Genomic DNA, 56,466 nt, shown 5'->3' on the forward strand with positions numbered 1-56,466 from the left:
GTGTCAGTGGAACTTTGGCAGCAATGCGTGGAGCTTTTGCGCGATGAGCTGCCTGCCCAGCAATTCAACACCTGGATCCGTCCGCTACAGGTCGAAGCCGAAGGCGACGAGTTGCGTGTCTACGCGCCCAATCGTTTTGTTCTCGACTGGGTCAACGAGAAGTACCTGAGCCGCGTTCTCGAATTGCTCGACGAACATGGCAACGGCATCGCGCCCGTGCTCTCCTTATTAATAGGCAGCAAACGCAGCTCCGCACCTCGCGCTGCTCCGAATGCGCCATTGGCCGCGGCTGCTTCCCAGTCCCAGGCTGCACCGGTTGCCGCTGCCCCTGCGCCGACGCCTTCCAAGTCTTCCGCGCATAAAAATGCATTGGAGAACGAAGAGCCGTCCCGTGACAGCTTCGACCCCATGGCAGGTGCCAGCTCCCAGCAAGCTCCCGTGCGTGCCGAGCAGCGCACTGTGCAGGTTGAGGGCGCGCTCAAGCACACCAGCTACTTGAACCGCACCTTTACCTTTGAGAATTTTGTCGAGGGTAAATCCAACCAGCTGGCCCGTGCGGCCGCCTGGCAAGTGGCCGACAACCCCAAGCACGGTTACAACCCGCTCTTCCTTTATGGCGGGGTTGGCTTGGGTAAAACCCACTTGATGCACGCTGTGGGTAACCACCTGTTAAAGAAGAACCCGAATGCCAAGGTGGTCTACCTGCACTCGGAGCGCTTCGTGGCCGACATGGTCAAGGCCCTGCAACTCAACGCCATTAACGAGTTCAAGCGTTTCTATCGCTCCGTTGATGCGTTGCTGATCGATGACATTCAATTCTTCGCGCGCAAGGAACGTTCCCAGGAAGAGTTTTTCCACACGTTCAACGCGCTGCTCGAAGGCGGACAGCAGGTCATCCTCACAAGTGACCGTTATCCCAAAGAGATCGAAGGCCTGGAAGAGCGCTTGAAATCGCGATTCGGCTGGGGGTTGACCGTTGCTGTAGAGCCACCCGAGCTGGAAACCCGCGTCGCGATCCTGATGAAAAAGGCCGACCAGGCCAAAGTCGATCTGCCCCACGATGCCGCATTCTTTATCGCCCAGCGTATTCGTTCCAACGTGCGTGAGCTGGAAGGCGCGCTCAAGCGGGTTATCGCGCACTCGCACTTCATGGGCCGTGACATCACCATCGAGCTGATTCGCGAATCCCTGAAAGACTTGCTGGCACTGCAGGACAAACTGGTGAGTGTGGATAACATCCAGCGTACCGTTGCCGAGTACTACAAGATCAAGATTTCCGACCTGCTATCCAAGCGCCGTTCGCGTTCGGTAGCGCGTCCGCGCCAAGTGGCCATGGCTCTCTCCAAGGAGTTGACCAACCACAGCCTGCCGGAAATCGGCGATGTGTTTGGCGGTCGCGACCACACCACGGTTTTGCACGCGTGCCGCAAGATCAACGAACTTAAGGAATCCGACGCGGATATTCGCGAGGACTACAAGAACCTGCTGCGTACACTGACTACGTGATGACACCAGCGCAGCTTATTAAGGCAAGGGACTAGACCATGCATTTCACCATTCAACGCGAAGCCCTGTTGAAACCCCTGCAACTGGTCGCAGGCGTCGTCGAGCGCCGACAGACCTTGCCGGTGCTGTCCAACGTACTGCTGGTGGTCGAAGGCCAGCAGCTGTCCTTGACCGGTACCGACCTGGAAGTCGAACTGGTTGGCCGCGTGCAGCTCGAAGAGCCCGCCGAACCCGGCGAAATCACCGTGCCGGCGCGCAAGCTGATGGATATCTGCAAGAGCCTGCCGAACGACGCGCTGATCGACATCAAGCTCGACGAGCAGAAGTTGGTGGTCAAGGCAGGTCGCAGTCGTTTCACCCTGTCGACTTTGCCGGCCAATGACTTCCCTACGGTTGAAGAAGGCCCGGGTTCGCTGACCTGCAGCCTGGAGCAAAGCAAGCTGCGTCGCCTGATCGAGCGCACCAGCTTCGCCATGGCCCAGCAGGACGTGCGTTACTACCTTAACGGCATGCTGCTGGAAGTGTCCGAAGGCATCATCCGTGCTGTGGCAACTGACGGCCACCGCTTGGCGATGTGTTCGATGCGCGCCGATATCGGCCAACCGGATCGTCATCAGGTCATCGTGCCGCGTAAAGGCATCCTCGAGTTGGCGCGCTTGCTCACCGAGCCGGAGGGCAACGTCAGCATCGTCCTGGGGCAACACCACATCCGCGCGACCACCGGCGAATTCACCTTCACCTCCAAGCTGGTTGACGGCAAATTCCCGGATTACGAGCGCGTACTGCCTAAAGGCGGTGACAAGCTGGTGCTCGGCGATCGCCAGGCCCTGCGTGAGGCATTCAGCCGTACGGCCATTCTCTCGAACGAGAAGTACCGGGGTATTCGTCTGCAATTGGCCAACGGTCAGTTGAAGATCCAGGCCAACAACCCGGAGCAGGAAGAAGCCGAAGAAGAAGTGGGCGTTGACTACAACGGCGGTTCGCTGGAAATCGGCTTCAACGTGAGCTACCTGCTGGACGTGCTGGGTGTGATGACCACCGAACAGGTTCGCCTTATTCTGTCGGACTCCAACAGCAGCGCGCTGGTACAAGAATCCGATAACGACGACTCGGCTTACGTTGTTATGCCGATGCGCCTGTAATCATGCTCAGCAGAAGCTAGATGTCCCTCAGTCGCGTCTCGGTCACCGCGGTGCGCAATCTGCACCCGGTGACCTTCTCCCCTTCCCCTCGCATCAATATTCTCCATGGCGCCAATGGCAGTGGCAAAACCAGCGTGCTGGAAGCCATCCACCTGCTGGGCCTCGCCCGCTCCTTCCGCAGCGCCCGCCTGTTACCAGTGATTCAATACGAGCAGCTGGCGTGCACTGTATTTGGCCAAGTTGAGTTGGCCGAGGGTGGGCACAGCGCCCTGGGGATATCCCGCGATCGCGGCGGAGAGTTTCAGATTCGCATCGATGGGCAGAATGCACGCAGTGCTGCGCAATTGGCAGAAATCCTGCCGTTGCAGTTGATCAACCCCGACAGCTTCCGCCTGTTGGAAGGCGCACCGAAGATCCGCAGACAATTTCTCGATTGGGGAGTGTTCCACGTGGAACCGCGTTTCATGGCCACTTGGCAGCGCCTGCAGAAGGCCCTGCGGCAGCGGAACTCGTGGCTGCGGCATGGTACACTTGACGCCGCTTCACAAGCGGCCTGGGACCGGGAACTGTGCCTGGCCAGCGACGAAATAGATGAATACCGCCGTGCCTATATCAAAGCCTTGAAACCAGTCTTTGAGCAGACCTTGAGCGAGTTGTTGGACCTTGAGGGGCTCACGCTGAGTTATTACCGAGGTTGGGACAAAGAACGTGAGCTGAGTGCAGTGCTTGCGACGTCCCTGCAGCGTGATCAGCAAATTGGCCACACCCAGGCCGGACCCCAACGCGCTGATTTGCGCCTTAGATTAGGCGCTCACAATGCTGCGGATATCCTGTCCCGCGGCCAGCAGAAGTTGGTGGTATGTGCATTGCGTATTGCGCAAGGGCATCTGGTTAGCCAGTCCCGACGCGGCCAATGTATTTATCTGGTGGATGACTTGCCGTCCGAACTCGACGAGCAACACCGCCGCGCGCTATGCCGCTTATTGGAAGACTTACGCTGCCAAGTGTTTATCACCTGTGTAGACCACGAATTATTGAGGGAAGGCTGGCAGACGGAAACGCCAGTCGCTTTGTTCCACGTGGAACAAGGCCGTATCACCCAGACCCACGACCATCGGGAGTGAAGGCATGAGCGAAGAACACACGTACGACTCGACCAGCATTAAAGTGCTGAAAGGTTTGGATGCCGTACGCAAACGTCCCGGTATGTACATTGGCGACACCGATGATGGTAGCGGTCTGCACCACATGGTGTTCGAGGTGGTCGATAACTCCATCGACGAAGCTCTGGCCGGTCACTGCGACGACATCAGCATCATCATCCACCCGGATGAATCCATTACCGTACGCGACAACGGTCGCGGTATTCCGGTAGACGTGCACAAAGAAGAAGGCGTCTCGGCGGCAGAGGTCATCATGACCGTGCTCCACGCCGGCGGTAAGTTCGACGACAACTCCTATAAAGTGTCTGGCGGCTTGCACGGCGTAGGTGTCTCGGTAGTGAACGCTCTGTCCGAAGAGCTGGTTCTCACCGTACGCCGCAGCGGCAAAATCTGGGAACAAACTTACGTCCACGGTGTGCCACAGGAACCGATGAAAATCGTCGGTGACAGTGAAACCACGGGCACCCAGATTCACTTCAAGCCTTCGGCTGAAACTTTCAAGAATATTCACTTCAGCTGGGACATCCTGGCCAAGCGGATTCGCGAACTGTCGTTCCTCAACTCCGGTGTTGGCATCGTCCTCAAGGATGAGCGCAGCGCCAAGGAAGAGCTGTTCAAGTACGAAGGCGGCCTGCGCGCGTTCGTTGAATACCTGAACACCAACAAGACTGCGGTCAACCAGGTGTTCCACTTCAACATTCAGCGTGAAGACGGCATCGGCGTGGAAATCGCCCTGCAGTGGAACGACAGCTTCAACGAGAACCTGTTGTGCTTCACCAACAACATTCCCCAGCGCGATGGCGGTACTCACTTGGTGGGTTTCCGTTCCGCGCTGACGCGCAACCTGAACACCTACATCGAAGCGGAAGGGTTGGCGAAGAAGCACAAAGTCGCCACCACCGGTGATGACGCCCGTGAAGGTTTGACCGCGATTATTTCGGTCAAGGTTCCGGACCCCAAGTTCAGTTCCCAAACCAAAGACAAGCTGGTGTCTTCTGAAGTGAAGACCGCGGTGGAACAGGAGATGGGCAAGTACTTCTCCGACTTCCTGCTGGAGAACCCGAACGAAGCCAAATTGGTCGTCGGTAAGATGATCGATGCCGCGCGTGCTCGTGAAGCAGCGCGTAAAGCCCGTGAGATGACGCGTCGTAAAGGCGCACTGGACATCGCCGGCCTGCCAGGCAAATTGGCCGACTGCCAGGAGAAGGACCCTGCCCTCTCCGAGCTGTATCTGGTGGAAGGTGACTCTGCTGGCGGTTCCGCCAAGCAGGGTCGCAACCGCCGTACCCAGGCTATCCTGCCGTTGAAGGGTAAGATCCTCAACGTCGAGAAAGCACGCTTCGACAAGATGATTTCTTCCCAGGAAGTCGGCACCTTGATCACGGCATTGGGCTGCGGTATTGGCCGTGACGAGTACAACATCGACAAGCTGCGCTATCACAACATCATCATCATGACCGATGCCGACGTCGACGGTTCGCACATCCGTACCCTGCTACTGACCTTCTTCTTCCGTCAGTTGCCTGAACTGATCGAGCGCGGCTACATCTACATCGCCCAGCCGCCGTTGTATAAAGTGAAAAAAGGTAAGCAAGAGCAATACATCAAAGACGACGACGCCATGGAAGAGTACATGACGCAGTCGGCCCTGGAAGATGCCAGCCTGCACTTGAACGACGAAGCCCCAGGCATCTCCGGAGAGGCGCTGGAGCGCTTGGTCAACGACTTCCGCATGGTGATGAAGACGCTCAAGCGTCTGTCGCGCCTGTACCCGCAGGAGCTGACCGAGCACTTCATCTACTTGCCGGCGGTGAGCCTGGAGCAGCTGGGCGACCATGCTGCCATGCAGGATTGGCTGGCCCAGTACGAAGTGCGGCTGCGCACAGTAGAGAAGTCTGGCCTGGTGTACAAAGCCAGTCTGCGCGAAGACCGTGAACGCAACGTATGGCTGCCCGAGGTGGAACTGATCTCGCACGGCCTGTCGAACTACGTCACCTTCAACCGCGACTTCTTCGGTAGCAACGACTATAAGACGGTGGTCACCCTCGGTGCGCAATTGAGCACGCTGCTGGACGACGGCGCTTATATTCAGCGTGGCGAACGTAAGAAGCAGGTCAAGGAGTTCAAGGAAGCTTTGGACTGGTTGATGACCGAAAGTACCAAGCGTCACACCATCCAGCGATACAAAGGTCTGGGCGAAATGAACCCGGATCAGCTGTGGGAAACCACCATGGACCCGGCTCAGCGTCGCATGCTGCGAGTGACCATCGAAGACGCCATCGGCGCAGACCAGATCTTCAACACCCTGATGGGTGATGCGGTCGAGCCTCGTCGTGACTTCATCGAGAGCAATGCCTTGGCGGTGTCTAACCTGGATTTCTGATCAGGTACCGGCAAAAACAAAAAGGCCAACGCTAGCGTTGGCCTTTTTTATGGGTGCTTGTTGAGCATTATCTAAATGCTCCACGTGGAACATCATCCTTCAGTGGGTAACGCCACACTCTCCAACCGATACCCGTATCCATAGATCGTCAGCAACTGCCATCCTCGGTCCGCCGTCAGGCCGAGCTTATTACGCAAGCGGTAGATATGCGTATCCAGGGGGCGAGACGATACCATTTCCTCATGGGACCAAAACCGCTCATACAGGTATTCGCGGGACAGTGGCCGCGCCAGGTTGGCAAACAGGCAGCTGGCCAAGCGGTACTCCCGTTCGGTGAGATTGATCGGTGTGCCGGCGCGCGTGACCGTCAACTCGGCGTCATCGAATGTCAGGTCATTGAAGCTTTGGAGTTCATTGCTGGCGGACTTTTGCAGCCCGTGTCGGCGCAGGACGGCGCTGACGCGAGCCTTGAGTTCATTAGGACGAAAGGGTTTGCTGACGTAGTCGTCCGCTCCACTGTTGAGCGCCGTGACGATATCGCTCTCCGCATCGCGGCTGGTGAGCATGATCACGGCCGGTGGTGACTCCATGTGCTCGCGGGTCCAGCGCAACAACGCAATGCCGCTGATATCCGGCAGTTGCCAGTCGAGTATCAGCAGGTCGAAGGTTTCACGGCGCAGTTGGCGCAGCAGGTCTTCACCGCGTTCGAAACAATGCACGGACCAAGGCTGTTCCGAAGTGCTGGGAATCTGTCGCAGTGTCTGTTCTACCCGTCTCAACTCGGCGGGTTCGTCATCCAGTATTGCGACACGCATGAGTGGATCCTTCCTGCAAAAAATAACGCAGCCTAATCAGGGGCGCCTGTGCACATACACAGCCCAGCCCCTGAATCTGAATAATTATGGGCGGATACAACGAACCTCTAATCTCTCGGTACGCTGATATCAAAGGACCGTAACCCCGCGAAAAATCCTCGGCCCCCAACGGGAAGATACCGGCTCCTGGCTATGAGGAAAAGGATCGATATACGCTATGGTGACTACCCGGTCCTCCGGTAAGACCAAAATAAGCTTCACTGGTTTCAGCACCTCTAATGCGTCCCATCGTAACCACCTGGAGGGAGACCGGGCTTATGACACGTTCATGCGATGATCATCGATGTCTCGGCGGGCCTGTGGCGGTGGCCCTGTGAAACTATGGGGTAAAGCTGAAAAACGCCAACCCACCCGGGCGCAGCTGCTGTTCCACGGGCTGGTGCGCGAATGGTTGCTGATTGGCTTGGTGCTGTTGCCCTTCACTGCTTACTTATCCTTGAGCCCGGGCCTGGCCCTCGATAACCCGCTCTGCGCGACCGGCTCTACAGCGGGCGTGGAGATCCAGGCCAATGTGCTTAACGGTTTATTGCAGGGGCGCAGCATTGTCGACCTGCCGGGTTGGCTGGCGGCCCTGATGGCGACGGCCGTGGTGGCATTGTTGCTGGGCCTGCTGCTGTATCGCCCGCGTTATGCGCTATGGATGACCCTAGGCTGCATGGCCGCGTCGGTACTGATGTCGTGGGCGTTACTGAGCCTGGGCCATTGGTGGTCGCCTGCGGCCTGCCTGATTGGGTTGTTGCTCAGCTATCTGATCTGGAACTGGCGGCGCCTGAGCGTAATCCTCGCCTACTTCGGCTGGGAACTGGCACGCCTGGATAACGAACCGAAAGTATTGCCGGAGCGGCGTCGTGCACCGGCCAGCAAGGGCGATGTGCTTCAGGGGCGCATCTTCGCCCTCGAGCAGGCGGTCAGTCGCACCCGGGATACACGGCGCTTTATGGCGGATGGACTGGAATGCCTGCCGGTCGCAACCCTGATCACCGATCCCCAGGGCAGCATCCTGTTGGCCAATCGCGTTGCCCGTGACGTATTCGGCAACGACCTGGTACGCGAGAACCTCCTCGAACAACTCGCCGACCTGGGTTACCCACCGCTGCATAACGGCGTGCGCCCTGCCCTGTCTGCACTGGAGCTGGTCGAGTTTCGTGATATCCACCAACGCAGTTTGCGCATGGAGCTTGCGCCCTTGCTTCCAGCCGAGGGCGATATCGCCCTTGGCTGGCTGCTGAGCCTCACGGATTTAAGCAAGGAACGCGAAGCGCAACAGCATCGCGAGACCATGCTGCGCTTTCTGTCCCATGACTTGCGTGCACCGCATTCGGCAATCCTCGCGCTGTTGGATGTACACGACAGTGAATCGCCCATCTTTGGCCAGATCGAACAACAGGTCCGACGCGCGCTGAGCCTCACCGAGTCCTTCGTACAATTGGCGAAAGCCGAGGCTGACGGCTATCAATTCCAACCTACGTTGTTCGCCATGCTGGTAATGGATGCTTTCGATCAGGTGGCGGTCATTGCCCAACTTAAGGGCATTCATCTGGTTCACGATCTGGATGAAGCAGACGAAGGCATGGTGCTCGCCGATCAATCGCTGCTCACCCGTGCGCTATTCAACGTGCTGGAAAACGCGATCAAGTATTCGCCATCCGGCACCACCGTCCGGTTGAGTCATGGCTGTGTGGAGGGTTGGTTGGAATGCCGCATCAGCGATCAGGGGCCCGGAATTGCGCCAGAAGATTTGCCAGAGCTGTTCAACCAATACCGGCGCTTCAATTCGGCCCAAGGCAGTGACGGCCTAGGGTTGGGCCTGACCATGGTGAAGGCCGTCGTAGAACGCCACGGTGGGCATGTCAGCTGTGAAAGCGAGCTGGGTACGGGTTCGACGTTCATCCTGCAATTGCCACCGTTAGAGGGCTGAAAACGATCTTTTCTGCTGTGCATAAAAAACCGGTCACAAGGACCGGTTTTTTTATGAAGAAAAAACTTATGCACGTTTTCTGAGATTTTATGCGCTTCAGAAATATGCCTTTAAATCAGCAGGTTACTGATCAAAAATGCACATTTTCCAACAATCCGTGCACAGCTTATCCACAGATGCTCAAATCTCCGGCGTCTCTACCACTACAGGCACCGGCGGCAATGAACCCATGGCCCGTTGCTGCGCTTCATTCCAGGCAGCGGCGCGGTCGTTCAATGCAGCAATGGCACGCGGGCCTTCGCCTTCTGCATACATGGGCTCGCCGATTACCACGGTAATGGTACCTGGGCGTTTAGCCCAGCCAGTCTTGGGCCAGAACTTGCCGGCGTTATGGGCAATCGGCAACACCGGCAGGTTGGCGTTGACCGCCAGTGCAGTGCCCCCTCGCGAGAACTTGCCGACGGTGCCAAAAGGCACACGAGTGCCTTCCGGGAAGATCAGCACCCAAACGCCATCCTTGAGCAGCTCGTCGCCCTTCTTGGCGACATGCTTGAGCGCCGCCTTGGGATTGTCACGGTCGATCGCAATCGGGCGCAGCATTGCCATGGCCCAACCAAAGAACGGCACGTACAGCAGCTCACGCTTGAGCACTTGGCTCAAGGGCGAGAAGTATGCCGAGAGAAAGAACGTTTCCCAGGTGCTCTGATGGTTAGACAGGATCACACAGGGCTGGTCCGGGACGTTCTCGGCGCCCTTGACCTCGAAACGGATGTTCAGAAATACCTTGGACAGCCACAACGCGCAGCGGCACCAATACACATTGATGAAGCGATAGCGCGCCTTGAACGGCAGGAACGGTGCAATAAAAAAGCTCAGGGTGCACCAGAGAAACGAACTGGTGCCCAGCAGCAGGTAAAAGAAAAAGGTTCTGATGGCCTGCAAGATCGACATGGCGGCATTTACCGTTGCGGGACACGGCCCGCCTGTTAAAAGCGCACTCCCGAACAATCCCTGGTCAGGAAGTCGAGGGCGGCTAGTTGTTGATAAGTTCTGCGGCAACCGCCGCCAGATCGTCAAAAATCAAAGTGCCTACCGGCAGGTTTTTCGCCTGGGTCTTTTCGCCTTTCCCGGTCTTTACCAAAACTGGCTGAGAGTCGACGGCTTTGGCCGCCTCCAGGTCACCGAGACTGTCCCCGACGAACCATATCCCAGCCAAGGGCACCTTGTAATGTTCTGCAATGGTTTTCAACATGCCAGGCTTGGGCTTGCGGCAAGCGCAGCCCTCATCCGGCCCGTGGGGGCAGTACACCACCAGCCCCACCTCACCGCCCTGCTCCGCCACCAATGTGCGCAAGCGCGCATGCATGGCGTCCAGGGTGGCGATGTCGTAATAACCGCGGGCGATGCCGGACTGGTTAGTGGCAATGGCCACCGTCCAGCCGGCTTTGCTCAACTGCGCGATGGCCTCGATCGAACCGGGCAATGGAATCCATTCCGCCACCGACTTGATGTAAGCGTCGGAGTCGTAGTTGATCACTCCGTCCCGATCGAGAATCAGCAGTTTCAACATGATCAGCCCAGTACGGAAATGTCAGCGATATTGATGAACAACCCACGCAGACGCGCCAGCATGGCGTAGCGGTTTTTCCGCACGCCTGCATCTTCGGCATTGATCATCACGGCTTCGAAGAACGCATCCACCGGCTCACGCAGCGACGCCAGACGTGCCAACGCTTCGGCGTAGTTACGCTCGGCGATCAGCGGTTTCACGGCGTTTTCGGCTTTGGCGATAGCCGAGTTCAGCGAGAACTCCTTGGCGTCGGCAAACAGGCCAGGGTCGACTTCGGCAGTGCCGAGGTTGTCGGCCTTGCTCAGCAGGTTCGATACACGCTTGTTCACAGCGGCCAGGGCATCGGCTTCCGGCAGCTTGCGAAACGCCTGTACGGCTTGTACGCGCTGGTCGAAGTCCAGCGCCGAACCCGGTTGCAGGGCACGTACCGACAGGTAGACGGAAACGTCCACGCCTTCGTCTTCGTAACGCGCACGCAGGCGGTCGAACACGAACTCCAGCACTTGCTCGGCGAGGCCCGCTTGCTTGACCTTGGTACCGAACTGGCCGACCGCAAACACCACGGCCTGAGTCAGATCGAGGTCCAGCTTCTTGTCGATCAGGATACGCAGCACGCCCAGGGCCGCACGGCGCAGGGCATACGGGTCTTTGCTGCCGGTAGGCAACATGCCGATACCGAAGATGCCTACCAGCGTGTCCAGCTTGTCAGCGATGGCCACGGCCGCGCCGGTCAGGGTGCTTGGCAGCTCGGCACCGGCACCACGCGGCATGTACTGCTCGTTCAGCGCCAGGGCCACGTCGTTCGGCTCGCCGTCGTTGAGGGCGTAGTAGTAACCGGCTACGCCTTGCATCTCAGGGAATTCGCCGACCATCTCGGTAGCCAGGTCGCACTTGGAAAGCAGGCCTGCGCGTGCGGCCCAGGCGGCGTCGCCACCAATGCGCGGCGCGATGTAGGCCGCCAGCTTGGAAACGCGCACGGCCTTGTCGTAGACGCTGCCGAGTTTTTCCTGGAACACCACGTTTTGCAGGCGCAGGTTGAAGTCTTCGAGCTTCTGCTTCTTGTCTTGCTTGAAGAAGAACTCGGCGTCAGTCAGGCGCGGACGCACGACTTTCTCGTTACCGGCGATGATCTGCTGTGGGTCCTTGCTCTCGATGTTGGCCACGGTGATAAAGCGCGGCAGCAACTTGCCATCCACATCCAGCAGGCAGAAGTACTTCTGGTTGTCCTGCATGGTGGTGATCAGTGCTTCCTGCGGCACATCGAGGAAACGTTCTTCGAACGAACACACCAGCGGCACGGGCCACTCAACCAGGGCGGTCACTTCGTCGAGCAGGCTTGGCGGCACGATGGCGGTGCCTTCCTGCAGGCGGGCCAGCTCTTCGGTGCGCTTGCTGATCAGCTCGCGACGCTCATTGGCATCGGCCAGCACATAGGCGGCGCGCAGGTCATCGAGGTAGCTGGCCGGCGAGGTGATGCGCACGCTCTGCGGATGGTGGAAGCGGTGGCCACGGGAATCGCGGCCGGCCTTCTGGGCGAGGATGGTGCACTCGATGACCTGGTCACCGAGCAGCATCACCAGCCATTGGGTTGGGCGTACGAACTCTTCCTTGCGAGCACCCCAGCGCATGCGCTTGGGGATCGGCAGGTCGTTGAGGGAGTCTTCGACGATGGTCGGCAACAGGCTGGCCGTTGGCTTGCCGGCGATGACCTGGCTGAAACGCAGTTTCGGGCCGCTCTGGTCAATTTCGCTCAGCTCGACGCCGCACTTCTTGGCAAAGCCCAGTGCTGCCTGAGTCGGGTTGCCTTCGGCATCGAACGCGGCCTGACGCGGCGGGCCATCCAGGTTGATATTGCGGTCCGGCTGCTGGGTTTCCAGCGCGGTGAGCAATACCGCCAGGCGGCGTGGCGCGGCGTAGACCTTCTTTGCGGCGAACTTCAGGCCGGCGCTGTGCAGGCCTTTTTCGATACCGGCCAGGAACGCATCGGCCAGGGTGTTCAGTGCCTTGGGTGGCAACTCTTCGGTGCCCAGTTCAACCAGGAAATCTTGAGCACTCATTGTGCAGCCTCCAGCTTAGCCAACACTTCATCACGCAAATCCGGGGTTGCCATCGGGAAGCCCAGCTTGGCGCGAGCCAGCAGGTAGGCTTGGGCGACGGAACGCGCCAGGGTGCGTACACGCAGGATGTATTGCTGGCGCGCGGTTACCGAGATGGCACGGCGCGCGTCCAGCAGGTTGAAGGTATGGGACGCCTTCAACACCATTTCATAGCTTGGCAACGGCAGCGGCTGGTCGAGTTCGATCAGGCGCTTGGCTTCGCTTTCATAGAAGTCGAACAGTTCGAACAGCTTGTCGACGTTGGCGTGTTCGAAGTTGTAGGTGGACTGCTCCACTTCGTTCTGGTGGAACACGTCGCCGTAGGTGACCTTGCCGAACGGGCCGTCAGCCCACACCAGGTCGTAGACCGAGTCCACGCCTTGCAGGTACATGGCCAGGCGCTCGAGGCCGTAGGTGATTTCGCCGGTCACCGGGTAGCACTCGATGCCGCCCGCTTGCTGGAAGTACGTGAATTGCGTCACTTCCATGCCGTTGAGCCACACTTCCCAGCCCAGGCCCCAGGCGCCAAGGGTCGGTGATTCCCAGTTGTCTTCGACGAAACGGATGTCGTGGACCAGTGGGTCCAGGCCGACATGTTTCAGCGAGCCCAGGTACAGTTCCTGGAAGTTGTCCGGGTTGGGCTTCAATACCACCTGGAACTGGTAGTAATGCTGCAGACGGTTCGGGTTCTCGCCGTAGCGGCCGTCAGTCGGGCGACGACTGGGCTGCACATAAGCGGCGTTCCAGGTTTCCGGGCCGATGGCCCGCAGGAATGTAGCGGTGTGGAAAGTGCCGGCGCCTACTTCCATATCGTAGGGCTGAAGTACCACACAACCTTGCTCGGCCCAGTATTGCTGGAGGGCGAGGATCAAGTCTTGGAAGGTACGCACGGCTGGCGTAGGCTGGCTCACGAAATTCACCTGTTACTTGGGCTGCGATTTAAAGAGCGGGAGTATACCCGATTCGGCCCTGCCACCACTCCCTGGAGCCTTATGCCACGCTGCTTTTGGTGTTCTGAAGATCCGCTGTACATGGCTTATCACGATCAAGAGTGGGGAACGCCGCTGCGCGATGCGCAGGGTTTGTTCGAGTTGCTTTTGCTCGAAGGGTTCCAGGCGGGCCTGTCCTGGATCACCGTTTTACGCAAACGCGAGCATTACCGGAAGGTCTTGTTCGGCTTCGATGCGCAGCGCCTGGCGCAGCTGACCGACGCTGAAATCGAAGCGCTGATGCAAGACCCGGGCATTGTGCGCAACCGTCTGAAGCTCAACGCCACACGCCGCAATGCCGCAGCCTGGCTGGCGCTGGAAGACCCGGTGGGTTTGCTCTGGTCGTTCGTCGGCGGCGTGCCCAAGGTCAATCACTTCAAGGATCGCAGCGAAGTCCCGGCGATTACACCCGAGGCGCAAGCGATGAGCAAAGCCTTGAAAAAGGCCGGCTTCACCTTTGTCGGGCCGACCATCTGCTACGCGTTCATGCAGGCCTCGGGCATGGTCATGGACCACACTCAGGACTGCGACCGTTACGCGGACCTGGCCAACGCCGGTTAGAATGCGCGTTTTGCGTACCACACACGATCAGGAGTGACCCGTGGAAAAGTTTAAAGGCGCCTTGCTGGTAGGCGCTCTTCGGTTGTTTGCCCTGCTGCCCTGGCGCGCCGTACAGGCCGTTGGCACGGGCATCGGCTGGATCATGTGGAAAACCCCCAACCGCTCCCGCGACACGGTGCGGATCAACCTGTCCAAATGCTTCCCGGACATGGACCCGGCCGAGCGCGAGCGCCTGGTGGGCCGCAGCCTGATGGACATCGGCAAGTCATTGACCGAAAGCGCCTGCGCCTGGATCTGGCCGGCCCAGCGTTCCATCGACCTGGTGCGCGAAGTCGAAGGCCTGGAGGTGCTGCACGAAGCCTTGGCATCGGGTAAAGGCGTGGTGGGCATCACCAGCCACCTGGGCAACTGGGAAGTGCTCAACCATTTCTATTGCAGCCAGTGCAAACCGATCATTTTCTATCGCCCGCCCAAGCTCAAGGCGGTCGACGAGCTGTTGCGCAAGCAACGCGTGCAACTGGGCAACCGCGTGGCGGCGTCCACCAAGGAAGGCATTCTCAGCGTGATCAAGGAAGTGCGCAAAGGCGGCCAGGTGGGAATCCCTGCCGACCCCGAGCCGGCTGAATCCGCCGGGATCTTCGTGCCGTTCTTCGCGACCCAGGCGTTGACCAGCAAGTTCGTACCGAACATGCTCGCGGGCCACAAGGCGGTCGGCGTGTTCCTGCACGCCCTGCGCCTGCCGGACGGCTCAGGCTACAAAGTGATCCTGGAAGCGGCCCCGGAAGACATGTACAGCACCGATACCGCCACGTCCTGCGCGGCGATGAGCAAGGTAGTGGAACGGTATGTCGGCGCCTACCCGAGCCAGTACATGTGGAGCATGAAGCGCTTCAAGAAACGCCCGCCGGGCGAGGCGCGTTGGTACTGATTCACCGCTGAATCAAACACAACACAAAACCAATGTGGGAGGGGGCTTGCTCCCGATGGTGGTGGTTCAGTCAACCATGCATAGACTGACACACCGCTATCGGGAGCAAGCCCCCTCCCACATTTTGATCTGCGTTCAAGCTTGGCGGTCGAGTTTCTTCAGAAATACCGTCATCTCTTTTTCGGCCTGTTTGTCGCCATGGGCCTGGGCCGCCTCTATGCCTTTTTCCCACGTGTCTCGTGCGGCAGCGTTATCACCCTGCCCCAACTGCGCCTTGCCCAACAACTTCCAGGCCGCCGAATACTTAGGGTCGAACTCGACACATTTCTGTAGATGCTCGGCTGCCTTGGCATTGTCCTTCAAGTCCAGATAACCCTTGCCCAAGCCAAAGCGCAGCAGCGAATTATCCACACCCTTGGCGAGCATTTTCTCCAGGGATTCGAGCATGTCAGTCACTCCTTGATCAGAAAAAGCTCAACCCCACGTGGAACAGCTTCTCCACATCGCGGATATGTTTCTTGTCCACCAGGAACAGGATCACATGGTCACCGGTGGCGATCACCGTATCGTCGTGGGCGATGATCACTTCTTCATCGCGAATGATCGCGCCGATCGTGGTGCCCGGTGGCAAGCCGATATCACGGATCGCCCTGCCGATCACCTTGCTCGACTTCGAGTCGCCATGGGCAATCGCCTCGATCGCCTCCGCCGCGCCACGGCGCAGGGAGTGCACGCTGACGATGTCGCCACGGCGCACATGCGCGAGCAACGTGCCGATGGTCGCCAATTGCGGGCTGATGGCGATGTCGATATCGCCGCCCTGGATCAGGTCGACATAGGCCGGGTTGTTGATGATGGTCATCACCTTCTTCGCTCCCAGCCGCTTGGCCAGCAGCGAGGACATGATGTTGGCCTCGTCATCGTTGGTCAGCGCCAGGAAGATATCGGCGTCGGCGATGTTTTCTTCCATCAGCAGGTCGCGATCCGAAGCGCTGCCTTGCAGTACGACGGTGCTGTCGAGGGTGTCGGACAAATGCCGGCAGCGCGCCGGGCTCATCTCGATGATCTTCACCTGGTAACGGCTTTCGATGGCCTCGGCCAAGCGCTCGCCGATCTGTCCGCCGCCTGCGATGACGATGCGTTTATAGGTTTCGTCGAGCCGGCGCATTTCGCTCATCACTGCACGAATATTCGCCTTGGCCGCGATGAAAAACACTTCGTCATCGGCTTCGATCACGGTGTCGCCCTGGGGCAGGATCGGCCGGTCACGGCGGAAAATCGCCGCCACGCGGGTTTCCACATTCGGCATGTGTTCGCGCAGTTGGCGCAGTTGCTGGCCCACCAGCGGGCCGCCGTAATAGGCTTTTACCGCGACTAGCTGCGCCTTGCCTCCGGCGAAGTCGATCACCTGCAAGGCACCCGGAATTTCGATCAGGCGCTTGATGTAGTGAGTGACCACCTGTTCCGGGCTGATCAGCACGTCCACCGGAATGGCGTCGTTGTCGAACAGGCCGGCGCGGGTCAGGTAGGCCGCTTCGCGGACACGGGCGATCTTGGTCGGGGTGTGGAACAGCGTGTGCGCGACCTGGCAGGCGACCATATTGGTCTCGTCGCTGTTGGTGACCGCGACGAGCATGTCGGCATCGTCGGCGCCGGCTTGACGCAGCACGGTCGGGAACGACGCACGGCCTTGTACCGTGCGGATGTCCAGGCGGTCGCCCAGATTGCGCAGGCGCTCGGCATCGGTGTCGACCACGGTGATGTCGTTGGCTTCACTGGCCAAATGTTCAGCCAGCGTGCCACCGACCTGCCCTGCCCCAAGGATGATGATTTTCATCCGGTCACTCCCTTAAACCCATTCAGCCGCGCGCGGCGGCGATCTTGATCAGTTTGGCGTAGTAGAAGCCGTCGTGCCCGCCTTCCTGCGCGAGCAGTTGCCGGCCGTGCGGTTGCTTGATGCCGGCCGTGGTCGCAAGGTCCAGCTCCCGCGCGCCGCTGGTGCGGGCAAGGAAGGCTTGGATGACCTCGGTATTCTCGGTGGGCAAGGTGGAGCAGGTGGCGTACAGCAGGATGCCGCCGACTTCCAGGGTCGGCCATAGCGCGTCGAGCAGTTCGCCTTGCAGCACGGCCAGGGCGGCGATGTCGTCGGGCTGGCGGGTCAGCTTGATGTCCGGATGACGACGGATCACGCCGGTGGCCGAACATGGCGCGTCCAGCAGGATGCGCTGGAACGGTTTGCCATCCCACCAGGTGGCGGTGTCGCGGCCGTCGGCGGCGATCAGCTCGGCGCTGAGGCCCAGGCGTGCGAGGTTCTCGCGTACGCGCACCAGGCGTTTGGCTTCCAGGTCGACGGCAACTACGCCGCCCAGGTCTTTTTCGACCTCCAGGATGTGACAGGTCTTACCGCCAGGCGCGCAGCAGGCGTCCAGTACGCGTTGGCCGGGCGCCAGGTCGAGCAGGTCGGCGGCCAATTGCGCGGCCTCGTCCTGCACGCTGATCCAGCCTTCGGCAAAGCCCGGCAGGCTGCGCACGTCGGTGGCGGCCTCAAGCACGATACCGTCGATGCTGTACACACATGGCGTGGCGTTGATGCCGGCCTCGCTGAGCAATTGCAGATAGGCGTCGCGGCTATGATGGCGCCGGTTGACCCGCAGGATCATCGGCGGGTGCGCGTTATTGGCTGCGCAGATGGCCTCCCATTGCTCGGGCCAGAAGGCCTTCAGGGATTTTTGCAGCCAGCGTGGATGCGCGGTACGCACCACCGGGTCATGTTCCAACTCGGCCAGCAGCGCTTCGCTTTCGCGCTGGGCGCGGCGCAACACGGCATTGAGCAGGGCCTTGGCCCAGGGCTTTTTCAGCTTGTCGGCGCAACCAACCGTTTCACCAATGGCGGCGTGTGCCGGCACGCGGGTGTAGAGCAACTGGTACAGACCCACCAGCAACAGCGCCTCGACGTCAGCGTCCGCCGCCTTGAACGGCTTTTGCAGCAGTTTGGCTGCCAGCGCCGACAAGCGTGGTTGCCAACGGGCGGTGCCGAACGCCAGGTCCTGGGTGAAACCGCGATCGCGGTCTTCAACCTTATCCAGTTGCGTGGGTAACGAACTGTTCAGCGACGCCTTGCCGTTGAGGACGGCGGCGAGAGCCTTGGCGGCAGCCAGACGTGGGTTCATTGGGCGGCCGCCCCGAGTACGCTGCCCAAGGCAAATTTCTCACGGCGGCTGTTGAACAAATCGCTGAAGTTCAGCGCTTTGCCGCCGGGCAATTGCAGACGGGTCAGGCACAGCGCTTGTTCGCCGCACGCCACCAACAGGCCGTCCTTGCTGGCACCGATAATCTCGCCGGGTGCGCCTTTGCCGTCGGCCAGGGTCGCGGCCAACACCTTCAACGCTTCGCCGTTAAGGGTGCTGTGGCAGATCGGCCATGGGTTGAAGGCCCGTACACAGCGCTCCACCTCCACGGCCGGGCGGCTCCAGTCGATGCGGGCTTCGTCCTTGTTCAGTTTGTGGGCGTACGTCGCCAGGCTGTCGTCCTGCACTTCGCCCTCCAGAGTGCCGGCAGCGAGACCGGCGATGGCCTGGATGACGGCGGGCGGGCCCATTTCAGCCAGGCGGTCGTGCAGGCTGCCGCCGGTGTCTTCAGCGGTAATCGGGGTGGTGACTTTGAGCAGCATCGGGCCGGTGTCCAGGCCGGCTTCCATGCGCATGACGGTCACGCCGCTTTCGCTGTCGCCGGCTTGCACCGCGCGCTGGATCGGCGCCGCGCCGCGCCAGCGTGGCAGCAACGAAGCGTGGCTGTTGATGCAGCCCAGGCGCGGGATATCGAGTACGGCCTGGGGCAGGATCAAACCGTAGGCGACGACCACCAGCAGGTCCGGCTTCAGTGCGGCCAGTTCAGCCTGGGCGTCGGCGTTGCGCAGGGTCGGTGGCTGCAGCACGGTAATACTGTGTTCCAGCGCCAGTTGCTTGACCGGGCTGGGCATCAGTTTTTGCCCGCGCCCGGCCGGGCGATCCGGCTGGGTGTACACCGCGACGATTTCATATGGGCTGGCAAGCAGCGCCTTGAGGTGTTCGGCGGCAAATTCGGGTGTACCGGCAAAAACAATGCGCAGTGGCTCGGTCATCGGAGTTCTCGGTTAAAAACAGTCACAAAAGAAAAAGGCTTGCCGCAGCAAGCCTTTGGAAGGAGGGCATCAAGCTTGCTGGCGATGCTTTTTTTCCAGCTTCTTCTTGATCCGGTCACGTTTGAGGGTGGACAGGTAATCGACAAACAGCTTGCCGTTGAGATGGTCGCACTCGTGCTGGATGCACACCGCCAACAGGCCTTCGGCAATCAGCTCGAACGGCTTGCCGTCGCGGTCCAGGGCCTTGATCTTCACGCGAAGGGGGCGTTCGACGTTCTCGTAGAACTCCGGCACCGAGAGGCAGCCCTCCTGATATTCACCCATCTCGTCGGTCAGCGGTTCGAACTCGGGGTTGATGTACACCCGCGGTTCGCTGCGATCTTCGGAGAGGTCCATGACCACGACGCGCAGGTGCACGTTGACCTGGGTCGCGGCGAGGCCGATGCCCGGGGCTTCATACATTGTTTCAAACATGTCATCGACCAACTGACGAACCTTGTCGTCCACTACGGCCACCGGCTTGGCGATCGTGCGCAGGCGCGAGTCGGGAAATTCGAGGATGTTCAAAATAGCCATAAGCGTAATTGCTGCACATGTGAGGTAGAGGCAAATCGGCGGTGGGATGGACCCAGGCAGCCGGTGTGAAACGTTCGAAAGCCGCGAAGGCTATGGCGTTTCACGCGAACGCACATAATAAAGGAGATTGACCCCATGAGGAAATCGCTACTCGTCTTGCTGCTGTGGGCCCCGTTCGCCATGGCGCTGATCCCCCAGCCCGGCCAGCGCCTGGATCCCTCCACGCAAAAGGCTATCCAGGGCTTCTTGCTGCACAACCGCATACTCGACTCGCCCCAGGACCTGGACAACGCGCCCTATATCGTTGCCGCCGATGCCGGGCGCGTGCTGGGCGCCTCGGGTGAACGCATCTATGCCAGAGGCAGCCTGGACCCGACCCAGCCGAGCTATGGGATCTTCCGCCGAGGCAGGGTCTACACCGACCCCAACACTCGAGAATTGCTTGGGGTCAACGCCGACGACATCGGCACCGCGCGCTTTTTGCTGGCCGATGACCTGACCACCCTGGCCGTGCAAAGGGTGACCCAGGAGGTGCGCCCAGGCGACCGTTTGCTGCGCGCCGAACCCGACGTCGGCCTGGCGGACCTGAAAATCCCTGCAACTGCACCCTTCGTTGAAGGGCACATCATCGACATCCCCAAGGGGGTCACGCAGATCGGCGTTCTGGATACGGTAACCCTGAACAAGGGGCGCCGCGATGGCTTGGTCGAAGGCCAATTGCTTACGGTGATCCGGGCCGGCGCCTCGGTGCGCGATGCGCTTACCGGCAGCCCGACGAGACTCCCGGAGGTTCGTGCCGGCACGCTGCTGGTGTTTCGCACCTATGAAAAGCTCAGCTATGCCCTGGTGCTTAGCGCGTCCCGCTCGCTGGCGGTAATGGATCGTTTCAAGAGCGCCGATCAAACGCAATAAATAGCCTGCTAAATAAGTTACCAACAGAGTTATCCACAGCTTGTTCCGGTCAAGGATGATCAAATGTTTCCGATAAACAGCAACGAAATTTCACCGGCAGAGCTGGAAGCCCGGCTACGCTTGCACAGGCTGCCGGAACTGGGCCCCCAGCGTTTTCGCGTGTTGATCGAGGCGTTCGGCTCTGCTTCCAAAGCCATCAGTGCACCGGCCAGTGCATGGCGCGCGCTCGGGTTGCGGGCGGTGAGTGCCGATGCCCGGCGCAGTGCGCAGGTTCGCGATGGGGCCAGTGCGGCGCTGGCGTGGCTGGCCCGCCCGGCCCAGCATTTACTGATGTGGGACCAGCCGGACTACCCTGCACTGCTCAGCCAGATCGACGATGCACCGCCGCTGTTATTCGTTGCCGGCGATCCGACGTTGCTGGAAAAACCGCAGCTGGCCGTGGTCGGCAGCCGTCGTGCTTCCCGCCCCGGCATGGACACCGCTGCCGCCTTCTCCCGCAGCCTGGCCAGCGCCGGTTTTGTCATCACCAGCGGCCTCGCACTGGGCATCGACGGTGCGGCTCACCAAGCCGCATTGGACGTGGGCGGTCATACCATCGGCGTGCTCGGCACCGGCCTGGAAAATTTTTATCCACAGCGCCATAAGACGCTCGCCGCCGCCATGATTGCCCAGGGCAGCGCCGTGGTTTCCGAGTTTCCCCTGGACGCCCCACCCCAGGCCGGTAACTTTCCACGGCGCAATCGCATCATCAGTGGGTTGTCCCTGGGTGTTCTGGTGGTGGAAGCCGGCATGGCCAGTGGTTCGCTGATCACCGCACGCCTGGCCGCGGAACAAGGGCGTGAGGTCTATGCCATTCCTGGTTCCATCCATCACCCCGGCGCCAAGGGCTGTCACCAGTTGATTCGCGATGGCGCGGTGCTGGTGGAAACCATCGAACACATTCTGGAAGGCTTGCGCGGTTGGCAGGCGCTGTCACGCCCGGCGCCGGTGCCGGTGGTGCATCCGCTGGTGGCCCTGCTGCACGCGGCGCCCCATACCAGCGAAGCCTTGGCGATTGCCAGTGGCCGGCCGCTGTCCCAGGTGCTGGCGACCCTGACCGAGTTGGAACTCGAGGGCCAGGTGGTCTGCGAAAGCGGGCGCTGGCTGGCGCGCTGCGCGCGTTTGTAGCGGCTTTTGTAGCTGGGTTTTGTAACGAAGATCGGTAAACTGCCCACAGCTTTAGTTCGGAGAGTAAACAATGGTCAACAGGTGGCGTGTGCTGGAAGCCGCGCGAGAAATTCGCGCAGGTGCGGTGATTGCCTATCCGACCGAAGCGGTCTGGGGCCTGGGCTGCGACCCGTGGAATGAAGAAGCGGTGGACCGTCTGCTGGCGATCAAGAATCGCTCAGTGGATAAGGGCCTGATCCTGGTGGCGGATAACATTCGCCAGTTCGACTTTTTGTTCGAAGACTTCCCCGACACCTGGATCGAGCGCATGGCCAGCACCTGGCCTGGGCCGAATACCTGGCTGGTGCCCCATCAGGACTTGCTGCCGCAATGGGTCACCGGTGTGCATGACACTGTGGCGCTGCGGGTCAGTGACCATCCGTTGGTACGGGATTTGTGTGCTCAGGTCGGGCCGCTGATTTCCACGTCGGCCAACCCTCAGGGCCGCCCGGCCGCGCGTACGCGGATTCGGGTGGAGCAGTATTTCCGTGGGCAAGTAGACCTTGTGCTGGGCGGCGCCCTGGGTGGGCGCAAGAACCCGAGCCTGATCCGCGATCTGGTGACAGGGGATGTAGTGCGACCGTCCTGAGACCGAGTCGCGCCCATCGGGGGCAAGCCCCCTCCCACACTTGATCGGTGTTCGTCATGACAACTCCGTCAAAGGTGGGAGGGGGCTTGCCCCCGATGACTTACTTAAGGCAGCAAAATGGTTGAGCCGGTCGTGCGCCGCGCCGACAACTCGGTCTGCGCTTTGGCCGCATCCGCCAGCGCATAACGCTGGTTGATATCAATGCGCACCTTGCCGCTCTTGATCATCGAGAACAGATCATCGGCCATCGCCTGCAAGTCCTTTGGATTGCTCGCATAGGTTGCCAGCGTTGGGCGGGTGACATACAGCGAACCCTTCGCCGCCAGAATTCCCAGGTTCACCCCGTCCACCGCACCCGACGCATTCCCAAAACTCACCAGCAAGCCACGCGGTGCCACGCTGTCCAGCGAGGTCAGCCAGGTGTCTTTGCCGACGCCGTCATACACCACCGGCACCTTTTTGCCGTCAGTCAATTCCAGCACGCGCTGTGCGACATTTTCCTTGCTGTAATCGATGGTTTCCCAGGCGCCCAGGGATTTGGCCAGGGCGGCCTTCTCCGGTGAGCTCACGGTACCGATCAACTTGACGCCCAGCGCCTTGGCCCATTGGCAGGCCAGGGAGCCCACGCCGCCGGCAGCGGCGTGGAACAGAATGGTTTCGCCGCCCTTCAACTCATACGTCTGGCGCAACAGGTACTGCACGGTCAGGCCCTTGAGCATGGCGCCGGCGGCCTGTTCGAAGCTGATCTCGTCTGGCAGGTGCACCAGGTTGGCGGCGGGCAAGACATGCAACTGGCTGTAGGCGCCCAGCGGGCCGCTGCCGTAGGCCACGCGGTCGCCGACCTTGAACTGGCTGACGTCACTGCCCACGGCATCGACCACGCCAGCGCCCTCTGCGCCCAGCCCCGATGGCAAGCTCGGTGGTGCGTAAAGGCCGCTGCGAAAGTAAGTGTCGATGAAGTTCAGGCCAATGGCTTCGTTACGTACCCGAACCTGCTGTGGGCCAGGCTCCGCTGGTGTGTAGTCCACATACTCGAGCACGTCGGGGCCGCCATGGGCGCTGAACTGGATACGTTTGGCCATTTGCCTTCTCCTTGGGTCGAATAATACAAAGGCCCCTATCGGACTCCTAAGCTTGATCTTCGTCAACTGCGACGGCACGGGGTGCGGTGGTATCCTGTGCGCCCATTTGCCGCCGACGCCCAATGGCCTCGCGTAGCTTTGCCCGATTCAAGGTGATGCCATGACTACCCGCACCGAGGCTGTTAAAGCCTACCTGCTTGACCTGCAAGACCGCATTTGCAGCGCCCTGGAAACCTTCGAGACGGACACACGCTTTATCGAAGACGCCTGGACCCGGCCTGCGGGTGGCGGCGGTCGCACCCGTGTGATTGAAAACGGTTCGGTGATCGAAAAAGGCGGCGTTAACTTTTCCCACGTGTTCGGCAGCGGCTTGCCACCGTCCGCCAGTGCGCACCGCCCGGAACTGGCCGGTCGCGGCTTCGAGGCGCTGGGTGTGTCGCTGGTGATCCATCCCCATAACCCCCATGTGCCGACGTCCCACGCCAATGTGCGCTTTTTCACCGCAGAAAAAGAAGGCGAAGAGCCGGTGTGGTGGTTTGGCGGCGGCTTTGACCTTACGCCGTACTACGGCAATGAAGAGGATTGCGTGCACTGGCATCGCGTGGCCGAGCAGGCCTGTGCGCCGTTCGGCGCGGACGTCTACCCGCGTTATAAAGCCTGGTGCGACACCTATTTCCATATCAAGCACCGCAACGAGCCGCGTGGCATCGGCGGCCTGTTTTTCGATGATTTGAACGAGTGGGGCTTCGACACCTGCTTCGCCTTCATCCGCGCCATCGGTGATGCCTATATCGACGCCTACCTGCCGATCGTGCAACGCCGCCAGGCAATGGCCTATACCGAACAGCAGCGCCAGTTCCAGGAGTTTCGCCGGGGGCGTTACGTCGAGTTCAACCTCGTCTATGACCGTGGCACCCTGTTCGGCCTGCAATCGGGCGGGCGTACCGAGTCGATCCTGATGTCGCTGCCACCCCAGGTGCGCTGGAGCTACGACTGGAAAGCCGAAGCCGGCAGCGATGAAGCGCGCCTCACCGATTACTTCCTGCAGGACCGCGACTGGCTCGGCCTGGCTGCGCCCAAGGCGGTGGAGTGATGGATCGCTATGTTGTCTTCGGCAATCCCATCGGCCACAGCAAATCGCCGTTGATTCACCGCATGTTTGCCGAGCAGACCGGCGAGCAACTGGACTACAGCACACTGCTCGCGCCGCTGGAGGATTTCACCGGCTGCGCCCGTGAGTTCTTTCAACACGGTCGTGGCGCAAACGTCACCGTGCCGTTCAAGGAAGACGCTTTCCGGCTGGCCGACTCCCTCACCGAGCGCGCCCAACGCGCCGGCGCGGTGAATACCCTGAGCAAGCTGGCCGATGGCACGTTGCTGGGGGATAACACCGATGGCACCGGCCTGGTGCGCGACCTGACGGTGAACGCCGGGCTCAACCTGCAAGGCAAGCGCATCCTGCTGCTGGGCGCCGGTGGCGCGGTACGCGGCGTGTTAGAACCGCTGCTGGCCGAGAGGCCTGCCTCGCTGATTATCGCCAACCGCACCGTGGAAAAGGCGGAAGTGCTGGCCGAGCTGTTCGACGACCTGGGGCCGGTGTCTGCCAGTGGTTTCGATTGGCTGCGTGAGCCGGTGGACGTGATTATCAACGCCACTTCCGCCAGCCTGTCGGGCGATGTACCGCCGATTGCGGGCAGTTTGATCGAACCGGGCAAGACGTTCTGCTACGACATGATGTACGCCAAAGAGCCCACCGCGTTTTGTCGCTGGGCTGAGGAACACGGTGCTGCGGTGGCAATGGATGGGCTGGGTATGTTGGTTGAGCAGGCGGCGCAAGCCTTCTTCCTGTGGCGCGGCGTACGCCCGGAGTCGGCCCCGGTGTTGGCCGAACTGCGCCGCCAGTTGGCCTGACACAAATCAAATTGTGGGAGGGGGCTTGCTCCCGATAGCGGTGTTTCAGTCAACATATGAGTAGTTGACAGACCGCAATCGGGAGCAAGCCCCCTCCCACAGTTTGATCGCGTTCAGTCTTCGAAATGGATGGGGCACTTGTCTGGCCCTTCCAGTTTCTTCAACTCTTCAACGACTTGTGGCCTGGCGCCACGCAAGGTCAGGCTACGTCCGTGCCGCTTCAACCGCCGCGCCTCCTGATGCAGCATCTCCACCCCGGAATAGTCGATGAAGTTGATCTGCTGCGACTCGATCACTATCCGCTCGCCCTGCAGACTCTGCAGGCGCACTTGCAGGTAGTGGCTGGCGCCAAAAAAGATCGAGCCACCCACTCGCAATACATCCTCGTCACCGTCGCGCCACTGCTGAATGCGCGGTTGCGAGGTGCGCTTGAGGTAGAAAAACAGCGATGCAAGTACCCCCGCATAAATCGCCGTTTGCAATTCCAACAGCAAGGTGGCGATACACGTCAGGCCCATCACCACAAATTCGGCGCGGCTCACACGGAACAACGCACGGATGCCTCGGCGGTCCACCAGCCCCCAGCAGATCAGCAGGATGCTCGCCGCCATGCTTGGGATCGGAATGTGTGCGATCAGCCCCGCGCCAAACAGCGCGAACAGCGCCACCCAGAGCGCGGAAAACACGCCGGCCAATGGCGAACAGGCACCCGCCTCATAGCTGAGGCCGGACCGGGTGAAGGAGCCCGCCGACACATACCCGGAGAAAAATCCGCCGATGATATTGGATAAACCCTGGGCTCGGACTTCCTGATTCGCGTCGAGCAATTGTTGGGAACGCGCCGACAGTGAACGCGCAATCGACAGGCTGGTCACCAGCCCCAGCATGCCCACTGCCACGGCACTTGGTAGCAGACGCAAGATCGTATCCAGATCCATTGGCAATGGGCGCAAGGGCGGCAGCTGGCCGATAAACGCACTGACCAACGCCACATGCCCGAACAGCGCCGGCCACAGCCAGGCGGCCAGGCTGCCCAGGGCCAGGGCGATCAACAGCGTCGGCCAGCGTGGCATCAGGTATTTGAGCAGCGCGCCCACCAGCAAAGTGACCATGCCCAGGACGAGCGAGGCGCGGTCCCACTCGCCGGCATGCTCGAGCAGCGCCAGCAGGCTGTTGATGGCGGTGGCCTGGCTCGCAAGCTCCAGCCCCAGCAGGTTGGGCAACTGCCCGAGGGCAATTACGACGGCGGCGCCGAGGGTGAAACCGAGTACCACGGAATGGGAGACGAAATTCACCAGCGCGCCGAAGCGCAGCATGCCCAATAGCCACTGGAAAACGCCGGCGAGGAAGGTCAGCAGCAGGATCAAGGTGACGTAATCCTGGGAGCCCGGCACCGCCAGCGGGCTGATACTGGCGTAGAGCACGATGGAGATCGCCGCGGTAGGACCGCAGATCAGGTGCCAGGACGAACCCCACAGGCAAGCGATCAATACCGGGATGATTGCGGCGTACAGGCCGTATTCGGGTGGGAGACCAGCGATGAGCGCGTAAGCAATCGACTGCGGCAAGGCGAGCACGGCACCGCTGAGGCCAACCACCGCGTCCCGGCCGACGCTGGCGTGGGTTTGGCGCGGGAGCCAACTCAGAAAAGGAAAGAGTGTGTGACGGTTGGGCCGGGGCATCGCGAGCTCGGATAAAAAGGTTTGAGCTAGGGTATCAGGCTGCCACTGATCGTTCCCCCGCTCTGCGTGGGAATGCCTCATGTGACGCTCCGCGTCACGGTTTTAAAGCGGACGCAGAGCGTCCAGGAATGCATTCCCACGCGGAGCGTGGGAACGATCGCATCATTTGGATCGTGGTGTGTCTTAGAGTTTGGCTTTCACAGCGGCCAACGCATCCTGGCCATCCAGCGTCTTCACACCTTCCAGCCACTTGTCCAACACCGCCGGATTGGCCTTGATCCAAGCCTTCGCGGCATCCGCATTGCTGACCTTGTTGTTCACCACGTCAGCCATGATGCTGTTCTCCATGGCCTGAGTGAAACTCAGGTTGGTCAGCAGTTTCCCCACATTCGGGCAAGCTTGCGCATAACCCTTGCGGGTCAACGTGTAGACGCTGCCGGTGTCACCAAAATACTTCTCGCCGCCCTTGAGGTAATGCATTTTCAACTGCACATTCATCGGGTGCGGCGTCCAGCCGAGGAAGGTGACGAATTTCTGCTTTTTCACCGCCCGCGTGACTTCGGCGAGCATCGCCTGCTCACTCGACTCGATCAGCTTCCACTGGCCAAGCTCGAAGTCATTTTTCTTGATGATCTCCTGCAGCGAGATATTCGCCGGTGCGCCGGAGCCGATGCCGTAGATCTTCTTGTCGAACTTGTCGGCAAATTTATTCAGGTCGGCAAAATCATGCACGCCGGCTTCCCACACGTAGTCCGGTACGGCGAGGGTGAACTCGGTGCCGTCGAGGTTCTTCGCCAGTTGCACCACCTCGCCGTTCGCCACGAACTTGTCATAGAAGCCTTGCTGCGCCGGCATCCAGTTGCCCATGAACACGTCGACCTGGCCGTCCCTGAGCCCGCCGAAGGTAATCGGCACTGCCAGGGTGTCGACCTTGGCTTTGTAGCCCATGCCGCTCAGCAGAAAACCGGTGATGGCGTTGGTCGCCGCGATGTCGCTCCAGCCGGGGTCGGCCATTTTCACCGTTTCACAACTGGCGTCCGCGTAGGCATTGGCGCTGCTCAACGCCAGAATGCCCAGCACAACCGTTAATTTTTGCATGGCCTTCCCTCTGTATTTATTGGTTTTGGCAGGGTTGTGGATAACGTGCCTTGCGCTCCAGGTCGTCGAGGTCGATATGGTTGCGCATGTACTGCTGACTGGCGTCTACCAGAGGCTGGTGATCCCAGCTCTTCAGCTTGCCGTGGGTCAGTGCCTCGAATACCAGGCGACGGCGGCGTTGGCTGGCGAGCACCTGCTGGTGGATCGCCGGGATGTCCCATTTGGCCCGCGCTTCGTTCAAAAACGCCTCGAACAGTGGCCGGTGTTCCGGTGACTGGCTGAGGTTCTCCCGCTCGTGCGGGTCGTTGTGCACATCGAACAGCAGACAAGGGTCGTCTTCGCTGTAGATGAATTTGTAGGCGCCTCGGCGAATCATCATCAGCGGGCTGATGGTGCCTTCGGCCATGTATTCGCCGAACACTTCGTCGTGTCCGCCCTCGCCTTTGAGGTGCGGCAGCAGCGAACGGCCATCCAGTGGCAGGCGTGGGTCCAGATCGCCGCCGGCCAATTCCACCAGGGTCGGCAACAGGTCGGCGGTCGAGACGGCCTGGGTCACGCGGCGCGCCGCGAATTGCCCTGGCGCACTGACCAGCAGCGGCACCCGGGCGGCCATCTCGAACCAGTGCATTTTGTACCAGAGGCCACGTTCGCCCAACATGTCGCCGTGGTCGCCGGAGAAGATGATGATGGTGTTATCGGCCAGGCCGGTGTCTTCCAGGGTTTGTAGCAGCTTGCCGACGTTGCTGTCGATGTAGCTGCACGCGCCGAAGTAGGCACGGCGCGCATCGCGGATTTTATCCACAGGCAGCGGCTTGTCCCACAGGTCGTAGACCTTGAGCAAACGCTGGGAGTGCGGGTCGAGATCGCCCTGTACCGGCGTGGCGGGCAAGGGGATATCAGCGTCGTCGTACAGGTCCCAGAACGGCTTGGGAATGGTGTACGGGTCGTGGGGGTGGGTCATCGACACGGTTAGGCAGAACGGTTGCTCGCCGTCTTCGCGGATATGATCGAACAGGTATTGCTGGGCCTTGAACACCACCTCTTCGTCGAAATCCAGCTGGTTGGTACGCACGCATGGCCCGGCTTGCAGCACGGACGCCATGTTGTGGTACCAGGTGGGGCGTACATCCGGTTCATCCCAGTTCACCGCCCATCCGTAGTCCGCCGGGTAGATGTCGCTGGTCAGGCGCTCTTCATAACCGTGCAACTGGTCGGGACCGCAGAAATGCATCTTGCCCGACAGCGCGGTGCGGTAACCGAGGCGCCGCAGGTAGTGGGCGTAAGTGGGTACATCGGCCGGGAAGTCTGCCGCGTTGTCATAGGCGCCGATCTTGCTTGGCAGCTGGCCGCTGACCAAGGTAAAGCGCGAAGGCGCACACAGCGGGCTGTTGCAGTAGGCAGCGTCGAAGACCACGCCGTGTTCGGCGAGGCGGCTCAGGTTCGGCAACTTGATCGGGGAAGATCCGTAGAAGGGCAGCATCGGTGCGGCCATTTGATCGGCCATGATGAAAAGAATGTTCTTGCGCTTCATGGGTTCTCGGCATTCCATAGGCAGTGTTTATGCGAATGAGCATGCAACCCGTTGACCGCGTGGTAAAGCCCATGAAGAACAATGCCTAGGATAAGCACAGCTTATGTATGAAGCGCTTGGCGACCTCTCCCTCGACCTGCTGCGCGCGTTCGAAGTGGCGGCGCGTCAGCGCAGTTTCACTGCCGCCGCGATGGAGCTGGGCACCACTCAGCCGGCCATCAGCCAGCAGATCAAACGCCTCGAAGAGCAGCTGGCGATCCGCTTGTTCGACCGCATCTACCGTGGCATCGAGTTGACCGAAGCGGGCGCCCTGCTGTTCGAACACGTCCAGGCCGGCCTGGACGCCATTAACCTGGGCTTGAGCACCGTCACCGAGCAAGACCAGCACGAAGTGCTGCAAGTGGCCACCGACTTCGCCTTCGCCGCCTACTGGCTGATGCCGCGCCTGCATCGTTTCCACCAGGCCAACCCGCAGGTGGATGTGAGCCTGGTGACCAGCGAGCGCAACCACGCCAGCCTGCGCAGTGACATCGACGTGGCGGTGCTGTTTGGTGACGGACGCTTCAAGCAAGGCGACAGCCTGTGGCTGTTCAACGAGGAAGTGTTCCCGGTGTGCAGCCCGCAGTGGCTCAAGCACCAGGCCACCGCACTGACGGTGCAGACTCTGCCGGACTACCCGTTGCTGCACTTGCGCCAGGAAAACAACCGCCACTGGTTCGACTGGGCCGGCGTGTTTCGCGAGCTGGGAATCAGCGCCGCGCCCACCCCTGGCCAATTGCGCTTCGACAATTACACGCTGTTGATCCAGGCGGCCATTGCCGGCCAGGGTGTCGCGATCGGCTGGCGCCACTTGGTGGATGACCTGCTGGAGCAGCAATGGTTGTGCCGGCCGATCAGCGACACGGTGATCTCGCGTTTCGGCTATTACGTGGTGCAGCCCCAGCGCAAGCGTCGTCGCCAGTTGGTCGAACGGTTTGTCGATTGGCTGGTGGCGGAGCAGGCCAGCAGCGCGCAGTCATTGACCGGGCTGGCCCTGCCGTCGATTGCGGTCTAGGATCGCTGCACAGTGGAACCGGAGTCCGGCATGCAACGTATCAAGGGCTATCACGCCCATATCTACTTCGACGCCAGCACGATCGACCAGGCGCGCACCTTGTGTGAAGACGCGGCAGCGCTCTTTCCGCTGCGCATGGGGCGCGTGCATGAGCGTCCGGTAGGCCCACACCCAGACTGGAGTTGCCAGCTGGCGTTCGAGCCGGAATACATCGGCGTGGTGCTGCCCTGGCTGGCGCTGCATCGCAATGGCCTGGTGGTGTTCCTGCACCCTGACACCGGCGATGACCTGAAGGACCACACCGATTACGCGGTCTGGATGGGTGCGATGCGCGAGCTGGATTTGTCTATTTTTTAACCGTTATTTGCTGACGCAATTCGCATCTTCCTAAGGATGTGTAAGATTTTACGCGCTTATCTCCCAATATATGGGACTGTTATTTATATATTGAGATGTTGCCAGGCATAGGTTTATATTCGCCCATCTGCTTTTTTCAGCACCCACTCATTTCAGGTGAAGCGATGCAGGCGCAATTGATCGCGCTCGATTGGGGAACCAGCTCCCTTCGTGCTTACAAACTAGGCCCCGCCGGCGTGGTGCTGGAACAACGCTCACTGGCGTCGGGCATCATGCATTTGCCCAGTGAACCGCGTGACATCGCGGGGGTGCGCTGCAGCAATGGCTTTGAGTTGGCATTCGATAGCGCCTGCGGGGATTGGCTCGACGCCCAGCCCGAACTGCCGGTGATCGCCTGCGGCATGGTGGGTAGCGCACAGGGTTGGAGCGAAGCGGCTTATCGCAACACCCCGGTGGATGTTGCCAGCCTGGGCCAGGCACTGCACAAGGTGCGCAGCCTGCGTGGCGTCGATGTGCATATCGTGCCGGGCGTGATCGAACAGGTCGGCCTGCCCAATGTGATGCGCGGCGAAGAAACCCAGGTACTCGGTGTACTGCACGGGCTCGCTACCGACGTACTGATCGGCCTGCCGGGCAGCCATTCCAAATGGGTCGAGGTGGTCGAGGGCTGTATCACGCACTTCGACACGTTCATGACCGGCGAGCTGTTCGCCATATTGAGCAAGCACAGCATCCTGGGACGTACCCAGCAATCATCGGAACATTTCCACACCGAGGCGTTTGACCGAGGCGTGGCTGTCGCGCTGTCGGCGGACGGCCAGCGCGGCGTGCTCTCGACCCTGTTCAGTGCGCGCACCCTCGGGCTGACCGCCGAACTTACGCCTGAGCAGCAGCCCGACTACCTGTCCGGCCTGCTGATCGGCCATGAACTCGCCGGTTTACCCGACAGCGCCAAACGCAAGCCGATCATCCTGGTCGGCGCCGCCCCTCTCTGCGCCCGCTATCAACGCGCCCTCGCCCAGTGCGGCTTCGCCCACGTCAGCCTGGCGCAGGAAGCCAGCGAGCGCGGCTTGTGGCAACTGGCCGAGGCGGCCGGGCTCACTCAACCTGTAACGGAGGCCTGACATGCTCAAGAAAGCACTCGCACAAAACGGTTTGATCGCGATCCTGCGCGGTGTGCGTCCGGACGAAGCCCAAGCTGTCGGCCAGGTACTGTACCAGGCCGGTTTTCGCGTGATCGAGGTGCCGCTGAACTCGCCGGACCCCTACACCAGCATCCGGACCCTGCGCGACAGCCTGCCCGCCGATTGTCTGATCGGTGCCGGTACGGTGTTGACGCCCGAGCAGGTCGAGCAGGTCAAAGCCGCCGGCGGCCAAGTGATCGTCATGCCGCACAGCGATGCCAAGGTATTGCGTGCGGCGAAAGCGGCGGGCCTGTACCTGTCACCGGGCGTGGCCACGCCGACCGAGGCCTTTGCCGCACTGGCCGAAGGCGCCGACGTGCTGAAGCTGTTTCCGGCCGAGCAAATGGGCCCGGCGGTGATCAAGGCGTGGCTCGCAGTATTGCCGGCGGGCACGTTGCTGCTGCCGGTAGGCGGTATCACCCCGGACAACATGCAGGTATTCACCGACGCCGGTGCCAAAGGTTTCGGGCTGGGCTCGGGCTTGTTCAAGCCGGGCATGTCCGTGGAGCAGGTCGCGAGCCGCGCCCAGGCGTATGTCGCAGCCTGGAAAGCCCTGGGCTGATTTCAAGTTCCGCGCCTGCTGGCGCCGCATCTACAAGAGAGATAACAGATGAAAATCACCAAACTGACGACCTTCATCGTCCCGCCGCGCTGGTGCTTCCTCAAGGTCGAAACCGACCAGGGTGTCACCGGCTGGGGTGAGCCCGTGGTTGAAGGCCGCGCCCACACTGTGGCTGCTGCCGTCGAAGAATTGTCCGACTACCTGATCGGTAAAGACCCACGCAATATCGAAGACATCTGGACCGTGCTCTACCGCGGCGGTTTCTACCGCGGTGGCGCGGTGCACATGAGCGCCCTCGCCGGTATCGACCAGGCGTTGTGGGACATCAAGGGCAAGGCCCTGGGTGTTTCCGTCAGCGACCTGCTGGGTGGCCAGGTGCGTGACAAGATCCGCGTGTATTCGTGGATCGGTGGCGACCGCCCGGCGGACACTGCCCGCGCCGCCAAAGAGGCTGTGGCCCGTGGTTTCACTGCGGTGAAAATGAACGGCACCGAAGAGCTGCAGTTCGTCGACAGCTTCGAAAAAGTCGACCTGGCCCTGGCCAACGTCGCCGCCGTGCGCGATGCGGTCGGCCCTAACGTGGGCATCGGCGTCGATTTCCATGGCCGTGTGCACAAGCCGATGGCCAAGGTGCTGATGAAGGAGCTGGACCCGTACAAGCTGATGTTCATCGAAGAGCCGGTGCTCAGCGAAAACTACGAGGCCCTCAAAGAACTCGCACCGCTGACCAGCACCCCGATTGCCCTGGGCGAGCGCCTGTTCTCGCGCTGGGACTTCAAGCGGGTGCTCAGTGAAGGCTACGTCGATATCATTCAGCCGGATGCGTCCCACGCCGGCGGCATCACCGAAACCCGCAAGATCGCCAACATGGCCGAAGCCTACGACGTGGCCCTGGCCCTGCACTGCCCGCTGGGCCCGATTGCCCTGGCGGCCTGCCTGCAACTGGATGCGGTTTGCTACAACGCCTTTATCCAGGAACAAAGCCTGGGCATTCACTACAACGAGAGCAACGACCTGCTCGACTACGTGCGCGACCCCGGCGTGTTCGACTATGACCAGGGCTTCGTGAAGATCCCCAACGGGCCGGGCCTGGGCATTGAGATCAACGAGGAATATGTGATCGAGCGCGCGGCCATTGGTCATCGCTGGCGCAACCCGATCTGGCGCCATGCTGACGGCAGTTTTGCCGAGTGGTGATTTCCAACTGATCGAACACGGTTAGAAATGTGGGAGGGGGCTTGCCCCCGATGGCTGAGTGTCAGGCAACACTTTGGCGGCAGGTTTACCGCTATCGGGGGCAAGCCCCCTCCCACATTTTGATCCGGTTTCTTCAGTCAGTCCTATTCAGCCCTCAATAAACACAAGAAGAGGCACCCCATGCATCCTGAACCCTCAAGCGGACAGGCTTCCTTAGTCACGCCTAGCCGAAAGCGCTTCTTTATCATGGTGCTGCTATTCATCACCGTGGTGATCAACTACCTCGACCGCAGCAACCTGTCGATTGCCGCCCCTGCGCTGACCAGCGAGCTGGGCATCGACCCGGTCCATGTCGGGCTGATTTTCTCGGCGTTCGGCTGGACCTACGCCGCCATGCAGATTCCTGGCGGCTGGCTGGTAGACCGCGTGCCCCCGCGCATTCTCTACACTGCGGCCCTGCTGCTGTGGTCGATCGCCACCGTCATGCTCGGCTTTGCCGCCAGCTTCATCGCTTTGTTCGTGTTGCGCATGGCCGTCGGCGCCCTGGAAGCCCCGGCCTACCCGATCAACAGCCGGGTCGTGACCACCTGGTTTCCCGAGCGCGAGCGCGCCACGGCGATTGGCGTCTACACCTCCGGGCAGTTCGTCGGGCTGGCGTTTCTCACCCCCGTGCTGGCCTGGCTGCAGCATGCGTTCGGTTGGCACATGGTGTTCGTCGCCACCGGGGGCGTCGGCATCCTATGGGCGGTGATCTGGTATGCGGTGTATCGCGAGCCCAAGGATTTCAAAGGCGCCAACGCGGCGGAAATCCAGCTGATCCGCGACGGCGGCGGCCTGGTGGATATGCAGGCACAAGCGACCAAGGCGCCGTTCAGTTGGGTCGACCTCGGCATCGTGCTGAGCAAGCGCAAGTTGTGGGGCATCTACCTGGGGCAGTTTTGCCTGAACTCGACCCTGTGGTTTTTCCTGACCTGGTTCCCGACCTACCTGGTGAAGTATCGCGGGATGGACTTCATCAAGTCCGGCCTGCTGGCCTCGCTGCCGTTTCTGGCGGCGTTCGTCGGCGTGCTGTGCTCGGGGATTTTCTCCGATTGGCTGATTCGCCGGGGCGCCTCGGTGGGCTTTGCGCGCAAGTTGCCGATCATTGGCGGGCTGCTGATTTCCACCGCGATCATCGGCGCCAACTACGTGGACTCCACAGCCTGGGTGATTGCCTTCCTGGCGCTGGCGTTTTTCGGCAATGGCCTGGCGTCGATCACCTGGTCGCTGGTGTCCACGCTTGCCCCCGCACGGCTGTTGGGCCTGACCGGTGGCGTGTTCAACTTCATCGGCAACCTGTCGGCCATTGCCACGCCGATCGTGATTGGCTTTCTCGCCAGCGGTGATTCGTTTGCGCCAGCGATTACCTACATTGCGGTGCTGGCGTTGCTTGGGGCGCTGTCCTACGTGTTGCTGGTGGGCAAGGTCGAGCGGATCGAGCTGAACGAATAACCTGTGGCGAGGGAGCTCCGCCTCACAGCGAGCTCCCTGGTGACTGCTTACGGGCGCTTACTTACGGGCGTTACGCACGCCTTGCGACAGCGCCGCGCAATGACTCAATACCCCATCGATCGCTTGCTGGTCGCTGCTGGCGTTGGCGATGTGATCGATCAGCGCAGAACCCACCACAACACCGTCCGCCAGGCGCGCGATGGCCGCCGCTTGCTCCGGTGTACGGATACCGAAGCCGATGCTGATCGGCAGGTCAGTGTGGCGACGCAGGCGGGCGACGGCCTCCTCGACGTGTTCCAGGGTCGCGGCGCCGGCACCGGTCACCCCGGCCACCGACACGTAGTACACAAAGCCGGAGCTGCCATTGAGTACGGTCGGCAGGCGCACATCGTCTGTGGTCGGGGTGGTCAGGCGGATAAAGTCGATGCCAGCGGCCTGGGCCGGGTCGCAGAGCTCGCCGTTATGCTCGGGCGGCATGTCGACCACGATCAGGCCATCGACCCCGGCCTCCTTGGCGTCGGCAATGAACTGCGGCACGCCGTATTTGTGGATCGGGTTGAAGTAACCCATCAACACCAGCGGCGTGTCGTTGTTGTCCCTGCGGAACTCGCGGACCATCTGCAGGGTTTTGGCCAGGTTCTGCCTGGCTTCCAGCGCACGGATGTTGGCCAACTGGATCGCCGGGCCATCAGCCATCGGGTCGGTGAACGGCATGCCCAGCTCGATCACGTCGGCGCCAGCGGCTGGCAAGCCCTTGAGGATGGCCAGCGAGGTGTCATAACCCGGGTCGCCGGCGGTGACGAAAGTCACCAGGGCGGCACGGTTTTGTTCTTTCAGCTGTGCAAAGCGGGTGTGCAGGCGGCTCATCAGTGTTTCTCCTGCTGGGAGGTTTGCATATGGTGCATCACCGTCTGCATGTCTTTGTCGCCACGGCCGGACAGGTTGACCACCATCAGGTGATCGGCAGGCAAGGTCGGCGCGCGCTTGAACACTTCAGCCAGGGCGTGTGCGCTTTCCAGCGCCGGAATAATCCCTTCCAGGCGGCAGCATTTGTGGAAGGCGTCGAGGGCTTCGTCGTCTGTCACCGAGGTGTACTGGACGCGGCCGATGTCATGCAACCAGGCGTGTTCAGGGCCGATGCCGGGGTAGTCCAAGCCTGCGGAAATCGAGTGGGCGTCGATGATCTGGCCGTCGTCGTCCTGCAGCAGGAAGGTGCGGTTGCCGTGCAGTACACCGGGTACTCCGCCGTTGAGGCTGGCGGCGTGCTTGCCGGTTTCGATGCCGTGGCCGGCCGCTTCAACGCCGATGATTTCGACGCTGGTGTCATCCAGGAACGGGTGGAACAGGCCCATGGCGTTGGAGCCGCCACCGATGCACGCCACCAGGCTGTCTGGCAGGCGGCCTTCCTGGGCTTGCAGCTGGGTGCGGGTTTCCTTGCCGATGACGGCCTGGAAGTCGCGCACCATCGCCGGGTACGGGTGCGGGCCGGCCACGGTACCGATCAGGTAGAAGGTGCTGTCGACGTTGGTTACCCAGTCACGCAGGGCTTCGTTCATGGCGTCTTTCAGGGTGCCGGTGCCGGCGACCACGGGGACCACTTCGGCGCCCAGCAGCTTCATGCGGAACACGTTGGCCTGTTGGCGCTCAATGTCGGTGGTGCCCATGTAGATCACGCATTGCAGGCCAAAGCGCGCGGCGACGGTGGCGGTAGCCACGCCGTGCATGCCGGCGCCGGTCTCGGCGATGATGCGTTTCTTGCCCATGCGCCGTGCCAGCAGGATCTGGCCGATGCAATTGTTGATCTTGTGCGCGCCGGTATGGTTCAGCTCTTCGCGCTTGAGGTAGATCTTGGCGCCGCCGCAGAACTCCGTCAGGCGTTCAGCGAAGTACAGCGGGCTTGGGCGCCCGACATAATCGCGCTGGAAGTAGGCCAATTCTTCGTTGAACGCCGGATCGATCTTGGCCGCTTCGTATTCGCGGGCCAGCTCAAGGATCAACGGCATCAGGGTTTCAGCGACGTAGCGGCCGCCAAACGCGCCGAACAGGCCGTTGGCGTCAGGGCCGTTGCGCAGATCGGTCTGGGACTGAGTCATGGGGCGCTCCAGTAAAGAATGGGTGTAGAAAACAATGAGGGCCACTCTACCCCTGCCGCTCCCGGCTGAAAACCGATAAGATCGCCGAAACCTGTCAGGAAAACTCACAGATGAGCCGAGACCTTCCGCCGCTCAACGCGTTGCGCGCGTTTGAAGCCACCGCCCGCCTCAGCAGCGTCAGCCAGGCGGCCGAGCAATTGCACGTCACCCACGGCGCAGTCAGTCGCCAGTTGAAAGTGCTGGAAGAACACTTGGGCGTCAGCCTGTTCGTCAAGGATGGGCGCGGCCTTAAACTCACAGATGCCGGGGCCAGGCTGCGCGATGTCAGTGCCGAGGCGTTTGAACGTCTGCGGGATGTTTGCGCCGAACTCAGCCAAAACAGCGCCGATGCACCGTTTGTGCTCGGTTGTTCAGGCAGTTTGCTGGCGCGCTGGTTTATTCCGCGCTTGGGGCGCTTGAATGCGGACCTGCCGGACTTGCGTCTGCACCTGTCGGCGGGCGAAGGCGATCTGGACCCGCGACGCCCAGGGCTGGATGCCCTGCTGGTCTTCGCCGAGCCACCGTGGCCGGCCGATATGCAGGTGTATGAGTTGGCAAGCGAGCGTATTGGCCCGGTGATGAGTCCGCGATTTGCAGGTTATGCGAGCCTGCTTCACGCGCCCGCTGCAGCCTTGTGTGGCGAAGCGCTGCTGCACACCACGTCACGTCCCCAGGCCTGGCCGAGTTGGGCGCAGCAACACGCAATCGATCCCGGCGCGCTGAAGCTCGGCCAGGGGTTTGAGCATTTGTATTATTTGCTGGAAGCGGCGGTGGCAGGGCTTGGCGTGGCCATTGCGCCGGAACCGCTGGTGGCAGAGGACCTGCGAGCGGGTCGCCTGGTGGCGCCGTGGGGTTTCAGTGAAACCCCGGCGCACCTGGCGTTGTGGCTACCCAAGCGCGCCGCAGACGGGCGCGCCGGGCAATTGGCGCAGTGGCTCAAGGCTGAGCTGGCGCGCCAACCGGTTTAGTCGCCGCGCTTGCACAGCAGGTAGGCGGCCAGCAGGCCCAGTGCACCTACAGCGACGCCGGCTGTGGTCCACGGGTGCTCTTGGGCGTAGTCCCGAGTAGCGACACCGGTTTCACGGATTTTGACTTTGCTTTCTTCATAGGCGTCGCTGATCAGGTGGCGAGAGTGCTTGAGGGCATTCTCCGCATTGCTTTTCAGGGCCTTCAGCGTTTTGCGCGACTCATCGGATGCGTCATCCTTGAGGCTCTCAAGGGATTTGAGCAGACTCGAAATCTCGGCTTCCATGCTTTCCAGCGACGCTTTGCGTAAAGAAGTGTTGGCCATGTGGACATCTCCTGAAGTGATTGAGTGGCGTGTGTAGATACCGACTGCGGCGGTTTCGGAAAGTGCATTAAATCTGAACTTTCGTAGCCGAGCGGTCGCCTCAAGCAGTACGAATATTCACTGCTAGTCTTGATTGACGACCTACAGGAGAAACACCATGAGCGAACATCACACCTACAAGAAAGTCGAATTGGTGGGCTCATCCACCACCACCATCGAAGATGCGATCCAGAATGCCCTGGCCGAAGCCAGTAAAAGCCTCAAGCATCTGGAATGGTTTGAAGTGACTGAAACCCGTGGGCATATCGAGGATGGCAAGGTTGCGCACTATCAGGTCACCCTGAAGGTGGGATTCCGAATTGCCAGTAGTTGATCGGGCGCGTGGAACTTTGATCGCTGGCCGATTGCCATAACCTGCGCTACACACAATGCATGCCGACGCTGTTAGTGTCGGCATGCTCTTTTCGACCAGCGCAAGGAAAGTATCGGATGAAGAAGTTTCTGTTAGCGGTAGGTTTGTTGAGCATCGCCGGCACGGCCCTGGCGGCGGGCAAGCCTTGTGAAGAGCTGAAAAGCGAATTGGCTGCGAAGCTCGATGCTAAAGGCGTTCAGCACTATTCGCTGGATGTTGTCGACAAAGGTGCAGCAGCCGATGCCAAGGTGATTGGCAGCTGTGATGGCGGCACCAAGGAAATCGTCTACAAGCGCGGTTAAGCCCGTGTTGCAGACCTAAAAACCGACGCACTTGTGGCGAGGGAGCTTGCTCCCGCTGGAGTGCGTAGCGCTCCCTTTTTTTGGGGCCGCTTCGCAGCCCAGCGGGAGCAAGCTCCCTCGCCACAGGCGCGTCGGTTTTTTTCGCCCGGGGTTCAGCCCTTCATCAATTGCGCCAGCAGTTCGTAGGAATGAATCCGGTCGGCATGCTCGTACAGGTCGCAGGTAAAGATCAGTTCATCAGCGCCGGTCTGCTCGATCAGCACCTCCAGTTTGGCGCGGATCTTCGCCGGGCTGCCTACCATCGCCAAGCCGAGGAAACTGCCGACCGCGTCTTTTTCGTGGGGCAACCACAGGCCGTCCATGGTTTTGACCGGTGGCCGCTGCACGAGGCTCTGCCCACGCATCAGTGCGAGAATGCGCTGGTACACCGAGGTGGCAAGGTAGTCAGCTTGTTCATCGGTGTCAGCGGCCACCAGCGGAATGCCAAGCATGACGTAGGGCTTTTCCAGCACGGCCGAAGGCTTGAAGTGATTGCGGTACACGCGAATCGCTTCGTGCATCAGGCGCGGTGCGAAATGTGAGGCGAAGGCGTAAGGCAAGCCACGTTCACCGGCCAATTGCGCGCTGAACAGGCTTGAGCCCAACAGCCATACCGGCACGTTGGTGCCGGTGCCCGGTACCGCGATCACCCGTTGGTCGGGCGTGCGTGGGCCGAGGTAGGCCATCAGTTCGGCCACATCTTCTGGGAAGTCGTCGGCACTGCCGGAGCGTTCACGGCGCAGGGCGCGGGCGGTCATTTGGTCGGAACCGGGCGCACGGCCCAGGCCCAGGTCGATACGGCCGGGGTACAGGCTTTCCAGGGTGCCGAACTGCTCGGCGATCACCAGCGGCGCATGGTTGGGCAGCATCACCCCGCCGGAGCCGACACGGATGGTCGAAGTGCCCCCTGCCAGGTAGCCAAGCAATACTGAAGTGGCCGAGCTGGCGATACCGTCCATATTGTGGTGTTCAGCCACCCAGAAACGGTTGTAGCCGAGTTTTTCCACGTGCTGGGCAAGGTCCAGGGAATTGCGCAGCGATTGCGCCGCACTGCCGTTGGCGCGAACGGGCACCAGGTCGAGGGTCGAATACTTAACGTCGGACAGCGATTTCATAGCCTGCTTCTCCAATGGGGGCGCAGGCTTCTTAGACGAACCAAAACCTGCCGCTTCATGTGCATGTTCTATGCAATGAGGGCATATACCCGAGATTCAATAGCCAACAAGAAATTTCCTACTTGAATGGTAGGTTTTTCCGACAAGGTGAACTTTGCCGTGGCGTCTAACCTCAGAACCTTACTGACGCAAAACTACCGTTCGAGGAGAAAGCTATGAGTATCGTTAAAAAGGCATCCGCGCATTGGGAAGGCGATCTGAAGACTGGCCTGGGTTCCATTTCCACGGAAACCGGCGTGCTGCGCGAAGCACCCTACGGCTTCAAGGCCCGTTTCGAAGGCGGCAAGGGCACCAACCCTGAAGAGCTGATCGGCGCGGCCCACGCTGGCTGTTTCTCGATGGCGTTTTCCATGATTCTCGGCGACGCGGGCCTGAAGGCTGACAGCATCGACACCCAGGCCGAAGTGACCCTCGATCAGGTCGATGGCGGTTTTGCGATCACTGCGGTGCATCTGGTTCTTAAAGCCAAGATCCCAGGCGCCAGCCAGGCGCAGTTCGACGAGCTGAGCAAAAAGGCCAAGGAAGGGTGCCCGGTGTCCAAAGTGCTGAACGCAACCATCACCCTGGATGCCACACTGGTTAACTGACACACCCTGTGGGAGGGGTCTTGCCCTAATACCAGTCAGTTAAGGCTTTTTGTAGGAGCGAGGCGGGCGGCTAGCCCTTGCTCGCGAAGAACTCACAGGCACCGCGTTTATTCAGGAAGCACGCGTTATCGTTGACGTTTTTCGCGAGCAAGCTCGCTCCTACAGACGGTGGTGTACGCTTAACTGGCTGGCATCAGGGCTTGCCCCCTGCCACATTTAGTTTTGCGTTAAATCAGAACTCGTATTTCATAGATGTGGTCCTATAGCCTATGCAGCCTAGGCGCACACTCGTGCGCATGCATTCAGGGAGCTTCACACATGAAACGTTTTGCCTTGGCAATCATCTGCGGTGTATTGGCCACTTCGGCCGTGGCCGCGCCAAAAGATTGTGAAGAGCTCAGGAAGGAAATCGAAGTGAATATCCAGGCCAAGGCGATCCCGTCCTACACCCTGGAAATCATCACTGCCGAAGAAGCCAAGAACCACGACAGCGCCATGATTGTCGGTACGTGCGAAAACGGCACCAAGCGCATCCTCTACCAGAAAAACAACGACTGATCAGATGCAGTTCACACTGCGCTCCTCGGCCAGCAGCTGACGCGCCGAGTCATACAGGCGGATGTTGGGGGTGAAGGCCAGTGAGCGGCCTTCCAGTACGTAGCGTTGGCCAGCCTGGAAATGGTCGTACTGCAAGGTCATGAAGCAGGTTCGATACATCATCTGGCTGAGCCCCCCCAAACCACCGCCGGCGGGCACTTCGAAATCGAAGCGCACCATCAGTTCGTGGGGGCCGGGCGGCATTTGGAAAAAGCGCCCGTCGTCGAGGTTTTTCCCGTCCAGCCGCTGGGCCATGACCAATTTGGAGCCCGGTGTCGGCGTGGTGAAGTCTACCCAGGCCTGCTGCGGGTCGACTGGCGGGATGGGCGTCGATGCGCAAGCGCTGAGGAACAGGGCGGCGATGGGATACAGAAGCTGGCGCATGGCAGGTACTCAACGCGAGAAGATAGTTTGAGTATAAACACGCCATCGTGCGGAACATTCAAATTCACTTCAAACGTATCAGTCTGGCACACACATCACTCAGGAGCAGTCGCGGCATGATCAGGCGTTTTCTTCCGGGGTTGATCGCGGTGCTGCTCAGCGGCTGCTCCAGCGTCAGTTACTACAGCCAGTTGGCAAGTGGCCAGTGGCAACTGCTGCGGGCGCGGGAATGGGTGGCCGACGTCATCGCCGATCCAGCCCGTCCTCAAGGGTTGCGCGAGCATCTGGTTCAATCCCAGAAAGCTCGCACTTTCGCCAGCGAACACCTGCACTTGCCCGACAATCAAAGTTACCGGCTCTACGCCGATATTGGCCGACCCTATGTGGTCTGGAATGTCTTCGCCACGCAGGAATTTTCTCTATCGCCTGAAAACCACTGTTTCCCCATTGCCGGTTGTGTCGCCTACCGCGGCTATTACAGCCAGGGCGCGGCACGCGGCGAAGCGGCATTGCTGCGCCAACAAGGTATGGACGTGTCGATTGGCGGCGTCGAGGCGTATTCCACCTTGGGTTGGTTCAACGACCCGATCATCAGTTCGATGCTGCACTGGGGCGATGAGCGCCTGGCCACGTTGATCTTCCATGAGCTGGCGCATCAGCGCTTCTATGTGAAGGACGACACCGAATTCAATGAGTCATTCGCCAGCTTCGTCGAGCAGGAAGGTACTCGGCAGTGGCGTGCTTCCCGTGGCCTGGCGCCGCTGAGCGATGGGACGCTGCAGCAGCGTGACCAGTTCATTCGCCTGATTCTCGATACCCGCAAACGACTGGAAACCCTCTACGCACAGCCCTTGGCGCGCGAAGCCATGCGCCAGGCCAAGGCGGCGGAGTTCGAACGCCTGCGCGTTGAGTACCAACAGATGCGCGACAGCCAATGGGGCGGTGACAAGCGCTATGACGCGTGGATCAACCAGCCGATGAACAACGCACGGCTGTTGCCTTTCGGGCTGTATGACCAATGGGTGCCGGCGTTCGCAGCATTGTTTCGGCAGGAAGGCGGGGACTGGGTCAGGTTTTATCAGGCGGTGCGCGCAGTGGGCGGTTTGGCTTCGCAAGAGCGCAAGATTCGTTTGAGGCAATTGATGAACGAATACCAGGGGATGGATGCGCAGAGCACGTTTGACGCGACCAGATACAAGTAATATCTACATATCCCACCGCTCTGAGACGCGCTCATTAGAGTTTCCTGACTTTTCCAGTGTCAGGTTTTCCTCATGTCTCTACCCTTGCATCAAAACACACCGACTTTAACGGCGATCGATCCACGCGGGTTGGCTGTGCGCACGGTCGCTTATTACCGGCCGACCGCCCAACTCGAGCTTGAGGCGCGTATTACCCGTCAAGCGTTCAATGCCTCGGGTTTCGTCGTGCAGCAGTACGGGTCACGTCAGTGGATGGCAAGTGACGCCAAAGGGGTGAAAAAAGCCAGTCACGTGACGGTCTACAGCCTTGGCGGTCAGCCGATCTACAGCGCTAGCACGGATGCAGGCTGGCGCTTGACGTTACTGGGGGGCGCGGGTCAATGGGTGCACAGGTGGGATGGTCGCGGCGCTCACCGTAAGTGCAACTATGACGCTTCGCTGCGGCCCGTGGCGGTGTTTGAACAAGCGGCCGATGATTCATCTGAGCGATGTGTAGAAAGGTTGGAATATGCAGGTTATTCAACGGCTGAGGCGGTGAATAATCGCTGCGGCCGGCTGGTGTTGCATGACGGCGAGTGCGTCAGAACGCGCTTTGAGGAGTATGGCCTGCAGGGGCATGTATTGAGGCAGGTACAGCGTTTTCTTCGGGAGATTGCGACGGTCAACTGGCCCTCACAACCCACACAGCGAGAAGCTTTATTGCAGGATGAAGCCTTCGTGACGTCATGGCGCTTCAGTGCGCTGGGGGAAGCGCTTGAGCAGGTAGATGCAAAAAACAATGTAAGAGACAGTCGTTATGGACGCACCGGTGAGCTACTGGAAGTTGGCATCACCCTGGCGCGCGGTACTCGTCAGGTCATCGCGGATGGGGCCGACTACAACGCTCATGGTCAGATGCTAACGCAACGTGCTGGAAACGGCGTAGTGAGCGAGTGGACCTACGACCCACGCAGCCAGCGTGTGGAGCGATTATTGACCTATCGCAGCAGGGCAAAGAAAGAGCGGTTGCAGGATTTGGAATACACCTATGACCACGTCGGCAATGTGATCAAAATCGTCGACGCAGCCCAACCCATCCAATGGTCAAGCAACGCCCAGGTCATGGCTGTCAGCCATTATCAATATGACACTTTGTATCAGCTGGTCCAGGCCAGTGGGCGAGAGAATGCGCACAATAGCGCCGGATCGGGGCTGCCAAGGCGGGCGACTTTCGGCGCTGCAAATGATAGCCAATGGCGCAACTACACCCGAACCTATACCTATGACGCCGATGGCAATCTGCAAAAGCTGCAGCATGTGCCTAGCAACGGCAGTGGCTATACGCGAACAATGAAGGTAGCGACGCTCGGAAACCAAAGTCTGCCGACTACAGGCCCATTGATCGAGTCGCCCGCATTGGGCAAGGGCTTCGACCTCAATGGCAACCAGCAGCAACTCGAGCGTGGGCAGACCATGAACTGGGATGTGTCCAACCGACTGATCAGTGTTGCCTTGGTGACCCGTGAGGACGCGGCCAACGATGAAGAGCTGTACGGCTATGATGCGTTCGGCCAGCGCGTGATAAAAAATAGCGTGGTTCGGGCGGGCGCACTCACCCATCGTGCGCAGGTGTGCTATCTGCCGGGGCTGGAAGTACGGCGCGACAGTGCCAGTGGCGAATGGCTGAATGTCTTGAATATTGAAGTCGGTCGCTACAGCGTGCGGATACTTCAATGGGAAAAAGGTCGCCCTTCCGAGCTTGCGAACAATTCCATTCGTTGCACCTTGGCGGATCATTTGGGCAGCAGCACCCTGGAGTTGGATGAAAAGGCCCTGCTGATCAGTCAGGAAAGTTATTACCCCTTTGGCAGTACTGCGTGGTGGGCGGCGAGAGGCGCCATCGAGGCACGCTATAAAACTTGCCGCTACAGTAGCAAGGAGCGCGATGCTACTGGGCTGTATTACTACGGGTTGCGTTACTACGCACCCTGGTTGCAGCGTTGGATCAGCCCGGACCCGGCAGGGACACTTGACGGACTGAATCGATACAGGATGGTGCATAACAACCCGATGAACAGGGTTGATCGTCAAGGGATGGTTACAACCTTGCCCACCGACTGGAGTTCGGCAGGTCAAGGCAGGCTGCCAAGCTTTGGGCATCATGTGTCCGTGGGCGCTGCACAGGGCGTGGTACTCGGCGGGGTTGCTGCGCTAGGGGCCAAGCTGACGGGCATTGTGGGGCCCTCAGTGGCGTTCGGCGCGTTCGTTGCGGGAGGTGTAGGTTTTGCCGCAGTACGTAACGTTTCGGATGAAATCCGTCATTCATTGTGGGTCGGGTCACCCAGTTATAAAAAGCTCGTGGCGGGTGCGCAGGCAGCTTCTGTCCTGTTGAATGCAGCGTATGCGGCGATCAATGATCCTGCTAACGCAACTGAATTGAATCAGCTGGATGCATTGTTCTTCGGGGCGGCGCAGGGCTTGAGCAATCTGCAGGAAACGATGTCTGCGGTGAGTTATTACCATGACAACTTACACAGAATAAGCGTCATGGAGCACCATGAAGGCAGGACGACGGTAGAGGCTATTTCAGCCAGAGGCACATTGGCGTCCGGCAGGCTGACGATGCCAGGCGTAAAACGTCTGATGTATTTTCAGCGGGATTTTCTAGAACGGTCTTCTGCAGAGGAAATTGCTCACACCTTCATTCATGAAGTCACTCACAGCGCACTCGCGACCCATGATGAAGGCGGCAGTTCGGCCACCGAGGACACGTTATCATCCTATTTGAATCGACTGCGCAGTCAGAGGATTTCACTTGCCACCAGTGCAGAAGCCAACGCTCATTATTTTTCTTTGTTGGCCGCCTTGCACCTCAATAAAGCCGACTATCTGCGCAGAAAAAACCTGTTAGCCAGTGGAATATCCGCTCACCCTGCAAGCTCACCGGCCGCACATGCTCCAGTGCGCAGACGGAGGCCTTGAAAACCCGCGTGGCGTGTTAGCGGTGGCCCATAAACGCCTGGTGCAACTCGGCCAATGTTTCAAAATGCCAGGTCGGCGCTTCGGCATTCAGCTCTGCAAAGCTGCCAAACCCATACCCCACCGCCGCCGAGTCGAGCCCATTGCTGCGCGCGCCGATCAAGTCATGCTTGCGGTCACCGATCATCAAGGTGGTGGTCGGGTCCAGCCCTTCTTCACGCACCAGGTGGGCGATCAGCTCGACCTTGTTGGTGCGCGTGCCATCCAGTTCGCTGCCGTAAATCACCTTGAAGTGCTTGGCAAAGTCGAAATGCCGCGCGATCTCACGGGCAAATTCCCACGGTTTGGATGTCGCCACATACAACTGGCGGCCTTGGCTGTTGAGTTCTTCGAGCAAGGTCATCACGCCATCGAACACATGGTTTTCATAAAGTCCGGTGACCCTGAAACGCTCGCGATAAAAATTCACCGCTTGCCACGCCTTGGCCTCGTCGAAGCCGTAGAACTGCATGAACGCCTGCAGCAACGGCGGGCCGATGAAGTGTTCGAGGCGGGTCAGGTCCGGCTCGTCGATGCCCAGCTTGCCCAGGGCATACTGGATCGAGCGGGTGATGCCCTCGCGTGGGTCGGTGAGGGTGCCATCGAGGTCGAACAGCACGGTTGGGTGGTGCAGGGTCATCGGTCGAATCCTTCAGCCAGGTGCAGGTCTTTGAGTTTCACGTAGTTCGCTGCGCTGTAGGTGAAAAAGGCCCGCTCCTTGTCAGTCAGCGGGCGCACCTGTTTAACCGGGCTGCCGACGTACAAAAAGCCACTGTCGAGTGTCTTGCCCGGCGGCACCAGGCTGCCGGCCCCGATGATCACGTCATCTTCCACCACGGCGCCGTCCATCACGATGCTGCCCATGCCGATCAGGATGCGACTCCCCACGGTGCAGCCATGCAGCATGACTTTATGGGCGATGGTCACGTCGTCACCGATCAACAGCGGGAAGCCGTCCGGGTTGAACGGGCCGGCGTGGGTGATGTGCAACACGCAGCCATCCTGCACGCTGGTGCGCGCGCCGATACGGATGCGGTGCATGTCGCCGCGAATTACCGTCAAGGGCCAGACTGAGCTGTCGGCGCCGATTTCGACATCGCCGATCACCACCGCCGAAACATCGACAAAAGCCCCGGTGTCCAGGGTTGGCGTGTGGTTCTGATAGGTGCGAAGGGTCACGATAGCCTCTCTCTGTTGTACTGATAGCTGCGGTGGGTGTTGATTGTAATTAAGATGCCCCCATCTTTGTCTTATCTGTTTTTTCAGCCAAGGTGCCAACCGTGAGCGCGAACAACCCTCTTCTGCAGCCCTACGACCTGCCGCCGTTCTCGGCGATCCATGCCGAGCATGTCCAGCCGGCCATCGAACAGATCCTTGCCGATAACCGGGCAGCTATCGCAGAAATCCTGCAAAGCCAGGGAAAAAATCCGACATGGGCGGGCCTGGTCCTGGCCATGGACGAGCTTAACGATCGCCTGGGCGCGGCGTGGAGCCCTGTCAGCCACCTCAACGCCGTGTGTAACAGCGCCGAACTGCGCGAAGCCTATGAGGCCTGCCTGCCGGCATTGAGCGCCTACTCCACCGAGATGGGGCAGAACCGTGAGCTGTTCCAGGCCTTCGAAGCCTTGGCCAACAGCCCCGAGGCCGCCGGTTTCGATGTAGCGCAAAAAACCGTGCTGGAACACGCCCTGCGCGACTTCCGCCTGTCGGGTATCGATTTGCCGCCGGAGCAGCAAAAGCGTTACGCCGAAGTGCAAAGCAAGCTGTCGGAGCTGGGCAGCAAATTCTCCAACCAGTTGCTCGATGCCACCCAGGCCTGGACCAAGCACGTCACCGACGAAGCCACCCTCGCCGGCCTGACCGATTCGGCCAAGGCGCAAATGGCCGCCGCCGCCCAGGCCAAAGGTCTCGATGGCTGGCTGATCACCCTGGAATTTCCGAGCTATTACGCGGTAATGACCTACGCCCAGGACCGCGCCCTGCGTGAAGAAGTCTACGCGGCCTACTGCACCCGCGCGTCGGACCAAGGCCCGAACGCCGGTCAGAACGATAACGGCCCGGTGATGGAACAGATCCTCGACCTGCGTCAGGAACTGGCCCAGCTGCTGGGCTACGCGTCATTCGCCGAACTGAGCCTCGCTACCAAGATGGCCGAGTCCAGCGACCAGGTGCTGAGCTTCCTGCGCGACCTGGCCCAGCGCAGCAAACCGTTCGCGACCCAGGACCTGCAGCAGCTCAAGGCCTACGCCGCCGAACAAGGTTGCGCCGACCTGCAAAGCTGGGACAGCGGCTTCTACGGCGAAAAATTGCGCGAGCAGCGCTACAGCGTGTCCCAGGAAGCCCTGCGCGCTTACTTCCCGATCGACAAAGTGCTGGGCGGCCTGTTTGCCATTGTGCAGCGCCTGTACGGCATCGAGATCGCCGAGCAGAAAGGTTTCGACGCCTGGCATCCGGACGTGCGCCTGTTTGAGATCAAGGAAAACGGTCAGCATGTCGGCCGCTTCTTCTTCGACCTGTATGCCCGCGCCAACAAGCGTGGCGGTGCCTGGATGGATGGCGCCCGCGACCGCCGCCTCACCCTGGATGGTGTGCTGCAAAACCCGGTGGCCAACCTGGTGTGCAACTTCACCCCGGCCGACAGTGGCAAGCCCGCCCTGCTGACCCACGATGAAGTAACCACCCTGTTCCACGAGTTCGGCCATGGCTTGCACCATCTGCTGACCCGCGTCGAACATGCCGGCGTGTCGGGTATCAACGGCGTGGCCTGGGATGCCGTGGAGTTGCCGAGCCAGTTCATGGAGAACTGGTGCTGGGAGCCTGAAGGCCTGGCGCTGATTTCGGGCCACTACGAAACCGGTGAGCCGTTGCCCCAGGACCTGCTGGAAAAAATGCTCGCGGCGAAAAATTTCCAGTCCGGCCTGATGATGGTGCGCCAGCTGGAATTTTCGTTGTTCGACTTCGAATTGCACGCCACCCACGGCGATGGTCGCAGTGTGGCGCAGGTGCTCGAAGGCGTGCGCGATGAGGTCTCGGTAATGCGCCCACCGGCCTACAACCGCTTCCCCAACAGCTTCGCGCACATTTTCGCCGGCGGTTATGCCGCAGGTTATTACAGCTACAAGTGGGCCGAAGTGCTGTCGGCGGACGCCTTCTCCAAGTTCGAAGAAGACGGCGTGCTCAATGCCCAGACCGGTCGCGCCTTCCGTGAAGCGATCCTCGCACGGGGCGGTTCGCAGGAGCCGATGGTGTTGTTCGTCGACTTCCGCGGACGTGCGCCGTCGATTGACGCACTCTTGCGCCACAGCGGCCTGAGTGAGGACGCGGCAGCATGAGTGAAGGGCCTGTGATCACCAAAAAGCAATTTATCGCCGGGGCGGTCTGCCCGGCATGCAGCGAGCCGGACAAGCTCAAGATGTGGACCGAAGACAGCGTGCCACACCGCGAGTGTGTGGCCTGTGGGTATACCGATACGCTGAATGACCAGGGGCTGTCAGTGCCCAAGGAATTGGGTACGCGGGTCAACACGTCGGCATTGAAAGCGCCGGCGGACCCGAAGGTGCAGGCGGTGCAGTTCTTCCCCAACCCCAAACTCAAGAAAGACTGAGTGGCAGCGGGAGCGAGCAGGCTCGCTCCCGCCGTTACATTACTTGTCGTCCTTGACCGTTGTGCCGATCCAGCTTTTCATCGAGCACAGCGCAAACGCACTGGTGCTGCAGTCGCCGTTCGCCAGAGCGGTACGTAACTTGTCGACATCGGCGCGCATCATGTAGCGAACGCCATCTTTAAAGCCATTACTGCTGCCGAAGCCACCCAAGGTCATTTCGTTCAGCGCGTCTTCCTTGCTCCATCCTTGAATCACGACCCGATACATCGCGGCCATCAGCCCGGTGCGGTCAGAGCCGTGCTTGCAGTGCATCAATACCGGGCCGTTGGCTTGAGCTTCCTGAATGGCACGCAGTGCCGCCAGCACGTCGGAATCGTCGACATGGTTGGTGCGATAGGTGATCTGCACCTCTTTGATACCCGATGACTTCAGCCACGCCGAATCAGGCTCCGGCAAAAAATTGATCACCGTTCCAATCTTCAGTTTCTCCAGCACCGGCACGGCGTCACCGTCAAGCAAAGCGCTGCGGTAGAGCGTGGGCGTCATTTGGTGCAGGTTGTAGTGGTCGCCCACCGGCTGGGCCCACTCAGGCGAACGAATGGAGGACTCGCCCTGCGCGTGAGCATTAACGGTGGCGAACAGGGCTATCAGTGCCAGGCCGAGGGCCGGCAGCAATCGAATCTTGAACATGGGGGACGTAACCGACCAGGGCAATGTTGATGGCGCACAGAGTCGTTTGTGCGGGGTGAATGAGGTGTGAGGGGCTCGTCAAAGAATCGTGAATCATCCGGCCTGCCCCAGTGTTTTTGTCACCGAAGCCCTTTCCTCGATGCTTAGCCTGCTATCATTTGTAACCATTGTTTGCGAGAGTGATCTATCTTTGGATCCATTCCTCGGCAAATCTTCACGCTGCTCCCAGAAGCGGCTGATCAATCCGTGACCACATGATGAGGTGCACCCATGTCTGATCAAGATCAAGACAACCCCCGGCGTGAGTTTTTGCGCAAATCCTTGACCTTGATCCCGGTGGTCACGGTTGCCAGCACCGGCCTTGGCGGTTCGATGCTGATGGCCACACCGGCACCTGCCGAGGCAGCGCCAGCCAAGCCTGCGGCCAGTGACAAGGCGTATGAACCGACCTACTTTACCGCCGAAGAATGGGCATTCATCAATGCCGCCGTCGAGCGCTTGATCCCTGCCGATGCCCAAGGCCCGGGTGCCCTGGAAGCCGGCGCTGCGGAATATATCGACCGTCAAATGAATACGCCGTACGCCAGTGGCGCGCTGTGGTTCATGCAAGGCCCCTTCAACGCCGATGCCGCGCCGGAGATGGGCTGGCAGAGCAAGCTGGTGCCCAAGGAAATCTATCGCCTGGGTATCGCGGCGACGGATGCCTGGTCGAAGGCGTTCAACGGTAAGGCTTTTGCTGCGCAAGACAGCGCTACCCGAGACGACATGCTGCACCGCTTGGAGGCGGGTGCCACTGAGCTGAGCGCTCATTTCGAGGCGGTGCCGCCAAAGATGTTTTTCAACCTGCTGCTGCAGAACACCAAGGAAGGCTTCTTCTGCGACCCCATCCACGGCGGCAATAAAGGCATGGTCGGTTGGACCATGATCGGTTTCCCCGGCGCCCGCGCCGATTTCATGGACTGGGTCGAGCGCAACGAGCAGTACCCCTTCCCGGCTGTTTCTATTCGCGGCGAGAGGGCTTAACCCGTGGCGACCATCATGAAGAAAGTGGACGCGGTGATCGTGGGCTTCGGCTGGACCGGCGCGATCATGGCCAAGGAGCTGACCGAAGCGGGCCTCAACGTGGTAGCGCTGGAGCGCGGCCCGATGCAGGACACCTACCCGGACGGCAACTATCCCCAGGTCATCGACGAACTGACCTACAGCGTGCGTAAAAAACTCTTCCAGGACATTTCCAAGGAGACAGTGACCATTCGCCATAGCGTGAATGACGTCGCCCTGCCCAACCGTCAGCTTGGCGCTTTTTTGCCGGGTAATGGCATCGGCGGTGCAGGCCTGCACTGGTCGGGCGTGCATTTTCGCGTCGATCCCATCGAGCTGCGCATGCGCAGCCACTACGAAGAACGCTATGGGAAAAACTTCATTCCCAAGGACATGACCATTCAGGACTTCGGCGTCAGCTACGAAGAGCTGGAACCGTTTTTCGACTATGCGGAAAAAGTCTTTGGCACCTCGGGCCAGGCCTGGACCGTCAAGGGGCAGTTGGTGGGTGAAGGCCGCGGCGGCAACCCCTATGCACCGGACCGCTCGAACCCGTTCCCGCTGGAGTCGCAGAAAAACACGGTCTCCGCGCAGCTGTTTCAGAAAGCGGCTGCCGATGTGGGTTACAAACCCTACAACCTGCCGTCGGCCAACACCTCCGGGCCCTACACCAACCCTTACGGCGCGCAGATGGGGCCGTGCAACTTCTGCGGCTTTTGCAGTGGTTACGTGTGCTACATGTACTCCAAGGCGTCGCCGAACGTGAACATCCTGCCGGCGTTGCGCCAGGTGCCGAATTTCGAGCTGCGGCCCAATTCCCACGTGCTCAAGGTCAACCTCGACAGCACCCGGAAGAAAGCCACCGGCGTGACCTATGTCGATGGCCAGGGCCGGGAGTGCGAGCAACCGGCAGACCTGGTGATCCTCGGTGCGTTCCAGTTCCATAACGTGCGCCTGATGCTGCTGTCGGGCATCGGCAAGCCGTACGACCCGATTACCAATGAAGGCGTGGTGGGCCGCAACTTTGCCTACCAGAACATGGGCACCATCAAGGCGTTCTTCGACAAGGACACCCACACCAACAACTTTATCGGCGCGGGCGGCAATGGCGTGGCCATCGACGACTTCAACGCCGACAACTTTGATCACGGCCCGCACGGCTTCGTGGGCGGCTCGCCGATGTGGGTCAACCAGGCGGGCAGTCGGCCGATTGCCGGCACCTCCAATCCACCGGGCACCCCGGCCTGGGGCAGCGCGTGGAAGCGCGCCACCGCCGATTACTACACCCATCAGGTATCGATGGACTCCCACGGCGCCCATCAGTCCTACCGGAGCAATTACCTGGATCTGGACCCGGTTTACCGCGATGCCTACGGCCTGCCGCTGTTGCGTATGACCTTCGACTGGCAGGAAAACGACATCAAGATGAACCGCTTTATGATGGACAAAATGAGCAAGGTCGCCCAAGCCATGAATCCCAAGGCGATCGCCGTGTTGGGCAAGAAAGTCGGCGAGCATTTCAATACGGCGGCGTACCAGACCACGCACCTCAACGGCGGCGCGATCATGGGCACCGACCCGAAAACCAGTGCGTTGAACCGCTACTTGCAGAGCTGGGATGTACACAACGTGTTTGTCCCGGGGGCGTCGGCGTTCCCCCAAGGTCTGGGCTACAACCCTACCGGCCTGGTAGCAGCGCTGACCTACTGGTCGGCCCGGGCGATCCGCGAACAGTACTTGAAAAACCCTGGCCCGCTGGTTCAGGCATAAGGAGCGATGACCATGAAAGCACTCGTTATCGCCTCCTTGGCGCTGTTCAGCAGTTGCTCGGTCAGCGCGGCTGAAGCCGAGCTGATCAAGCAAGGGGAATACCTGGCCCGCGCCGGTGACTGTGTGGCCTGCCACACCGCCAAGGGCGGCAAGCCATTCGCCGGCGGCCTGCCAATGGAAACCCCCATCGGTGTGATTTATTCCACCAACATCACGCCGGACAAGACCGGCCTGGGCGACTACAGCTTCGAAGACTTCGACAAGGCCGTGCGCCATGGCGTCGCCAAGAACGGTAGTACGCTTTACCCGGCGATGCCCTACCCGTCTTACGCGCGTGTCAGCGACAGCGACATGCAGGCCTTGTATGCCTACTTCATGAAAGGCGTTGAGCCGGTCGCCCAGCAGAACATGGACAGCGATATTCCCTGGCCGTTGAGCATGCGTTGGCCCCTGGCGGCGTGGCGCTGGATGTTCGCGCCGGCAGTCGAGGAGCATCAGGTACAGGCCGCCGCCGACCCTGTGGTCAGCCGTGGCGCTTACCTGGTCGAAGGCCTCGGCCATTGCGGTGCGTGTCACACGCCGCGCGCCCTGACCATGCAGGAAAAGGCCCTGAGCGCCGCTGACGGCAACGCGTTCCTGTCCGGCAGCGCGCCGCTGGAAGGCTGGATTGCGAAAAGCCTGCGCGGCGACCACAAGGACGGCCTCGGCAGTTGGAGCGAAGAGCAATTGGTGCAATTTCTCAAGACCGGGCGCAGTGATCGCAGTGCGGTGTTTGGCGGCATGAGCGATGTTGTGGTCCACAGCATGCAATACATGTCGGAAGACGACCTGACCGCTATCGCCCGTTACCTCAAGAGCCTGCCGGCGGTGGATTCCAAGAACCCGCCGCACCAGTACGACAAGCAGGTGGCCCAGGCGCTCTGGAAGGGTGATGACAGCCAGCCGGGCGCCTCGGTGTACATCGACAACTGCGCGGCTTGTCATCGTACCGACGGGCATGGCTACACGCGGGTGTTCCCGGCGCTGGCGGGCAACCCGGTGCTGCAGACGGCGGATGCCACGTCGTTGATCAACATCGTGTTGAACGGCGGTACCTTGCCCGCCACCCACGCCGCGCCGTCAACCTTCACCATGCCGGCATTTGCCTGGCGCCTGTCGGACCAGGAAGTGGCGGACGTGGTCAGTTTCATCCGTGGCAGTTGGGGCAATCAAGGCACGCCAGTGAGCGCCAGTGACGTGGCCGACCTGCGCAAGAACGATATGCGCACCACCTCGGGGGATGATTTAGGGCAGGTCACGCAAAAGCACTGACCGCCAAACGGCACTGGTCAGAACCCTCACGCCTCGATACTGTATATAAAAACAGTATCGAGGCGTTTTCATGACGACTGCACTGCCACCCCGTGGCCGGGGCACGGCCACCAACCTGCACAACCGTTTCGCGCCCACCGTCAGCGTGGCCGAGGACGACGGCTGGTTTCAGGAAGTGCCGCCCACCCAGGGCACCGAAGTGCGTATCGAAACGGCCAAGACCATCATCACCCGCAATAACTCGCCGGACTTGCCGTTCGATCGCTCGATCAACCCTTATCGTGGCTGCGAGCACGGCTGCATCTACTGCTATGCGCGGCCCAGCCACGCGTATTGGGACATGTCGCCGGGGTTGGATTTCGAAACCAAACTGATTGCCAAGAGCAACGCCGCCGACGTGCTGGAGCAGCAGCTGTCGAAGCCGGGGTATGTGTGCGCGCCGATCAACCTGGGCTCCAACACCGACCCTTACCAGCCGATCGAGCGCGAATACAGGATCACCCGTCAAACCCTTGAAGTGCTGCTGCGCTATCGGCACCCGGTGACCATCATCACCAAGGGCTCCCTGATCCTGCGCGATCTGGACCTGCTCGCCGAACTGGCCCGGCAACGACTGGTGGCCGTGATGATCAGCCTTACCAGCCTGGACGATGAACTCAAGCGCATACTGGAGCCGCGCACTGCAGCGCCCAAGGCGCGGTTACGGGCGATACGGGTGATGCGCGCGGCAGGTATTCCGGTCGGTGTGCTGTGTTCGCCGATGATTCCGATGATCAACGACAGCGAGTTGGAAAGCCTGCTCACCGAGGCCCATGCCGCCGGTGCGCAAAGTGCTGCGTACATGATGCTGCGCCTGCCGCTCGAGGTGGCGCCGCTGTTCGAGGAGTGGCTGGCGGCGCATTACCCGCAGCGCGCGGCGCACGTGATGAGCCTGGTGCGTCAGGTGCGCGGTGGCGCGGTGTACGACAGCCGCTTCGGCGTGCGCATGCGCGGCGAAGGGCCGTTTGCCGATTTGCTGGCGCAGCGTTTCAGCAAGGCGATCAAACGTCTGGGGCTCAATCGCCGTGAAGGCTTCGATCTGGATTGCACGGCGTTTTGTCCACCTGGCCGGCAAATGGCATTGTTGTAGACTGAAGAGGAGAAATGCGAAACATCTGTAGGAATAATCGCGTTTTGATATCACTGAAACCCGCGACCTAGAGCGGTTGATTCAGTTTGAGTTAAGTTTCGGTGGGTACCTTGTTCAGCG

At 60.5% G+C, this 56,466-nt stretch carries 53 protein-coding genes; 31 read left to right on the forward strand and 22 right to left on the reverse strand.

Going from position 1 to position 56,466, the window contains the following annotated elements:
• The 4 genes from dnaA to gyrB are packed head-to-tail and all read left to right on the forward strand — an operon-like array spanning position 1 to position 6,194.
• A complete protein-coding gene (gene dnaA, locus C4J84_RS00005; protein WP_124360574.1) occupies positions 1-1,506 on the forward strand; it encodes a chromosomal replication initiator protein DnaA in 1,506 nt (501 codons plus the stop codon).
• A 38-nt stretch (positions 1,507-1,544) separates the two neighbouring features.
• Positions 1,545-2,648, forward strand: coding sequence for a DNA polymerase III subunit beta (dnaN, locus tag C4J84_RS00010; protein ID WP_124369035.1), 1,104 nt, complete (start codon positions 1,545-1,547; stop codon positions 2,646-2,648).
• 20 nt (positions 2,649-2,668) lie between these two features.
• Positions 2,669-3,772 carry a DNA replication/repair protein RecF gene (gene recF / locus C4J84_RS00015; protein ID WP_124360576.1) on the forward strand — a complete coding sequence of 368 codons (1,104 nt, stop codon included), beginning with the start codon at positions 2,669-2,671 and terminating at the stop codon, positions 3,770-3,772.
• 4 nt (positions 3,773-3,776) lie between these two features.
• Positions 3,777-6,194 (forward strand): DNA topoisomerase (ATP-hydrolyzing) subunit B, encoded by a 2,418-nt coding sequence (gene gyrB / locus C4J84_RS00020; protein WP_124360577.1) that lies wholly within the window; start codon positions 3,777-3,779, stop codon positions 6,192-6,194.
• Positions 6,195-6,286: 92 nt separating this feature from the next.
• Here the strand turns inward: gyrB and C4J84_RS00025 are convergent, their stop codons facing one another.
• Positions 6,287-7,009 (reverse strand): response regulator transcription factor, encoded by a 723-nt coding sequence (locus C4J84_RS00025; protein WP_124434735.1) that lies wholly within the window; start codon positions 7,007-7,009, stop codon positions 6,287-6,289.
• Positions 7,010-7,352: 343 nt separating this feature from the next.
• Between C4J84_RS00025 and C4J84_RS00030 the strand changes: the two genes are divergently transcribed.
• Entirely contained in the window at positions 7,353-8,987 is a 1,635-nt protein-coding gene (locus C4J84_RS00030; protein ID WP_372238195.1) for an ATP-binding protein, read from the forward strand.
• A 180-nt stretch (positions 8,988-9,167) separates the two neighbouring features.
• Here C4J84_RS00030 and C4J84_RS00035 read toward each other — a convergent pair whose 3' ends face one another.
• The 4 genes from C4J84_RS00035 to glyQ all read right to left on the reverse strand — a co-directional run bounded on the left by C4J84_RS00035 (position 9,168) and on the right by glyQ (position 13,564).
• A complete protein-coding gene (locus tag C4J84_RS00035) occupies positions 9,168-9,938 on the reverse strand; it encodes a 1-acyl-sn-glycerol-3-phosphate acyltransferase (RefSeq protein WP_124402556.1) in 771 nt (256 codons plus the stop codon).
• Between the two features lie 82 nt (positions 9,939-10,020).
• The gene (gene gmhB, locus C4J84_RS00040; RefSeq protein WP_177412761.1) at positions 10,021-10,560 is read right to left on the reverse strand and encodes a D-glycero-beta-D-manno-heptose 1,7-bisphosphate 7-phosphatase; all 540 of its coding nucleotides are present in this window, start codon (positions 10,558-10,560) and stop codon (positions 10,021-10,023) included.
• The gene (gene glyS, locus C4J84_RS00045; protein WP_124402557.1) at positions 10,560-12,614 is read right to left on the reverse strand and encodes a glycine--tRNA ligase subunit beta; all 2,055 of its coding nucleotides are present in this window, start codon (positions 12,612-12,614) and stop codon (positions 10,560-10,562) included. Before glyS ends, gmhB begins: the two co-directional genes overlap by 1 nt.
• Positions 12,611-13,564: a glycine--tRNA ligase subunit alpha gene (gene glyQ / locus C4J84_RS00050; RefSeq protein ID WP_003187265.1), complete on the reverse strand. Its 954-nt coding sequence runs from the start codon at positions 13,562-13,564 to the stop codon at positions 12,611-12,613. The genes glyS and glyQ overlap by 4 nt, the downstream gene beginning before the upstream one ends.
• Before the next feature lie 81 nt (positions 13,565-13,645).
• Here glyQ and C4J84_RS00055 point away from each other — a divergent pair, with 81 nt between their 5' ends.
• Together C4J84_RS00055 and C4J84_RS00060 are read left to right on the forward strand one after the other, a co-directional pair.
• On the forward strand, positions 13,646-14,203 hold the full coding sequence (locus C4J84_RS00055) for a DNA-3-methyladenine glycosylase I (protein ID WP_124434737.1): 558 nt from the start codon (positions 13,646-13,648) through the stop codon (positions 14,201-14,203).
• A 40-nt stretch (positions 14,204-14,243) separates the two neighbouring features.
• A complete protein-coding gene (locus C4J84_RS00060) occupies positions 14,244-15,131 on the forward strand; it encodes a lysophospholipid acyltransferase (protein ID WP_014716285.1) in 888 nt (295 codons plus the stop codon).
• A 135-nt stretch (positions 15,132-15,266) separates the two neighbouring features.
• Here C4J84_RS00060 and C4J84_RS00065 read toward each other — a convergent pair whose 3' ends face one another.
• From C4J84_RS00065 to def, 5 genes are all read right to left on the reverse strand, one after another.
• Positions 15,267-15,578 (reverse strand): lipopolysaccharide assembly protein LapB, encoded by a 312-nt coding sequence (locus C4J84_RS00065; RefSeq protein ID WP_124434738.1) that lies wholly within the window; start codon positions 15,576-15,578, stop codon positions 15,267-15,269.
• A gap of 16 nt (positions 15,579-15,594) precedes the next feature.
• Positions 15,595-16,968, reverse strand: coding sequence for a Trk system potassium transporter TrkA (gene trkA, locus C4J84_RS00070; protein WP_124360585.1), 1,374 nt, complete (start codon positions 16,966-16,968; stop codon positions 15,595-15,597).
• 22 nt (positions 16,969-16,990) lie between these two features.
• A complete protein-coding gene (gene rsmB / locus C4J84_RS00075) occupies positions 16,991-18,301 on the reverse strand; it encodes a 16S rRNA (cytosine(967)-C(5))-methyltransferase RsmB (RefSeq protein WP_124434739.1) in 1,311 nt (436 codons plus the stop codon).
• Positions 18,298-19,251 carry a methionyl-tRNA formyltransferase gene (fmt, locus tag C4J84_RS00080; RefSeq protein ID WP_124408697.1) on the reverse strand — a complete coding sequence of 318 codons (954 nt, stop codon included), beginning with the start codon at positions 19,249-19,251 and terminating at the stop codon, positions 18,298-18,300. Before fmt ends, rsmB begins: the two co-directional genes overlap by 4 nt.
• Before the next feature lie 69 nt (positions 19,252-19,320).
• On the reverse strand, positions 19,321-19,827 hold the full coding sequence (def, locus tag C4J84_RS00085; RefSeq protein ID WP_005783383.1) for a peptide deformylase: 507 nt from the start codon (positions 19,825-19,827) through the stop codon (positions 19,321-19,323).
• Between the two features lie 135 nt (positions 19,828-19,962).
• Here def and C4J84_RS00090 point away from each other — a divergent pair, with 135 nt between their 5' ends.
• The 3 genes from C4J84_RS00090 to C4J84_RS00100 all read left to right on the forward strand — a co-directional run bounded on the left by C4J84_RS00090 (position 19,963) and on the right by C4J84_RS00100 (position 22,534).
• Positions 19,963-20,739 (forward strand): peptidoglycan-binding protein, encoded by a 777-nt coding sequence (locus tag C4J84_RS00090; protein ID WP_124434740.1) that lies wholly within the window; start codon positions 19,963-19,965, stop codon positions 20,737-20,739.
• 63 nt (positions 20,740-20,802) lie between these two features.
• Positions 20,803-21,906, forward strand: coding sequence for a DNA-processing protein DprA (gene dprA, locus C4J84_RS00095; protein ID WP_124434741.1), 1,104 nt, complete (start codon positions 20,803-20,805; stop codon positions 21,904-21,906).
• 70 nt (positions 21,907-21,976) lie between these two features.
• Positions 21,977-22,534: an L-threonylcarbamoyladenylate synthase gene (locus C4J84_RS00100; RefSeq protein WP_124365246.1), complete on the forward strand. Its 558-nt coding sequence runs from the start codon at positions 21,977-21,979 to the stop codon at positions 22,532-22,534.
• 104 nt (positions 22,535-22,638) lie between these two features.
• Here C4J84_RS00100 and C4J84_RS00105 read toward each other — a convergent pair whose 3' ends face one another.
• Positions 22,639-23,616 (reverse strand): quinone oxidoreductase, encoded by a 978-nt coding sequence (locus C4J84_RS00105; protein ID WP_124369048.1) that lies wholly within the window; start codon positions 23,614-23,616, stop codon positions 22,639-22,641.
• Between the two features lie 160 nt (positions 23,617-23,776).
• Between C4J84_RS00105 and hemF the strand changes: the two genes are divergently transcribed.
• Entirely contained in the window at positions 23,777-24,709 is a 933-nt protein-coding gene (hemF, locus tag C4J84_RS00110) for an oxygen-dependent coproporphyrinogen oxidase (RefSeq protein WP_124360592.1), read from the forward strand.
• Positions 24,709-25,527, forward strand: a complete 819-nt coding sequence (aroE, locus tag C4J84_RS00115; protein ID WP_124434742.1) for a shikimate dehydrogenase — start codon at positions 24,709-24,711, stop codon at positions 25,525-25,527. The genes hemF and aroE overlap by 1 nt, the downstream gene beginning before the upstream one ends.
• Positions 25,528-25,640: 113 nt before the next feature.
• Here aroE and C4J84_RS00120 read toward each other — a convergent pair whose 3' ends face one another.
• From C4J84_RS00120 to betC, 3 genes are all read right to left on the reverse strand, one after another.
• Positions 25,641-27,209, reverse strand: a complete 1,569-nt coding sequence (locus C4J84_RS00120; RefSeq protein WP_124434743.1) for a SulP family inorganic anion transporter — start codon at positions 27,207-27,209, stop codon at positions 25,641-25,643.
• A gap of 183 nt (positions 27,210-27,392) precedes the next feature.
• The gene (gene choX / locus C4J84_RS00130; protein WP_124434744.1) at positions 27,393-28,307 is read right to left on the reverse strand and encodes a choline ABC transporter substrate-binding protein; all 915 of its coding nucleotides are present in this window, start codon (positions 28,305-28,307) and stop codon (positions 27,393-27,395) included.
• Between the two features lie 16 nt (positions 28,308-28,323).
• On the reverse strand, positions 28,324-29,838 hold the full coding sequence (gene betC, locus C4J84_RS00135) for a choline-sulfatase (RefSeq protein ID WP_124434745.1): 1,515 nt from the start codon (positions 29,836-29,838) through the stop codon (positions 28,324-28,326).
• A gap of 103 nt (positions 29,839-29,941) precedes the next feature.
• Here betC and C4J84_RS00140 point away from each other — a divergent pair, with 103 nt between their 5' ends.
• The 6 genes from C4J84_RS00140 to C4J84_RS00165 all read left to right on the forward strand — a co-directional run bounded on the left by C4J84_RS00140 (position 29,942) and on the right by C4J84_RS00165 (position 35,683).
• Positions 29,942-30,892 carry a LysR family transcriptional regulator gene (locus tag C4J84_RS00140; RefSeq protein ID WP_124434746.1) on the forward strand — a complete coding sequence of 317 codons (951 nt, stop codon included), beginning with the start codon at positions 29,942-29,944 and terminating at the stop codon, positions 30,890-30,892.
• A gap of 30 nt (positions 30,893-30,922) precedes the next feature.
• Positions 30,923-31,249, forward strand: a complete 327-nt coding sequence (locus C4J84_RS00145) for a DOPA 4,5-dioxygenase family protein (RefSeq protein WP_124360599.1) — start codon at positions 30,923-30,925, stop codon at positions 31,247-31,249.
• 164 nt (positions 31,250-31,413) lie between these two features.
• Positions 31,414-32,373 (forward strand): 2-dehydro-3-deoxygalactonokinase, encoded by a 960-nt coding sequence (locus tag C4J84_RS00150; RefSeq protein WP_124434747.1) that lies wholly within the window; start codon positions 31,414-31,416, stop codon positions 32,371-32,373.
• A 1-nt stretch (position 32,374) separates the two neighbouring features.
• Positions 32,375-32,995, forward strand: coding sequence for a 2-dehydro-3-deoxy-6-phosphogalactonate aldolase (locus tag C4J84_RS00155; RefSeq protein ID WP_124369058.1), 621 nt, complete (start codon positions 32,375-32,377; stop codon positions 32,993-32,995).
• 48 nt (positions 32,996-33,043) lie between these two features.
• Positions 33,044-34,192 carry a galactonate dehydratase gene (gene dgoD / locus C4J84_RS00160; RefSeq protein ID WP_003170741.1) on the forward strand — a complete coding sequence of 383 codons (1,149 nt, stop codon included), beginning with the start codon at positions 33,044-33,046 and terminating at the stop codon, positions 34,190-34,192.
• A 180-nt stretch (positions 34,193-34,372) separates the two neighbouring features.
• Complete coding sequence (locus C4J84_RS00165; protein ID WP_124369060.1) at positions 34,373-35,683, forward strand: MFS transporter; 1,311 nt, start codon at positions 34,373-34,375, stop codon at positions 35,681-35,683.
• A gap of 57 nt (positions 35,684-35,740) precedes the next feature.
• Here C4J84_RS00165 and trpA read toward each other — a convergent pair whose 3' ends face one another.
• Both trpA and trpB read right to left on the reverse strand, forming a co-directional pair.
• Positions 35,741-36,550 (reverse strand): tryptophan synthase subunit alpha, encoded by an 810-nt coding sequence (trpA, locus tag C4J84_RS00170; RefSeq protein WP_124434748.1) that lies wholly within the window; start codon positions 36,548-36,550, stop codon positions 35,741-35,743.
• Positions 36,550-37,776 carry a tryptophan synthase subunit beta gene (gene trpB, locus C4J84_RS00175; RefSeq protein ID WP_124434749.1) on the reverse strand — a complete coding sequence of 409 codons (1,227 nt, stop codon included), beginning with the start codon at positions 37,774-37,776 and terminating at the stop codon, positions 36,550-36,552. Before trpB ends, trpA begins: the two co-directional genes overlap by 1 nt.
• A 110-nt stretch (positions 37,777-37,886) precedes the next feature.
• Here trpB and C4J84_RS00180 point away from each other — a divergent pair, with 110 nt between their 5' ends.
• Entirely contained in the window at positions 37,887-38,783 is an 897-nt protein-coding gene (locus C4J84_RS00180) for a LysR family transcriptional regulator (RefSeq protein ID WP_124434750.1), read from the forward strand.
• On the opposite strand, the gene C4J84_RS00185 is transcribed toward C4J84_RS00180, so the two are convergent.
• The gene (locus tag C4J84_RS00185; RefSeq protein ID WP_003170746.1) at positions 38,780-39,106 is read right to left on the reverse strand and encodes a YqjD family protein; all 327 of its coding nucleotides are present in this window, start codon (positions 39,104-39,106) and stop codon (positions 38,780-38,782) included. The two genes, C4J84_RS00180 and C4J84_RS00185, sit on opposite strands and share 4 nt — an antisense overlap.
• A gap of 157 nt (positions 39,107-39,263) precedes the next feature.
• Between C4J84_RS00185 and C4J84_RS00190 the strand changes: the two genes are divergently transcribed.
• A complete protein-coding gene (locus tag C4J84_RS00190; protein ID WP_065886743.1) occupies positions 39,264-39,479 on the forward strand; it encodes a dodecin in 216 nt (71 codons plus the stop codon).
• A gap of 116 nt (positions 39,480-39,595) precedes the next feature.
• A complete protein-coding gene (locus C4J84_RS00195; RefSeq protein ID WP_124402577.1) occupies positions 39,596-39,820 on the forward strand; it encodes a DUF1161 domain-containing protein in 225 nt (74 codons plus the stop codon).
• Between the two features lie 152 nt (positions 39,821-39,972).
• On the opposite strand, the gene C4J84_RS00200 is transcribed toward C4J84_RS00195, so the two are convergent.
• Positions 39,973-40,974 (reverse strand): LLM class flavin-dependent oxidoreductase, encoded by a 1,002-nt coding sequence (locus C4J84_RS00200; protein WP_124434751.1) that lies wholly within the window; start codon positions 40,972-40,974, stop codon positions 39,973-39,975.
• Positions 40,975-41,189: 215 nt separating this feature from the next.
• Here C4J84_RS00200 and C4J84_RS00205 point away from each other — a divergent pair, with 215 nt between their 5' ends.
• Both C4J84_RS00205 and C4J84_RS00210 read left to right on the forward strand, forming a co-directional pair.
• The gene (locus C4J84_RS00205; RefSeq protein ID WP_124434752.1) at positions 41,190-41,621 is read left to right on the forward strand and encodes an OsmC family protein; all 432 of its coding nucleotides are present in this window, start codon (positions 41,190-41,192) and stop codon (positions 41,619-41,621) included.
• Between the two features lie 318 nt (positions 41,622-41,939).
• Positions 41,940-42,179, forward strand: coding sequence for a DUF1161 domain-containing protein (locus C4J84_RS00210; RefSeq protein WP_124402580.1), 240 nt, complete (start codon positions 41,940-41,942; stop codon positions 42,177-42,179).
• Here C4J84_RS00210 and C4J84_RS00215 read toward each other — a convergent pair whose 3' ends face one another.
• Complete coding sequence (locus C4J84_RS00215; RefSeq protein ID WP_124434753.1) at positions 42,180-42,602, reverse strand: hypothetical protein; 423 nt, start codon at positions 42,600-42,602, stop codon at positions 42,180-42,182. It lies immediately after the preceding gene.
• A gap of 116 nt (positions 42,603-42,718) precedes the next feature.
• On the opposite strand from C4J84_RS00215, the gene C4J84_RS00220 reads away from it, so the two are divergent.
• Positions 42,719-43,804 carry an aminopeptidase gene (locus C4J84_RS00220; RefSeq protein WP_124434754.1) on the forward strand — a complete coding sequence of 362 codons (1,086 nt, stop codon included), beginning with the start codon at positions 42,719-42,721 and terminating at the stop codon, positions 43,802-43,804.
• Between the two features lie 72 nt (positions 43,805-43,876).
• Positions 43,877-46,765, forward strand: coding sequence for an RHS repeat domain-containing protein (locus tag C4J84_RS00225; protein ID WP_124434755.1), 2,889 nt, complete (start codon positions 43,877-43,879; stop codon positions 46,763-46,765).
• A 16-nt stretch (positions 46,766-46,781) separates the two neighbouring features.
• Here the strand turns inward: C4J84_RS00225 and C4J84_RS00230 are convergent, their stop codons facing one another.
• A complete protein-coding gene (locus C4J84_RS00230; protein WP_124434756.1) occupies positions 46,782-47,441 on the reverse strand; it encodes an HAD family hydrolase in 660 nt (219 codons plus the stop codon).
• Positions 47,438-47,980 (reverse strand): gamma carbonic anhydrase family protein, encoded by a 543-nt coding sequence (locus C4J84_RS00235; RefSeq protein ID WP_124434757.1) that lies wholly within the window; start codon positions 47,978-47,980, stop codon positions 47,438-47,440. Before C4J84_RS00235 ends, C4J84_RS00230 begins: the two co-directional genes overlap by 4 nt.
• Positions 47,981-48,081: 101 nt before the next feature.
• On the opposite strand from C4J84_RS00235, the gene prlC reads away from it, so the two are divergent.
• On the forward strand, positions 48,082-50,133 hold the full coding sequence (gene prlC, locus C4J84_RS00240) for an oligopeptidase A (RefSeq protein ID WP_124434758.1): 2,052 nt from the start codon (positions 48,082-48,084) through the stop codon (positions 50,131-50,133).
• Positions 50,130-50,405 carry a YheV family putative zinc ribbon protein gene (locus tag C4J84_RS00245; RefSeq protein ID WP_017528719.1) on the forward strand — a complete coding sequence of 92 codons (276 nt, stop codon included), beginning with the start codon at positions 50,130-50,132 and terminating at the stop codon, positions 50,403-50,405. Before prlC ends, C4J84_RS00245 begins: the two co-directional genes overlap by 4 nt.
• A gap of 39 nt (positions 50,406-50,444) precedes the next feature.
• Here the strand turns inward: C4J84_RS00245 and C4J84_RS00250 are convergent, their stop codons facing one another.
• Positions 50,445-51,095: a dual specificity protein phosphatase family protein gene (locus tag C4J84_RS00250; protein ID WP_124428275.1), complete on the reverse strand. Its 651-nt coding sequence runs from the start codon at positions 51,093-51,095 to the stop codon at positions 50,445-50,447.
• Positions 51,096-51,365: 270 nt separating this feature from the next.
• On the opposite strand from C4J84_RS00250, the gene C4J84_RS00255 reads away from it, so the two are divergent.
• The 4 genes from C4J84_RS00255 (at position 51,366) to C4J84_RS00270 (ending at position 56,346) form a co-directional block, all read left to right on the forward strand.
• Positions 51,366-52,118 (forward strand): gluconate 2-dehydrogenase subunit 3 family protein, encoded by a 753-nt coding sequence (locus tag C4J84_RS00255; RefSeq protein ID WP_124365271.1) that lies wholly within the window; start codon positions 51,366-51,368, stop codon positions 52,116-52,118.
• A 3-nt stretch (positions 52,119-52,121) separates the two neighbouring features.
• Positions 52,122-53,906, forward strand: a complete 1,785-nt coding sequence (locus C4J84_RS00260) for a GMC family oxidoreductase (RefSeq protein ID WP_124434759.1) — start codon at positions 52,122-52,124, stop codon at positions 53,904-53,906.
• A gap of 12 nt (positions 53,907-53,918) precedes the next feature.
• Positions 53,919-55,217, forward strand: a complete 1,299-nt coding sequence (locus C4J84_RS00265) for a cytochrome c (RefSeq protein WP_124434760.1) — start codon at positions 53,919-53,921, stop codon at positions 55,215-55,217.
• A 70-nt stretch (positions 55,218-55,287) separates the two neighbouring features.
• Entirely contained in the window at positions 55,288-56,346 is a 1,059-nt protein-coding gene (locus C4J84_RS00270) for a PA0069 family radical SAM protein (RefSeq protein WP_124369073.1), read from the forward strand.
• Positions 56,347-56,466 lie beyond the last annotated feature (120 nt).

Origin of the sequence: Pseudomonas sp. R11-23-07, from assembly GCF_003852295.1 — a bacterium.
GTDB lineage: Bacteria > Pseudomonadota > Gammaproteobacteria > Pseudomonadales > Pseudomonadaceae > Aquipseudomonas.

Excerpts from the sequence above, each read along its gene's own strand:
- dnaN (WP_124369035.1), top strand. The coding sequence starts at position 1,545 with ATGCATTTCACCATTCAACGCGAAGCCCTGTTGAAACCCCTGCAACTG.
- recF (WP_124360576.1), top strand. The coding sequence starts at position 2,669 with ATGTCCCTCAGTCGCGTCTCGGTCACCGCGGTGCGCAATCTGCACCCG.
- gyrB (WP_124360577.1), top strand. The coding sequence starts at position 3,777 with ATGAGCGAAGAACACACGTACGACTCGACCAGCATTAAAGTGCTGAAA.
- C4J84_RS00025 (WP_124434735.1), bottom strand. The coding sequence starts at position 7,009 with ATGCGTGTCGCAATACTGGATGACGAACCCGCCGAGTTGAGACGGGTA.
- C4J84_RS00030 (WP_372238195.1), top strand. The coding sequence starts at position 7,353 with ATGTCTCGGCGGGCCTGTGGCGGTGGCCCTGTGAAACTATGGGGTAAA.
- C4J84_RS00035 (WP_124402556.1), bottom strand. The coding sequence starts at position 9,938 with ATGTCGATCTTGCAGGCCATCAGAACCTTTTTCTTTTACCTGCTGCTG.
- glyS (WP_124402557.1), bottom strand. The coding sequence starts at position 12,614 with ATGAGTGCTCAAGATTTCCTGGTTGAACTGGGCACCGAAGAGTTGCCA.
- C4J84_RS00055 (WP_124434737.1), top strand. The coding sequence starts at position 13,646 with ATGCCACGCTGCTTTTGGTGTTCTGAAGATCCGCTGTACATGGCTTAT.
- C4J84_RS00065 (WP_124434738.1), bottom strand. The coding sequence starts at position 15,578 with ATGCTCGAATCCCTGGAGAAAATGCTCGCCAAGGGTGTGGATAATTCG.
- trkA (WP_124360585.1), bottom strand. The coding sequence starts at position 16,968 with ATGAAAATCATCATCCTTGGGGCAGGGCAGGTCGGTGGCACGCTGGCT.
- rsmB (WP_124434739.1), bottom strand. The coding sequence starts at position 18,301 with ATGAACCCACGTCTGGCTGCCGCCAAGGCTCTCGCCGCCGTCCTCAAC.
- fmt (WP_124408697.1), bottom strand. The coding sequence starts at position 19,251 with ATGACCGAGCCACTGCGCATTGTTTTTGCCGGTACACCCGAATTTGCC.
- def (WP_005783383.1), bottom strand. The coding sequence starts at position 19,827 with ATGGCTATTTTGAACATCCTCGAATTTCCCGACTCGCGCCTGCGCACG.
- C4J84_RS00090 (WP_124434740.1), top strand. The coding sequence starts at position 19,963 with ATGAGGAAATCGCTACTCGTCTTGCTGCTGTGGGCCCCGTTCGCCATG.
- dprA (WP_124434741.1), top strand. The coding sequence starts at position 20,803 with ATGTTTCCGATAAACAGCAACGAAATTTCACCGGCAGAGCTGGAAGCC.
- C4J84_RS00100 (WP_124365246.1), top strand. The coding sequence starts at position 21,977 with ATGGTCAACAGGTGGCGTGTGCTGGAAGCCGCGCGAGAAATTCGCGCA.
- C4J84_RS00105 (WP_124369048.1), bottom strand. The coding sequence starts at position 23,616 with ATGGCCAAACGTATCCAGTTCAGCGCCCATGGCGGCCCCGACGTGCTC.
- hemF (WP_124360592.1), top strand. The coding sequence starts at position 23,777 with ATGACTACCCGCACCGAGGCTGTTAAAGCCTACCTGCTTGACCTGCAA.
- aroE (WP_124434742.1), top strand. The coding sequence starts at position 24,709 with ATGGATCGCTATGTTGTCTTCGGCAATCCCATCGGCCACAGCAAATCG.
- C4J84_RS00120 (WP_124434743.1), bottom strand. The coding sequence starts at position 27,209 with ATGCCCCGGCCCAACCGTCACACACTCTTTCCTTTTCTGAGTTGGCTC.
- choX (WP_124434744.1), bottom strand. The coding sequence starts at position 28,307 with ATGCAAAAATTAACGGTTGTGCTGGGCATTCTGGCGTTGAGCAGCGCC.
- betC (WP_124434745.1), bottom strand. The coding sequence starts at position 29,838 with ATGAAGCGCAAGAACATTCTTTTCATCATGGCCGATCAAATGGCCGCA.
- C4J84_RS00140 (WP_124434746.1), top strand. The coding sequence starts at position 29,942 with ATGTATGAAGCGCTTGGCGACCTCTCCCTCGACCTGCTGCGCGCGTTC.
- C4J84_RS00145 (WP_124360599.1), top strand. The coding sequence starts at position 30,923 with ATGCAACGTATCAAGGGCTATCACGCCCATATCTACTTCGACGCCAGC.
- C4J84_RS00150 (WP_124434747.1), top strand. The coding sequence starts at position 31,414 with ATGCAGGCGCAATTGATCGCGCTCGATTGGGGAACCAGCTCCCTTCGT.
- C4J84_RS00155 (WP_124369058.1), top strand. The coding sequence starts at position 32,375 with ATGCTCAAGAAAGCACTCGCACAAAACGGTTTGATCGCGATCCTGCGC.
- dgoD (WP_003170741.1), top strand. The coding sequence starts at position 33,044 with ATGAAAATCACCAAACTGACGACCTTCATCGTCCCGCCGCGCTGGTGC.
- C4J84_RS00165 (WP_124369060.1), top strand. The coding sequence starts at position 34,373 with ATGCATCCTGAACCCTCAAGCGGACAGGCTTCCTTAGTCACGCCTAGC.
- trpA (WP_124434748.1), bottom strand. The coding sequence starts at position 36,550 with ATGAGCCGCCTGCACACCCGCTTTGCACAGCTGAAAGAACAAAACCGT.
- trpB (WP_124434749.1), bottom strand. The coding sequence starts at position 37,776 with ATGACTCAGTCCCAGACCGATCTGCGCAACGGCCCTGACGCCAACGGC.
- C4J84_RS00180 (WP_124434750.1), top strand. The coding sequence starts at position 37,887 with ATGAGCCGAGACCTTCCGCCGCTCAACGCGTTGCGCGCGTTTGAAGCC.
- C4J84_RS00185 (WP_003170746.1), bottom strand. The coding sequence starts at position 39,106 with ATGGCCAACACTTCTTTACGCAAAGCGTCGCTGGAAAGCATGGAAGCC.
- C4J84_RS00190 (WP_065886743.1), top strand. The coding sequence starts at position 39,264 with ATGAGCGAACATCACACCTACAAGAAAGTCGAATTGGTGGGCTCATCC.
- C4J84_RS00195 (WP_124402577.1), top strand. The coding sequence starts at position 39,596 with ATGAAGAAGTTTCTGTTAGCGGTAGGTTTGTTGAGCATCGCCGGCACG.
- C4J84_RS00200 (WP_124434751.1), bottom strand. The coding sequence starts at position 40,974 with ATGAAATCGCTGTCCGACGTTAAGTATTCGACCCTCGACCTGGTGCCC.
- C4J84_RS00205 (WP_124434752.1), top strand. The coding sequence starts at position 41,190 with ATGAGTATCGTTAAAAAGGCATCCGCGCATTGGGAAGGCGATCTGAAG.
- C4J84_RS00210 (WP_124402580.1), top strand. The coding sequence starts at position 41,940 with ATGAAACGTTTTGCCTTGGCAATCATCTGCGGTGTATTGGCCACTTCG.
- C4J84_RS00215 (WP_124434753.1), bottom strand. The coding sequence starts at position 42,602 with ATGCGCCAGCTTCTGTATCCCATCGCCGCCCTGTTCCTCAGCGCTTGC.
- C4J84_RS00220 (WP_124434754.1), top strand. The coding sequence starts at position 42,719 with ATGATCAGGCGTTTTCTTCCGGGGTTGATCGCGGTGCTGCTCAGCGGC.
- C4J84_RS00225 (WP_124434755.1), top strand. The coding sequence starts at position 43,877 with ATGTCTCTACCCTTGCATCAAAACACACCGACTTTAACGGCGATCGAT.
- C4J84_RS00230 (WP_124434756.1), bottom strand. The coding sequence starts at position 47,441 with ATGACCCTGCACCACCCAACCGTGCTGTTCGACCTCGATGGCACCCTC.
- C4J84_RS00245 (WP_017528719.1), top strand. The coding sequence starts at position 50,130 with ATGAGTGAAGGGCCTGTGATCACCAAAAAGCAATTTATCGCCGGGGCG.
- C4J84_RS00250 (WP_124428275.1), bottom strand. The coding sequence starts at position 51,095 with ATGTTCAAGATTCGATTGCTGCCGGCCCTCGGCCTGGCACTGATAGCC.
- C4J84_RS00255 (WP_124365271.1), top strand. The coding sequence starts at position 51,366 with ATGTCTGATCAAGATCAAGACAACCCCCGGCGTGAGTTTTTGCGCAAA.
- C4J84_RS00265 (WP_124434760.1), top strand. The coding sequence starts at position 53,919 with ATGAAAGCACTCGTTATCGCCTCCTTGGCGCTGTTCAGCAGTTGCTCG.
- C4J84_RS00270 (WP_124369073.1), top strand. The coding sequence starts at position 55,288 with ATGACGACTGCACTGCCACCCCGTGGCCGGGGCACGGCCACCAACCTG.